The following is a 57,671-nucleotide window of genomic DNA, read 5'->3' on the forward strand; positions in this document are numbered from 1 at the left end:
GACTGACCATTGGCCAAATGATTAAATGCGGGATCAGTGGCATCAACAATTAACGTATGCCCATCAGTATCTAAGGTGATGCCTGCGGGGATTTTCCCTGCCTGAGGTTGACCATCGATGGCATATTCAAGGTGGCTGATGGTTAAAGCGTCGCCCTCTTTATCTGTGGCGCCTACTAGCAGATTGAGGGTGTGATGATTATCGGCCCCCTCACTGACACTGTCGGTTAAAGGTGTCACATCAGGGTTGTCGTTAACCGCAGCTAAGTTGGTGGTTGCACCTGTATGTGTAATACCACCGTGGGCATCCTTAACGTCATAGCTAAAGTGTACATCGCCGTTATAGTCTTTTTCTGGGGTAAAGGTAAACGTGCCATCGGCATTGTTTAGAATGGATCCATGGTCAGCATGCAGGTTTTCAATGGTTAGTTTACCGGCGTCATTGGCATCCACATCGACGGTATTCGCTAACAGTTGCGCGGTGGTTAAGGTTTGGCGTGTATCTTCACTGCCATTTGCAAGCACCACTTCAGATGAACAGTAAGGTCTGTCGTTACTGCCGTGAATGGTGATGACAATATCGTGTGTTGTACCATCTTTTGAATGGACTGTAATCGTATCGGTTAAGCTTTGCCCTTCACCAAGTTGGTCAATTGCAGTGCCACGCGTTGTGGGTCTAGCACCTATACCTGATAGATGCCCGGCATCGGCGTGATAATGCCATGTACCGTCATTTTGTAGAATCAGATCTCCATAGGTACCGTGGTAGTCGTAACCATTGCTACCTTGCTTTTCAAAAATAGACTCACCCGTATCAGGGTCTGTAATGGTTAGCTTGCCATCCGCATAGAGTGTTGTATTGCCAAGTGTGGCGATGCCAGGTTGGGCATAGTCGGGAGACATGTTAACGCCAGCAGTATTTTCAGATATAGAGGCAGTATCAACGCCGCCAATAATAGCCGCATTATTTGTCCCATTGACGGTAATAGTAACTTGATGTGGCGTGCCATCGGCAGAATGAACGGTGATGATGTCAGTGGTTTTTGAACCTTGCTCTAACGCTTGCACGGTTGGGTTTGTATTGTCTAAATCATAGGTCCAATCACCGTTATCTTTAAGATGTAGGGTACCTAATTGACCTGCGATATCGGTATTTGAGAAGTGCGCTTCGCCTGTATCGGTATCAGTAATAGTCAGAGTCCCAGACGTTTGTAATTGCGACTCTTCCGTTACCGCACCAGAGTTAGTGCCTGCAATCACAGCTTTGTCATTAGTCCCATTTACAGTAACAGTGATTTGATGTGGCGTGCCATCGGCGGAGTGAACGGTGATAGTGTCCGTCGCCGATTTACCTTGGGCTAACGCTTGCACGGTTGGATTGTTATTATCTAAATCATAGGTCCAATCACCGTTATCTTTAAGATGTAGGGTGCCTAATTGACCAACAATATCGCTATCAGAGAAGTGGGCTTCACCTGTGTCTGTGTCACTAATAGTTAATGTGCCAAATGTGGTTAATACCGTTTCTTCAGTCACTTGACCCGTATTAGTGCCTGCAATCACCGCACTGTCATTAGTGCCATTGATGGTAATAGTAACTTGATGTGGCGTGCCATCGGCAGAGTGAACGGTGATGCTGTCGGTTGCCGTTTTGCCTTGCGCTAACGCTTGCACGGTCGGATTTTGATTGTCTAAATCGTAGGTCCAATCACCGTTATCTTTAAGATGTAGGGTACCTAATGAACCAACAATGTCTGTATTCGAGAAGTGATCTTCGCCTTTATCGGTATCTGTAATAGTCAGAGTCCCAGACGTTTGTAATTGCGACTCTTCAGTTACCGCACCAGAGTTAGTGCCTGCAATCACCGCAGTGTCGTTAGTGCCATTCACGGTAATAGTAACTTGATGTGGCGTGCCATCGGCAGAGTGAACGGTGATAGTGTCCGTCGCCGTTTTACCTTGCGCTAGTGCTTGAACTGCCGTGTTTTTGTTATCTAAATCGTAGGTCCAATTACCGTTATCTTTAAGATGTAGGGTGCCTAATTGACCTGCGATATCGGTATTCGAGAAGTGATCTTCGCCTTTATCGGTATCTGTAATAGTCAGAGTCCCAGACGTTTTCAGTTGCGACTCTTCAGTTACCGCCCCTGAATTTGTACCTGAAATAACAGCAGTATCATTAGTGCCATTAACGGTAATAGTGACTTGATGTGGTGTGCCATCGGCAGAGTGAACAGTGACGATGTCTGTCGCAGTTGAACCTTGGCCAAGTCTTTGAACTACTGGGTTATTGTTGTCTAAACTGTATGTCCACGCACCGTCTTTGGTGATGCTTAGCGTACCGAAATTGCTAGTTACTTGTGATGCCTGAAAATGATCTTCTCCAAGATCTGAATCTGTTACCGAAAGCTGCCCTTGAACTTGTGTCGTTAAATCTTCAGTTAACGTGCCAGCATCCACACCTGTGATAACGGCGTTGTCGTCGTTCCCGCCGATCGTCATATCGATCGTTTGCGGTGTGCCATCTTTGGTGTGAATTGTGAAACTTTCATGCAGTGAAGTGGCTGCGGTTAAAGCTTGAACATTAGAGAGCGAGTTATCAACTTGATACTGCCAATGTCCATCAGCATCGATAGTTAATGAACCATATTTACCTGAGATAACTTCCGGCGTAACCGAACTTTCATTTTGGTCAGGGTCTATGACATCGATTTTGCCGTTCGCATGTAACAAGCCTTGTGAATCAATATTGTGATCTTCTGTTACCACACCTGTTAAGTCTCCAGAAATATTTGGCGTGTCTTGCTTACCTGTTACCGGTATCTGAACAATGATGCTCGAGCCGTTAGATAGATGTAACGCAAAATGATCAGTACTTGGTTGGTGCTGGTTTAACAGGATGTATTGAGGAGAATTTGGATTCAATACGAATGTGTATTGACCATTTGCATCAACATGAAGCTCTCCGTAGGTACCTTTTATGACTTCTGGCATAAAGGTGACGGGTAAAGCGGGTGTCGTCGGCGCATTTGAATGAGTCGGCTGACCGTTACTTCCTGAGGAGATAGTCGGCATCGATACCGAAGGAATGTAATGGACTTGCGGGTGAGAAAGCGTCGACAAATGATGAGAAGGAACCAAGTTAGAGCTCGAGCCATGGTCGTCGCTGACATCTTTTTCTGTCACGTTATTTACGGGTAGCTGATCTACGGTATCGCCCGAGCTGTCTGCACCCTGGGCAGACGCGTGTTTAGCCAATGATGGCAGTATCATCATGAGTGATTGAAAAAGTGGGATATTAACTTTTAGGTGTGAATGCAGTCTGAGCTTCTTTTTTTGTGTTGGTTTCTTTTGTTCTAGCTCGTTACTTTTCTTATTTTTGATTTCTGTATTTTTCTTGTTTGCTTCGACGTTTTTTTTGTTAGCCATTTTTCTCATCCGTGAATCGTGGTTGCACTATTTTAAGTAAAATACACAGATAGAGGTTTCGCTAGCTAATTGGATAATTTTTAAAGAAAAAACTGCAAAGTCGAAGAATTATCTCATTTTGATGAAAGAGAGGATGAATACTTTTTCAACGGTCAGGTAAATATCGGCACAATGGCATTGACCTTACCCTAAGGGGAACGTTTATAGTTGCGTTGTAAATTCAAAGGTAAACTATGACAAACACATTCCGAAAAACTTGGATTATTGTTTTCAGCATCATTGCGATGTTGATGTCTAGCTATGCCTCAAGCTCCTCAGCCTTGATGACTGAAGTAATGATGATGGAAATGGGGTCGAGCAAGTCGGCTTGTTACCACAGCGATACTTCGGTTAATGATTCAATGGCAGGGTGTCATGTGATGAGTGAAGAAGTACACGCTGAAGACTCTAACATGAGTGCCCATGCTTTGATGGCTCAATTCGATATGTCTTCAATGAGCGAAGACGGCAGTCCGATGATGGGTAACCATTGTTCGAGTGCCGATTGCTGTGCCTCAATATGTTCTGCAAGTCCCTATCCAATTCAGGCTGTTCAAGCCGTTGATCAACTTTCCTTTTCATTAGCTCGTTTTCAATCGGTCACGATTGGCCAGAAAGTCGCACGCGCTCAATCTTTGCTACGCCCACCTTCCGCATAAATCTATATCTAAAAATACAGCTCTATCAGTTAGATAAACCTGATAAGCCATTCTTTTTTATGCGCTAATTAGCGCTAGATATGGACATTCATTGTGAATATGAAACCAACAACCTCTGTGTTTGTCATGAACACGAGCTTAGTGGTTGCTGCTGTTTTGCCTATGGCCTTGTTTTCAAGTGCTACGCTCGCGGCTACCACGGCGTCAGCTTCAAATGCTCAACACATTTCAGCACATGACCAAGCAAGCTCGACGCAGCAACTCAATACACTGATTGAGATTGCTTTAAGCGAAGATGGAAATCGCAAACAGTACTTTGCTCAGTCTCAAGCGATGCGAGAAACGGGCATTGCCAGCTCGACCTTAATGGACCCGAAATTGAAAGTTGGATTTGGCGGTTTGCCTGTCGATAGCTTTCAATTCGACGAAGACCCGATGACCAATATATCGGTAGGGTTGATGCAGCAGTTTGAGCGTGGCGATACGCTTAACCTCCAACAGAAAAAGGCAGGCCAACAGGCAGATGCTTTAGCTTTGCAGGTGCAAGCAAGAGAATTGACGGTTGCGAATAGCATGACGCAGCTTTGGCTTGAGTTAGGTTATCAGCAAAAGGCTGAGTCGGTGATTCGTCAAAATCGTCGTTTGTTGGTTGAGCTTGAAAACTATGTACAAACCAATTACTCGATTGGTAAAAGTGAAGCGCAAGATCTGCTTAATGCTCAGCTTCAAGTGAGCAAGCTTGATGATAAACTTCAGGCAAACCAGCAAGTTCAGCGCCGCTTAATCTCTCAGCTTTCTGAATGGTTGGGTTCTGATTGGCTAGGCTCTCAGGTTCTTGATTCTCAGGGCACACTGAATGCAACTAACCAAATCGATTGGTCATGGTTAGAAAGCAAATTAGCGACCAATATCGATTCAACCAAGCACTACCAGCTACTGACTGACCATCCTTTGGTTAAGATCTCCGATGTCAGTATTTCCTCTAATCAAACTCAGGTTGAGTTAGCAGAGCAAGCTTATACCCCGCAGTTTGGGGTAGAAGTGATGTATGCACACCGTCAAGCCAATAACATGGCGGGTGAACCAGCTTCTGATCTGGTGAGTGCTTATCTGACAGTCGACATCCCGCTGTTTGCGGGGAATCGACAAGATAAAAACTTATCGGCTGCTCAGTATCAAGTTGGTGCGGCCAAATCTCAAAAAGACACCTTACTTTCCCAAATGAACGCGCAAGTGAATGCATTGCTGGTGGACAGATCAAATCTGATCCAGCGATTAGATCGCTATCAAACGTCCTTGCTTCCTCAAACCGCAGCGCGAATCAGCGCGGTTGAGAGGGGCTATCAAAACAATACCGCTCAGTTTAATGATGTCATTTTAGCAACGACCGATGAGCTAGCGCTTAAGTTAGAGCAACAACGTTTGATCACCGATCTCAATATCGTTAACAGCAAACTGGCGGCGTTAGTCAGTGGCTTTGAATACCAAGTAAACCAACCACAACTCAACTCAAGCGCAACTAAACACACAGCCAATCAATAAGGGGATAGACAATGAATACAGTAAAAGTAGCGACTATCGCTTTATTGGTCGGTGGAGCATTGGGTTTTAGTGTGAATCACTTTGTCGTTGGGTCAGCACATAACATGTCAGCAATGGCAACGAGTATAGACGCCGAAGTAAGTAAACAAACCAAGGATGAACCTCTGTATTGGGTGGCTCCGATGGACCCAAATTATCAGCGAGACAAGCCGGGTCAGTCACCTATGGGGATGGATTTAATCCCTGTTTACGCGGATGACTCAAGTGGTGCTAAAGATGAGCCCGGTACCGTGTTCATTGATTCGTCGGTAGAAAATAATCTGGGTGTCAAAACAGCGAAAGTTAAGTTCGAAGCGCTGTCTCCTCGGATTGAAACCGTGGGTTATGTGGCGTTCGATGAAAGTACATTGTGGCAAACCAACGTGCGTGTTTCTGGTTGGGTTGAGAAGCTCTACATCAACGCAGTGGGTGAGAAGGTAAACAAAGGTGATGTGCTTTTCACACTCTATTCTCCAGAGCTTGTTAAAGCACAAGAAGAGTTGATCAGTGCTTATAAAACGGGTCGTAAAGGTTTGATCAAGGGCTCGACTGAACGCTTAATTACCTTGGGTGTTGATAAGACTCAAATCCGCGCTATTACGCGCAAAGGCAAAGCCTCACAAACCATTGAAGTCAAAGCGCCAGCCGATGGTGTCATCGCAAGTTTGAATATCCGAGAAGGTGGTTACCTTTCACCTGCACAAGCGGTGATCAGTGCTGGCCCATTAGGCGAAGTATGGGTTGATGCTGAGGTGTTTGAGCGTCAAGCGCACTGGATCTCGTCAGGCAGCAATGCGGTGATGACGCTAGATGCCATTCCCGGCAAAGAGTGGTTGGGTAATGTCGATTACGTGTACCCAATCCTTGACCCAAAAACTCGAACCTTGCGCGTTCGTTTGAAGTTCTCCAATCCAAATGGCGAGCTTAAGCCAAATATGTTTGCCAATATTGCGCTGAAACCCATCAGTGATGAAGCCGTTCTTACTATCCCAAGATCTTCGGTGATTCACTCCGGTGGTATGACTCGAGTGGTGATGTCAAAAGGTTCTGGCAAGTATCGCTCTGCTCGTATTGAGGTTGGTCGTGAAGCTGGCGAAAAAATAGAGGTGCTTCAAGGGCTAGAGCAAGGCGAAAACATTGTCACTTCTGCGCACTTCATGTTGGATTCTGAATCGAGCCAATCTGCTGATCTGTCACGCATCAATGGTGTTGAGGAACAAGCTGAAACCGTATGGGCAAACGGTGAAATTTCCGATGTTATGCAAGGCAGTCGCATGGTGACGATTAACCATCAGCCTGTTCCTGAATGGGATTGGCCGGGCATGGTGATGAATTTCACCTTTGCGGAAGGCTTAGACATGAGTGACGTGCAACGTGGTGAGGCGATTGATTTTGAGATGAGAAAGACAGAGTCAGGGCAGTACGAGGTTGTGGATTACAAGGTCAACAAACACAAGATCGCTGGCGAAGTTTGGGTAACAGGCGACATCACTATGTTGATGGCAGATTTTGGCATGATCACCGTAAAACATCAGCCAGTCCCTGAGTGGAATTGGAAAGCGGGTGAAATGAATTTCCAAGCCAGTGATGACCTTGATTTATCTGAGTTTACCGAAGGTCAAACCATTCGGTTTCTAGTGGCGAAGCAAGGTTCTGATTATGTGCTCAAATCTCTCGAACCGACGAATAGCACGGGTGAGGGCGAACTATGATCAATGCAATCATTCGCTGGTCTATTAGCAACCGCTTCTTAGTGCTGGTTGCTACTGCAGCCATCGTATTTGGCGGCTTATACAGCGTTAAAAATACACCAGTCGATGCCATTCCTGATTTGTCAGATGTTCAGGTGATCATCAAAACCAGTTATCCGGGACAAGCGCCGCAAGTGGTCGAGGATCAGGTGACTTATCCATTAACCACCGCCATGTTAGCTGTACCGGGTGCTGAAACGGTTCGTGGTTACTCGTTCTTTGGTGATTCCTATGTCTATATCATCTTCAATGACGATACTGATATGTACTGGGCACGTTCACGAGTGTTGGAGTACTTAAGCCAAGTTGCACCTAACTTACCTTCGAGTGCTAAGCCAACACTAGGGCCAGATGCAACCGGTGTGGGCTGGGTTTACAGCTACGTGTTGCAAGATAAAACCGGTCAGCACGACTTAGCGGAACTTCGTAGTTTGCAAGATTGGTTCTTGAAGTATGAGTTGCAAACCGTAGAAGGCGTGTCTGAAGTGGCGACCGTTGGTGGCATGGTGAAGCAGTACCAAGTACAGATTGATCCTGCCAAGTTACGTGCTTACGACCTAACGCTTCAGCAAGTCAACAAGGCAATCCAAGATGGTAATCAAGAAACAGGAGCGTCTGTTGTTGAGATTGCGGAAGCCGAACATATGGTTCGTACCACCGGTTACCTGACAAGCATCGAAGACATTCAATCTCTGCCGCTAAAAGTGACCGACAAAGGTACTCCGTTGCTATTAGGTGACATTGCTGACATCAACCTTGGCCCGCAAATGCGTCGTGGTATCTCGGAACTCAACGGTGAGGGCGAGGCGGTTGGCGGCGTTATCGTGATGCGCTTTGGTGAAAATGCCAGTGAAGTGATCGACTCGGTTAAATCCAAACTCGCTGAACTGCAAGCTGGCTTGCCTGATGGTGTTGAGATTGTCGCGACTTATGACCGTTCGACTTTGATTGATTCAGCCGTTGAAAACCTTTGGAAGAAGCTGGCTGAAGAGTTCATCGTGGTCGCCGTGGTGTGTGCGCTGTTCTTGTTCCATATCCGCTCGTCGTTGGTTATCGCACTAAGTCTGCCTGTTGGTATCTTAGGTGCATTCATTGTGATGCATTGGCAGGGTATTAACGCCAATATCATGTCTCTTGGCGGGATCGCGATTGCGATTGGCGCCATGGTGGATGGTGCCATCGTGATGATCGAGAACGTTCATAAACACATTGAACGGACTCCGCTCACTGACAAAAACCGTTGGCAGGTGATTGGTAAGGCAGCAGAAGAAGTTGGCGCACCGCTGTTCTTCTCTCTGATTATCATTACCTTGAGTTTTGTGCCTGTGTTCGCGCTAGAAGGGCAAGAGGGCAAGATGTTCTCGCCACTTGCATTTACCAAGACGTATGCAATGGCCGCTGCAGCCGGTTTGGCTATCACGCTTGTTCCTGTGCTAATGGGTTACTTCATTCGCGGCAACGTGTTACCTGAACACAAAAACCCAGTAAACCGAAGCCTAGTGGCGATGTATAAACCGCTTCTGAACCTCAGCCTCAAGTATCCCAAGGTGATGATTGTTATCGCACTTGGCTTAATGGCGTCTGCTTATTACCCAACCAGTAAGCTTGGTAGTGAGTTCATTCCTCCTTTGGATGAAGGGGATTTGATGTACATGCCAACCACGTATCCGGGCATCTCAATTGGTAAAGCGCGTGAGTTGTTGCAACAAACCAACAAACTCATCAAAACCATTCCAGAAGTCGAAACCACGTGGGGCAAAATTGGTCGAGCAGAGACAGCAACCGATCCTGCGCCACTGACTATGATTGAAACGGTTATTCAGCTTAAACCGCGAGATCAGTGGCGTGACGGTGTCACTACGGAGTCTCTGCGTAAAGAGTTTGATGATCTGATTCAATTCCCCGGTTTGACCAATGCGTGGGTCATGCCAATCAAAACGCGTATCGACATGTTGGCGACCGGTATCAAAACGCCAATTGGTATCAAAATCGCAGGCCCAGATCTGAGCGTGATTGAGGATATTGGCTCTCAACTTGAACCCATCCTCAACAGCGTCAGTGGTACGGCTTCTGTCTACGCTGAGCGTGTTGCGGGTGGTCGTTATGTGACGATAGACATCAAACGCCGTTCTGCTGCGCGATATGGCTTGAGCATTAAAGAAGTGCAACAGGTTATTTCGACTGCGGTTGGTGGCATGAACGTGGGCGAAACCGTTGAGGGACTAGAGCGTTATCCAATCAATGTTCGTTATCCACAAAGCTATCGTGATTCTGTCGTTAAGTTGCAGAACCTGCCGTTAGTGACACCAAATGGAGCGCGAATTGCTTTGTCTGATGTTGCAGATATTCGCTATGAAGATGGACCACCAATGATTAAGACGGAGAACGCGCGTCCTAATGGTTGGGTGTTCGTTGACATCGAAGGTCGCGACCTTGGTTCTTATGTGGCAGAGGCGCAAAAAATCGTTACAGATCAAATCGTCTTACCTGCGGGTTATTCATTGGCGTGGTCTGGTCAATACGAATACATGGAGCGTGCGAAGGAGCGTTTGAGTGTCGTTGTGCCAATCACAATCGCCATCATCATGTTGTTGCTCTACCTCAGCTTCCGCCGTGTCGGTGAGGTGATGATGATCATGCTGACATTGCCACTCGCAATGGTTGGTGGCCTATGGCTGATGCATGTCCTCAATTACAACTTCTCCATTGCGGTGGGTGTGGGCTTTATCGCCCTTGCCGGGGTTGCTGTTGAGATAGGTGTGATCATGTTGGTCTACCTAAACCAAGCATGGTACTACAAAAAATTGGATGCGGAGCAGAACCAGCAAGCACTTCAGAGTGAAGACTTAACGGATGCGATTCGTGAGGGCGCAGGACTGCGTGTTCGTCCTGTGATGATGACGGTACTTACCGTGATCATTGGCCTCATTCCAATTATGTATGGTGAGGGAACGGGCTCTGAAGTGATGCAGCGAATTGCCGCGCCGATGATAGGCGGAATGGCGTCGGCACTGTTGCTAACCCTACTGGTTTTGCCTGCAATCTTTAAGCTCTGGAAACAGCGAGAGATTACTCAGAGCCAAAACGAGACAAGTAAATAACGCACTGACTATAAAGCCCTTACTTGCGAGACCGGAGTAGGTAAGGGCGCACCACATGAATATGTGAAACTAACATAAAACAGAATTAATCTAAGGAACGACCATGAAAAAGACACTAATTGCTATCGCTCTAACACTGACCACTGCAACGGCTTTTGCTGAAATGGATCACTCAATGATGAAAAATGGAGAGATGGATCATTCAAAAATGGATCACAGCATGATGAAGGATGGAAAGATGGACCATTCGATGATGAATATGGAAGGCATGTCTGAAGTGGGTATGCCTGCGACAGGCGCAAAGCCGGATAAAGTGGTTCATGTTCTGCTAAGTGACGATATGAAAATCACATTTAAGAACAAGGTTGATATTGAGCCGAACGACGTGGTGCAGTTCGTTGTGATGAACACAGGCAAGATTGATCACGAATTCTCGATTGGTTCTGCTTCAGAGCAATTAGAGCACCGTGAAATGATGAAAAACACGGGTAATCACGCCCATGACTCGGGTAGCACAGTTACAGTTAAGCCGGGTAAAGCGAAGCAATTGCTGTGGCATTTCCATGGTGATAATAACGTAGAGTTAGCGTGCAATATCCCTGGTCACGCTGAAGCGGGTATGGTGAAGTCGTTAACGCTTTAGACGTTAATCAATAGCGCTTTGTTGAATTAGAAATTCAATGAGGGCTAGAAAATTAAAGATAAGTCTTAACTTATACCTAAAGCGCTTTGCTGTGAGGGATTCGCTGAGGCTTATCTTTATTTATAGTCACTGTAGCAAGATAGAAGTTTCAAGCAGATGGTGTGCTTCGCCGCTCAGATGCGGTAGCTCTGCCATGATCTTTTTAAACTTGTCATCGATTGACTCTGCTTCATTCAGCGATCGAAAAGCCAGTACAGCCTGTTCAGGCTCGCTGTTCACATAACCTTTCAATGTATCTAGCTGAATTTTATTGGCATTTTCAACTTTTGCTAGCGCGACATTAATTGCTTCGATGCTAATTGTTAACTCATTGCTTTTAAACATTTTTTATTATTTATGGGTTGTTGCTAATGCGCGCACATTAACACAATGATTTTTGCAGATATTGACCAAGATTATTAAATTGGAACAATTTTGAAAATCATTAAAAGCTGAACTGCAATGTGTGATTTGGATAGGTGTCAGAAATACGAAGCGAATTAAGGAGTTAATAGCTTTGGTTGGTCACTTAGCGTTGATTCGTCAATCTAAGCTTAAATAAAATAAGTTTAGTCAGTATAGATTTAATGATTATGGACTTAGCAAACGGCGAAAATTTTTGAATAGGGTGTCGCTGGAAGAAAGTGCGTAATGAAGCTTAAGGAGAAGTTGGAGCGTGCAGCGGGAATCGAACCCGCATCATCAGCTTGGAAGGCTGAGGTAATAGCCATTATACGATGCACGCACACTGTCTTATGAGTCAGACTGAGGCGTTAAGAGACTTGGAGCGTGCAGCGGGAATCGAACCCGCATCATCAGCTTGGAAGGCTGAGGTAATAGCCATTATACGATGCACGCACATCGCCTTAACGAGTTTGATAATGCCACATCTAACTGAAAACGAAACCTTTTTCTTTCATTTTTATTCTAAGTGCTCGCATAACCACCACTCCGCTAGTTTTTCCATCATGTTCGGCGCTTTCAGAGTGAATAAAACGTGACTAAAATCTCGTTAAAAGGAGGGCGAGAAATATTAGTAGATGTCATGCTGCTTTTTGCGATAAATCCGAGTCAATTTATAAACACGCTTTGGTGGTGCTTAGTTGTCATAAATCTCATGAAAATTAAGGAATTTGGAGTGTTAACATAAACTGATTTTTATTTGTGTTTTGGCGTCCACTAATAACAATCTGAATGCATAAATTTAACTTATCAGCCTGTCAAAACATTCAGTAAACTAATCCCAAATGAGTAGAGTTATAGGCACTTATAAGCCTTTGCAGAAAAAAGTAACGAGTTCAGTTGATAATTCACGCAAAAGTCTCGTCATTCCGTCTATCGTTTGGTACATTTGCCGCACATTTTGTCTCCCCTAAAATTCCCATGCCTTCTCAGTTCCGAATTAACAAAATTGTTGAAATTGGTGACACTCTTCACCGCAGTGGCTGTGCTCCTTACAAGCTAGAGAAATACACTCAATTCTATGCAAAAAAGCATGGTGTGGATGTGATGATCCAAGCAACGCCAACTGCGATTAACTATCAATTTCCAGACGATAACAACGCCGTTATTCTTAAGCGTCTAAAGCCTGCGTCAATTAACCTGAGTTTGTTGGCCAATACGATCATTCGTATTAACCAGCCAAGCAGTGAGCCTGTACCAGAACCTGTCGGTTACTCAAAATTTGTGACTGCACTTGCCAATATGGGTATTCCGCCTGCTTATTTGATGCTGGTGGGCAGTACGTTGGAAGCGGTGGGCTTTTCTGCGTTATTGGGTTTGATGGTTTGGGTATGTCAGCAAGTTCTTCATTCACGTCGTGCTATTGCGGTTGAGTTCATCTCGGCACTGTTAACGGGTATCTTTGTAGCGTTTTTGGCGAGTACAGGGTTGCCGATTCCGGTGTGGGCGTTGTGTATCGCCTCGATTGTCCTGTTTGTCCCCGGGTTATCCATAGCCAACGCATTAGAATGTTTGGCGTTTAATGACTTGGTTTCTGGTACCAGCTTGCTAGGGCAGAGCGCCTTAACCCTGATTAAGCTGTTTGTCGGGATTATCATGGGGCTCAACATCGGTGAAGCGATATGGGGACAAGCGGTCTCCATCGACTATACCAACGCGGTACCGATGTGGATGCACATATCTGGCTTGGTGCTGATCTCTGTGTCTATCGGTGTGATGTTCAATGCACGTCCTAAGGACATCTTACTTGGCTTGCCAGTTGCGGTTCTTGGTATGTGGGGCCCATTCTATCTAGGTTTTGATAGTGGTTGGGTTGTAGGTACTTGGGTTACGACGGTTCTTATTACTTTGTACGGAACTTGGATTGCTAAAAAGATGGAGCTCACGGGCTCTATTTATATCGTGCAAGGGATCATCATCTTGGTTCCGGGTAGCCGAGTATTAGTGAGTGCTAGCCAGTCGGTGTTTGAACAATCGATTTTGCCTATCCCGAGTATCGGTTTGTCGGCGTTATTCATGTTCTCTGCAATCGTGGCAGGGCAAATCACCGCTTACTCGATTTACTCACCAAAAGTCGAACGTTAAACCTTTCCGCTTCTCAAGTTTTTAAACAAACACAGCTTAGCGGCTGTGTTTGTTCGTTTTAGGAATGGCTCTTTTTTTAAAGACAATTAGTTCTCCGTAAAACTTGTTAGATTTATGCTCGCTAAGCCTGACAAGAGTCATTAAAATGGAACAAATTCTATTTAAATGAAGTATTAACGTATGTCTCTACCTCCTTGTCCGCAATGCCAATCTGAATATGTCTATCAAGACCAAAACAACCTAATCTGCCCTGAGTGTGCCTATGAATGGAATCCGGAAGAAGAACGTTTAGAAAGAGAAGCTGCGCGTGTTAAGGACGTGAATGGCGTTGTATTGGAAAGTGGCGATAAAGTTACCTTCATTAAAGATCTAAAAATTAAAGGCAGTTCTAGCGTATTGAAAATTGGTACTAAAGCTGTGATTCGACGCATCAATGAAGGTAAAGATCACCAGCTAGATTGCAAGCTGGATGGAGGCGGTGAAATGCTGGTTACGGCGAAGTACGTTAAGAAGCAGTAACCATTGTTTCAAATAATTGTCGTAAATCTTCAATAAGTTTAAGTCGCTTCTCGACATACTTATTCGCATATTAAAACGCAATAATTTTAGAGAATTAAGATGATTAGAGAGTACAACCCAGCTGATATTGAGGTCGTTTTAGATATTTGGTTAACCGCCTCGATCAAGGCGCATGACTTTGTGGCTCCTGAGTTCTGGGAGTCTCAAGTAGGTAATATGCGCGACATATACATTCCTGCATCAATAACTTACGTGTATCAAGTAGACGGTGAGGTTTGTGGCTTTTATTCGCTTTATGAAGGTATCTTAGCGGCGATATTTGTGAGCCCACAGCATCAAGGCTGTGGTGTTGGTAAGCAACTTATCCAACACGCGAAGCTTGAATGCCCGAATCTGTCTTTGAATGTGTATAAAGAGAACCAAGCGACCATTGAGTTCTACTTGTCTCAAGGTTTCTCTATTGTGAGCGAACAAACTGATGAGCACACAGGACATCAAGAATACACCATGCACTTATCTTAAGCTTGATAACTAAACCCGGTAGAAAAGTAACAGGAATCAACATCATATGGACATGGTTAAAGCTGCTCTTTCGCATTCAACAAGAGCTGCTCAGTCATCAGATTATGAATTTCTGTTTGAGCTCAAGAAAGCCGCTGAGTTTGAACCGATCAAAGCCGTATTTGGCTGGGATGAGCAAATTCAACGAGATATACACGCCGAAGAGTGTGCAGAAGAACGACCTGAAATCATTGAATATCAAGGCAAGGCGATTGGCAGTGTGTTGTTGCAAGACAAAGGCGAACACTTCTATTTTTGCCGATTCTTCTTACTGCCTGATTATCATGGAAAGGGCATTGGTAGCCAAGTACTGAAAGATTGCTTAACTAAGGCTGACAGCCTCAATAAACCCGTCGAACTTTGTTACCTAAAAGGTAATCGAGTTGGGGAGTTGTACTTGAGGTTTGGCTTTGAAATCACCTCTCAGAACGAGCAGTTTGTCTATATGTGGCGTAAATAGACACTCATTCAAAATGATCACACCGTGTCGGTAACTTGATAGGCACCTGACACTTATCTAACGTAAAACCTTGTAAAGCTCCCTATGCTTGATGACTAAGCGATTACACTTAGAAAAGATCGAGCGTAAGGGAGTGTGCAATGAATTATTACCCGACTTCAAAAATCGTGGGTGAACAAAGGTTTGGCTTTGGGCCAAAACTAGGTCAAACAACCTATTATTCTCCTGTAGAACAGTTGGATAAAAAGCCATTCGTTCACCAAGCTATACAAGACTTACCGAGTACTGAATCTACTCTGATTAAAGTAGGAGAGAATCGTGTACAACGAATGAAGGCCAAGGGTGACGAACAACAGATGCAAGCCACGAAGAAAGAAGCGCAGTCTTTTCTTCGAACGCAGTATCGACAACAAGCTCAAGCTCGCCACCTACAAAGTGTTGAAACTCCTTATGGTTTTCAAGAGCGCATCATTCAGTTTTGGAGCAATCACTTCGCCATCTCGGTCGATAATCGAAAACTGATGCCCTTGGCCGCCAGCATTGAAAACGATGTGGTTCGCCAGCATTGGAATGGTAACTTTGGCGAGATGCTGATGGCTTCTTCTAAACATCCTGCGATGCTTCTGTATCTCGACAATCAACTCTCGATTGGTCCCAATTCAAAAGTCGGAAAGCGCCGTAATAAGGGGCTCAATGAGAACCTCGCTCGTGAGATCTTAGAACTCCACACTCTTGGCGTTGACGGTTCTTACACTCAGCAAGACGTCATTGCCTTAGCAAAAGCGATTTCAGGCTGGGGCATTAAATTCAAATCTCCTGATGCTGGGTTTCGATTTGCTAATAACCTGCATGAGCCAGGAAGTATCACACTGCTTGGAAAGGCTTATTCTCAATCCGGCGTCTCGCAAGGAGAGTCGTGTTTAAAAACCTTAGCGACCCACAAAGACACTGCTGCGTACTTGGTTGGTAAGCTGTGCCAGCATTTCATTGGCGACATACCTAAAGAACTCTCAGAGCAAATGGTTGCTGAATATCTGAGAGGCGAGGGGAATTTACTGCCTGTTTATCGCTTGTTATTGAACAGTACTGAGGCGAGTAAACCTAACCCTAATCGTTTTAGACCGCCGAAGGAGTGGCTGTTTGCCGTTCTTCGTAGTGCCGATATTTCTTTAAACGAGAAACAGGCATTCAATGCACTCAACAATTTAGGGCAGCCTCCTTTTAAACCGGGTTCACCTGCAGGCTGGTCGGATCAAGACAGAGACTACAATAGCCCTTCGGCGTTGACTCAACGTATGCAAGTTGCGAATAGGCTTGCGTCTGCTGCAATAAAATCGGCTAAAGCGTCAGGAGTTAAGCCGAAAGCGGTAGTGGATAAAGTGATCGCGGGTTTATATGGCGATGCTATTGATGAACACACCCAAATTGTATTGAACAAAGCCGACAGCGCTGCAATGCAACTTTCCCTGTTGTGGCTAAGTCCGCAGTTTCAATATCGTTAGGAGTGGGTATGAAAAAGTCAGATTGTTCTCAGAATAAAGCGCCACATAGTATTAACCGCCGCCAGTTCATGGGTATTGCGGCGGCTGTTGGCGTCAGTGCGATGCTGCCATTTCCAAGCTTTGCCAAAACAGGTTCAGACAATATCTTCATTTGGGTATCACTGCGTGGCGCGATGGATGGTTTAAATGTTGTAGTGCCGCATGCCGATCCGGATTACTCTAATTTGAGACCCAACATCGGATTAAAACCTGAACAGCTAGTGAAGTTGGATGATTTCTTTGGACTTCATCCATCCCTAAAGCAGTGCCATCAATGGTATGAAAGTAACGAACTCAGCTTTGTGCACGCTTGTTCAACCGCTTATCGCGAGCGCTCACATTTTGATGGACAGAAGATATTAGAGAACGGCACTTCCGACCCGTTTAACACCGTAGGGTGGATTAACCGTTTACTCACGTTGAGCTCAGAAAAATACGACGGAATAGCGATTGATTCGGGCTTACCACTCATCATGCAGGGCGAATCGACCGTGGCAAGTTGGTACCCAAACCGCTTAAAAACACGCGATAAACAAACGGAATTGCTGGAAGAGTTGTTTCAAAGTGACCAAATGCTGTCTTCAAACTTTGAAAGCGTCATTAAGATAGATCAACTGGTAGGCGACCAAGGTGTTGGCAAACAGTTTAAATCATTGATGGGTAAAACAGGCGACATATTATCGGCTGATAACGGACCAAACATCGCAGCGTTAGAACTCGGCGGATGGGACACTCACGCCAATCAAGGCAACGTAAATGGACGGTTGAGTAATCAACTTAAAACTTTGGATGTTGGGTTAGCGGCTCTCAAGGCTTCACTAGGTGATCGTTGGCAGAAGACAGTGATCATCGCGGCCAGTGAATTTGGTCGAACAGCAAAAGAAAACGGCACTAAAGGCACCGACCACGGCACTGGCAACGTCATGTTTGTTGCGGGTGGTGCGCTGCCATCGTTGAAAGGAGCGGGTGGTAAGGTTATTACCAATTGGCCGGGCTTGAGCCAAAGCCAGCTATATGAAGGCCGAGACCTTAGTCCAACGACTGATATGCGTTCGGTTATCAAGGGTGTGCTCAACCGACATTTATCGATAGAAGTGAAACAACTTAACGCTATCTTCCCTGATAGTGCCGATATTAGACCGATGAATCTTGTTTAGAGTTTTACCAAGACCCAGTTAGATGCGATTCAGTCGTTTGAATCGCTCTCTATTTGTGACTCGCTTGTTTACGATTTAATCGCCAAGAGTGCTCCGAACGTCACTAAGCCAAATCCACATGCTTGATTAAGCCTTTTCTTTGCTCTCAATAGATGCTTTTGCAATGTATTCGAAGTAAACAGCATAGCGACAACGCCAAACCATAAACCGTGAAGAACGATCATGTAAAGCCCATAGCCGAGCGCGACATGCTGGTTTTCTGCATCAGGTGAGATGACTTGGCTGAAGATGCTCAAAAAGAACAACATGGTTTTTGGGTTGAGCACGTTACATAAGAAGCCTTGGGCTAAATAGCGCCAAACACTGGTGCTTTGCTTTGCATCTTCCATCGGTGCAAGCTTGTTGTCCGCACTCAAGATACCTTTTAGCCCTAGATAAATAAGGTAGGTTGCACCTGCGTATCTAATCATGTCAAACAGCTGCTCATTCTGTGAGATTAAGTAACTGATCCCAAGCATTGAATAACTGATGTGAGCACAAATCGCTAAACTCACACCGATTGCAGTCCAAATCCCTGCTTGTCTTCCTTGGTTGACACTGTTTTTCAAAACTAAAACGAAATCAGCGCCTGGGCTGATAACAATCAATAGTCCCAATACTGCTAGGATTAACCACTCCATAATGACTCCAACTCTTTATATTTGATGAGCCAGCATTGTATGGTTTTTTATTGCTGCCTATAATCGAAATGAATTCCACCTATCTGTGAGGAAAAATCACACATGAGACATTTGAAAGCATTTCATATTTTCCACGTAGCAGCGCATTCGAGTAGTTACAGTGAAGCGGCGGATAAACTCAATATCACACATGGCGCGGTGAGTAAGCAGATCAAGGTATTGGAAAATCACTTATCCCAAGTTTTGTTCTACAAACAGGGCAGGAATGTGTGTCTCACCAAAGAAGGGGAATTACTCAAAGGTTACACAGAGCAAGCGTTCCAAGCCTTGGAGACTGGAGTCCATAAGCTTAATCAGCTGAATCATCAAGCGTTGGAAGTTTCATGCGAACCCACATTGACCATGCGTTGGTTAATGCCTCGACTCGGTGATTTCTATAACGAATCCGGAATTGATGTTCGATTGTCGACTGCTGGTGGGCCTGTGAACTTGAATGCGACAGGGCTCGATATGGCGATTCGCCGAGATGACTTTAAATTAACCGAGCGTTACGAACAGATACCGCTAGTTGAAGAGTGGGTAGGCCCTGTGTGTTCCCCGGGTTATTGGCAGCAGGTAAAAGATAACTTAGATGATGTGAAATTACTGCACAGCAGTACACGGCCAGATGCTTGGAGTCATTGGGGTGCTATCACTATAGATAAAGTTAATGGTGGAGAGTGGTCAAAAGCTCGAGCGAACCAAACATTTGCACACTTCTACTTTTGCTTTCAGGCGGCTGTCGATGGGTTAGGCATAGCGCTTGGGTCTTATCCACTTGTCGCCGACGATCTTGAAAGAGGTAACTTGATCGCGCCGTTTGGCTTCGTACCTTCTGGTCACCAGTACATATTGCTCACGCAAGATAGCAACCATGAAGAGCCAGAAAGCCCGTTTGTTGTTTGGCTGAGGAATGAGTTATCGCAGTGTGTTCCAACTTTATAGGAACGACATCCGACCTAGAAGTGTGCTTGTCTTATGTCAGGCTCTAGTTCGTTGTTGTGGAAATCACTCAATAGGCAAAGACAGCACGCCACCATTGAGTTCGACTTGTTTTAGCCATTCGGTTGGAATTTCGCCATCTCCTTCGTAGAAACACGCCGCTAATACCGCGCCAATTACAATCGCACGACCGCAGCTGTCACCACCACATAAGATGTTGTCGCGAATGCCTTGTTGATAACTCTGAGCACCTGCAATAATGCGAATCAGCAAGGGGAACGCGGCACTCAGTTCACAATGCAATCCAAACTTCTTCGCGGCATCTGTAATCGAAAGCTCAGGATCAGCCAGTGCTTCGTCGATTTGATCGTGTATGAACTTGCTACAAGTTTGTCGCACCATTTCTACCGATTGCAGTGGAGAGTTGCCTTGAATTGCCGCTTGAACCAATAAGGTGATGGCTTGTGCCCATTCCACGGCTTTGTCGTTGTTGTTGGTCACTCGTACCGCACTCTCTACCATTGCCGGTAAGGTGTGAGAGGTGTAAGTACACGCCACTAAAGGAATTAGCTTTGAAACAGCAGGTAGCTGGGTGTCATCAGCGCCACAGGCTGTGATTGGAGCTTCTGTTAGCTCTAGTTTATGTATGTTCAGCAAGCTCATACGAGTCGCTTTATCAATGTAACCTTGCCAACTGCCACCAAAATCAAACCAGAAACGGAAGTGCTTAATGTAACTCGCTTCATCGTACTGTTGGTTGTCGACTAAACTATCGACCATCGCCAATAACTGAGCACCGTATTGTGATTGGTCGCCAGCGGTTTTACCTTGGTGGGCGAAGTAGCCTTTGTCTTGATAATCGAACTGGTTTGGTGAGCGAAATTCTGGTTCAAAACCCGCCACGTGCAAGATCCTCTCTTGGTCATACAACCAATGCAGCCCCATGGAAGCGGCGTCTCCAACCAATGCGCCAACAACGGCGTAAAAAGCTCTTTCTTTATGATTGTCCATGCTGAGTGAAGTCCTTGAGAAGATCCAATGGAATTTGATACTTCAAGTATAGTGACTAAATGATGGGTTTGCTGTGTTTCAGTAGAGAGTTTTCAAGCAATTAATCCTGATTGGTCAATGAGTTAAACCAATCAGGGTAAGTGGATGAATATTATGACTTAGGTGGCTATGTTGACATCTAACAGACGCTTGAATACACGTCTAAATAAACAATGACACTAGCGGTTAAGGTAAACACTCGAGCGTTGTTCAATGACTTTGAAAATACGTGAAAGGGTGAAACATAACGCGAAGTAAACCGCACCAACAATCAGCCAGATCTCGAAGATCAAACCGGAAGAGTTCGCCATTTCAGTGCCAACAAATGTCATCTCTTGAATCGAAATCAGGGATACAATCGAGGTATCTTTTACTAGAGAAATTGCCTGACCTGCTAAAGGCGGTGTGATGGCCGTTAATACTTGCGGGCCAACCACAAATCGATACTTAGACAACGCCGATAAGCCGAGTGAATCGGCCGCTTCCCATTGCCCTTTAGGAATACTTTCTAAGCCAGCTCGAATCACTTCTGCGATGTAAGCCGAAGAGAGCAAACCAATACAGATAACACCAGACGCCAAGTTTTCCCAAAGGTTAGCAGGACCAAACAGAAAGGCTTGAACAGCGTTAATCTCGCCGTTGTGTTCACGTAAAATGCTTTCTAAACCAAGCAATGGGATCAGCTGGTTAGAAACAAAGAAGTAAAAGATAAAGACAAACACCAGTGGTGGAATATTTCGAACCAGTTGGATAAAAATCAGTGCTGGTGTTTTGAAGAAAGCGATCTTTGAGTGTCTTGCTACACCTAACAATGTGCCAAAAGAGAGTGCTAACACCATACTCCATAAACTTAAGCGCAGCGTTGCGACCAAGCCTTGGAAAAAATAGGGAATACTGCCTTGAGAAGGCGGGATAAAAATCAGGGTAAACGCATCTTCCCAGCGCCACTGGTAATTAATACCAACAGCAGAACGATAATAAAGCCAGCCTGCAAACACACAAATAACAGCGAGTAACACGCCATCCAAAAAGTTAAGGCGTTGATACCAAGGCTTCATATGAACGTTGGGCTTAGGTGTTGTTAATGCGCTAGTACTACTCACGTCATTCCTGTTTAAACGATAATAATTGATGTGTTGTGAGAGGTGGCTATGAGGTCATAGCTATCTCGTTGTTTTTAACAAGGCAGCGCAAACAATGCACTGCCTCGATTCACTAGCAAAAGTTCTGATTACTGACCTTGAGCAATCTGGTCTTGCCAATCTAGAGTAGAGAACCAGTACTCGTAACGCTCTTTCAACCAACCGTCTTCAGTACGTGCTTTGATCCACTCGTTGAAGAATTCTGTCTTGTCAGTTTCACCTAGGCGAACTGCAAATGCTTCATTACCTTTTGATAGGCGTTCTTCGAATGGAATAAATAGCGTGTCTGCGTTTTTAATCGCTTCGTGTTCTGGTTTCGGGCTAGACGCGATAACCGCGTGTGCGTTGCCGTTTAATACTTCTTGGAATGCTTGAGCATCGTCATCGAACTGTAGAACTTTCGCTTTAGGGAAGGTTTCACGAGCTACTTGCACTGTGAATGCACCACGACGCGCTGCAATTTTTACACGGCGAGAATCAAAATCAGAGATTTGTGTAAAACCTTCTGCTAGCTCTTTATTCGCTGCCAGTTGAACGCCAGAGTGCGAGTAAGGTTCAGTGAACAATACGCTTTTAGCGCGAGCTTCAGTGATAGACATACCGCCAATGATTACATCAAACTTGTTCGAAAGTAGAGAAGGAATAATGCCATCCCATGCCGTCGGTACGAATTCAACTTTCCAGCCAGAATCTTCAGCAAGACGTTTTGCTACATCGATTTCAAAGCCAACAAGATCGCCTTGTTTGTTACGCATCGCCCAAGGAACAAACGTCGACATACCAACGCGTAGAGAGCCACGTTCGTTGATTTTGTCTAGGTTAGGCGTTTCAGAAGCAAGAGCAGGCAAACTGACGGCAAGCGCAAGTAGGGCTGTAATTGCGGTTTTAAATAGCTTCATGCTGATAAATCCTTATTGTGTTCGCCAGTTAGCTCCGAGCTTATGCTCAAGCCAAGCAGCAACGGCAGAAAGTGAAAGTGTAAGAGCAAGATAGATGATCGCCACAGAGAACCAAATCTCGAATGGCATCGCGGTTTCAGAAACAATGTTTCTGGCTTCAGTCGTCAGGTCAAAAATAGCCATGACACTCACAATTGAAGAGTTTTTAATAAGAGAGATCACTTCATTGGTCAAAGGTGGCAAGGTGCTTTGCACCACCTGAGGAAGAATCACATCCCAGTAAGTATAGGTCTTTGATAAGCCCAAGGATTGAGCTGCTTCAAATTGTCCTCTCGCAATACCATTTAAACCAGCACGAAATATCTCGGCGGTGTAAGCGCCTTGGAAAAGTGCCAAGGCTAAAACGGCAGTACTAAAGCGATCGAGCCCTAATACGGGGCCAAATACAAAATAGAGCAAATAAATTTGTACTAATAACGGCGTGTTACGAATCAACTCAACATAGCTGGTGGCTAAGGTGCGTCCAACCACCGAATTGGAGTTTCGCAATAGGGCTGTGGTTAAGCCAATCACCAGCGTTGCAACCAAAGAAATCAAAGAGATATTGATGGTAACTAGTAGCCCTTCAACTAATTCTGCAGGCCACCATTCACCATCTTCATAGAAAGCAATATAGTCCGGCACACGCTCCCATTGCCAGCTGTATCCCATGGTTTGTGCGCCAGAATCGAGAATCCAGACAACAGCGGCCACTAGTACAACAATTTGTATTAGAGCGGAAAGGGCTGGTTTAATAATTCGAATCAACATCAATAAGTCAGGATCTGATTTAGGAACGCTTGAGTACGTTCATGTTGAGGGTTTTCAAAGAGCGCTTGTGGGGTATTCGATTCCACAATTTGTCCTTCATCCATGAAGATAACGCGGTCGGCCACTTGTTTTGCAAAGCCCATTTCGTGGGTGACACACACCATGGTGATGCCTTCGCTCGCCAGTTCAACCATCACATCGAGTACTTCGTTGATCATCTCCGGATCAAGCGCTGAAGTGGGTTCATCGAACAAGAGTAATTCCGGCTTCATACACAGAGAACGGGCGATAGCCACACGTTGTTGCTGGCCGCCAGAAAGTTGCACTGGGTATTTGTTGGCTTGTTCTGCAATGTGCACACGCTCGAGATAGTGCATTGCTATCTTTTCGGCTTCTTGTTTGCTTTTTTTAAGCGTACGAATTGGAGAAAGAGTAAGGTTCTCAAGCACGGTAAGATGGGGGAATAAATGAAAGTGCTGAAACACCATTCCGACTTGGCCCGGTGTGTTGAACTTATTCGGGAGCACTTGTTCTAGCACGGAAAGTTCGCCACTTTCGAAAGGTTCTAGCTGATTGATGCAACGGATCAAGGTTGATTTACCCGAACCAGACGGCCCGCAAATCACCACTATCTCTCCTTGTTCAATATTTAAATCGATACCCTTTAGGGCATGAAAATCACCATACCACTTGTTAAGTGACTTAAACTTAACCATTTCCTTGAGATTGTTCAAATCGTTGTTCATACCTAGTAAAGAGACAGGTTTACCTTAACAATATAGAAATATGATTGCACATAAAATTAGGGACTTATGAGAATTTAATAGCATCTTGTAGGGCAAATTAAAAAGCAGCGCTCAAAATGAACGCTGCTTCTGTTGTACGAAAGAAAAAAGTAATGGGTTCAGTCAGATGTGAAAATTCATCGTTGTATGACCACTATCTTTACTTTCTCTCTATTTTCCCGATTCTTAGTGAATCGCAGACTCTAGAATCTCACGTGTTTTCTCTGGCGTGATTGCTTGATTCTCACCAAGTTGTAGGTAGCCGTGTGATTCAAGTTGAGCGACAACATTGTCAATCGCCGTTGCTTTGTTTGTTTCGTAGCCGTCAAACATGGTTGCTACGTCTAGGCTGTGGTAGAACGCTTCGATTGCAGCGATTGTGCGTTCTGCTAAATCAGCACCCGCTTCTAGGCCAAATACGTTACGACCCATTTGCTCTAGCTTGCCACGTTTTGCTTCGATTTGGTTACGAAGTAGTGAAGGTTGAACAATCGCAAGCGAACGTGCGTGGTCTACGTGCCATAGTGCTGTGAATTCGTGGCCAATCATGTGAGTTGCCCAATCTTGAGGAACACCCGTACCAATTAGGCCGTTAAGCGCTTGGTTTGCTGTCCACATTAGGTTTGCACGCCATGCGTCGTTGTCACGCTCGTCGTATTGCTTACCCAGTACAAGTAGGTTCTTAAGCAGTGTTTCCGCGTAACCGTCTTGAACCATCGCGTCTGTTGGCATCGTGATGTATTGCTCACACACGTGTACCCACGCATCAACTAAACCGTTGATCAATTGGCGCTCAGGTAGAGACTTCATTACATCTGGGTCCATTACTGCAAACTTAGGCTGCACCGCAGGGTTCATGAATGCCAGTTTTTCTTGAGTTGCTTTACGCGTGATTACCGCACCCATGTTAGATTCAGAACCTGTCGCAGGAAGTGTCAGTACCGCACCGATTGGCGTCGCTTCAGTTACTTGGTGTTTGCCCGTTAGGATGTCCCAACCGTCGCCGTCATATTTAGCCGCTGCAGCAACGTACTTAGAGCCGTCGATTACTGAACCACCGCCAACAGCGATAATGAATTCTACGTTTTCTTCTTTAACAAGAGCGACTGCTTTGTCTAGCGTCTCTTTGGTAGGGTTTGCTTCAACGCCAGAGAACTCGATCCAAGAGTGATCTTTCAAAGATTCTACAACTTGGTCGTAAACACCGTTGCTCTTGATTGAACCGCCACCATAGATGACCAGTACTTTCTTCGAAGTATCAACCGCTTGGCTGATAGCGTTGATTTGGCCTTGGCCGAAATGGATAACAGTAGGGTTAACGTAAGTAAATTGCATCAGAGATTCCTTGTGTAAAGCGAAATTTGTTATTTTGGTTTATTGCTCAATTTCTATATTTGCATATTAGTACAGTAATCTAGGTCAATGAAGAGCTGTTCCTCCAAATAAATTGCCTATTTCTACAAACTTGATATTCTTCCTCTGCTTTAGCTTACTTACTCTTAGCACTTGGAATGGAAAGTCGCCACTTATGAAAACACTCGCTCAGTTGTTACAGTCATATGTAGAACACAAAGGTTGGGATGATCTCGAAGGGATCAGAGAAACTGAAATTAGCGGCGTGTGGTTGTATAGAAGCAGTGGCGGGAATCAGCGTCAGCCATTTACTTACCAGTCTGGCATTATCATGCTCGGACAGGGTAAAAAGAACATCTACATTGGCGAAAGGCCAGTGACTTACGCTGCAGGTGATTATCTTGTGGTGGGTGTGCCAATGCCGTTAGAGTGCGAAGCCTTGCCTGTTAATGGTGAACCATTGCTTGGCTTGTCGATTAGCATTGATTCTCAACGCTTGCATAGCTTAGTCAAAAAGCTCGAAGATCAAGGCTTCTTAGAGAGCTACTGCAACAAGCACAAACAGAACTCGAGTGGCTTAGAATCGACGCCAATGGAAGAGCAAATGCTAGAGAGCTTTACCCGATTGGTGAAAACGCTGCATTGCGACATTGAGGCCAACATATTGGGCGATGCCATGGTAACGGAGATTGTCTACCGCGCATTAACCGGTTCAGAAGGGCGTGTGCTGTTTGATTTAGCTCATCATGATGGCCATTACGCACGTGTTGCCAAAGCGCTGTCTAAAGTGCATGAAGAGTACGACCAAACCATCACCGTTCAATCGCTTGCTGACGAAGCCAACATGAGCGTGTCTGCCTTCCACAATGCATTCCGTAATGTCACCTTTGAATCACCTCTTCAATACTTGAAAAAGGTTAGACTCAACAAAGCGAAAGAGCTGATTCAACTAGAAGGCCTTCGTATTAGTGATGCTGCACGTCGAGTCGGTTACTCCAGCCCATCTCAATTTAGCCGCGAATTTAAGCGCCACTTCAATACTACTCCAAGAGCGGTTTAGTTCTTCTTTCAACGAAACTATGTGTTGAGAGCTATAATGCCAAAAGCTATGGTGACGATTGCTCATATTTGTTGAATTATATGAGTAAATGTATCTAATCATAGGCATTGTTAGATTGTAGGTATTTGATTCTCGAATATATTATTAACGTACTTATATAAAATAAGCTCTCGAAAATAATTAATTAAATAGCCTAAGAGTTTATGCACAGGTATAGGGGAGAAACTCACTAACTTAGCTATTAACGAAGTTTTAGTGTGAACAACCTATCAAATATTATCTAAAATTCTGGAATTACTCACCGTACTATCAGAGAGAGTATTCAGGATTATTGAATAGACTTAAAATTGAAGATAATTTAGCAGTTGATAAAGCCTAGTACGACGGATAATTAGTCGTTTGATGACTAATTATTCTGTAACTTGCTGATTTATAGTCAACTGAGAGTCTGATGGATATCACGTTTACCCTAAAATAATTCACTTAACATGGCGCTACTTTAATCATTCTTCCAAATACGATTGTTAAATATAAATACGTATACCTATTTTATTTAAAGGATAATACCGATGAGTAGCGATATCATTAAAATTTCAAGAAACACTGAAAACGCACCAATTAATTCTGTATCTACACAAACGGTCGCTTTTTCTCATTATAATAACTTTTCTGCTCAACTTCCGATTGACCCTAAAACGGGTGAAATAGTCATCGGTGATATTAAAGATCAAGCAGCACAATGTTTGAATAATATTAAAGCGATTGTTGAAAGCATCGACCATGTTATGGATGATGTCGTGAAGATTAATGTTTTCGTTAAGAATATTTCTGATATCGATGCTATTGATGAAGTTTACAAAAACTTCTTCCACAACAGCCTTCCAACACGCACTGTCGTGGGTGTCACTGCACTGCCAAGCAGCGATGCGCTGGTTCAAATGGATGCTCTCATTTCTAACGGTGAAGGCACTAAACCACAAGCACCTTGCGCACTAGTTAAGGTATCAAGGAATACGGATAATGCGCCTCAAAGTGCTGTGTCCACGCAGACTGCGGCTTTTTCTCACTACAACAATCTTTCAGCTCAGTTACCGATAGATGTAACCACAGGTGAGTTGGTTGATGGTGGTATCGAAGCGCAAACGGCCCAATGTCTATCAAACATTAAAGCTATTTTAGAAAGCATCGGACATGTCATGAATGATGTGGTTAAAACGACTATCTACGTAAAAAATATCGCAGATGCGGAAGTGGTAAATGAAATATGTGCTAAATTCTTCCCAAGCTACGTTCCTGCTCGTACCGTTGTTAACGCAGCTGAATTACCAATGGGCGCTTTAATTCAAATTGATACATCCGTTTCACATGGTGACGGTACACCGCCGCAATTACCAGAAGACACTCGCTTACTGGTTATTGAAACCAATAATACTGTTGCAGCACCATTCATGCCTTATTCGCATACTGTTGCTTTCTCTCACTACAATCATATTTCAGGACAATTGCCTTTAGACCCGAAAACAAATGAAATTGTTGCTGGTGGTGTAAAAGAGCAAGCGGAACAATGTTTAAAAAATATTAAGGCGATAATTGAAAGTGTTGACCATAGCATGGACGATACGGTGAAAATTAATATTCAACTTAAGGATATTTCAGATATTGATGCGGTAAACGAAATCTACACCGCATTCTTTAACACTGATTTACCGGCAAGAACGGTGGTTGGGGTTTCAGAGATCCCTATGAATGCTCTAATTCAAATTGATGCCGTCGTTTCTAACTGCGAAGGTACGCCACCACAAGACGTGGTTGCTTAAATTAATTGCACCCTTCTCGATAATAGCGATCAGATCCCAGCTTTAGCTCTTAAACATTGAGTCGAAACATAAGCCGGCGGTCTGATCTGCTAACTCGCCACAGATACTGCCAATCCCAAGCCTCGCTACACAACTTATTCGAAGCAATATAACCAAGCTTCGACCCGACATATGGTGATTATTAAGTCGAAGTGTTTTAATATGAAAAACAGACGCTTAACGAAAGAAAACCAGTTTATGCAATTTCGAATTATTTTACTGCTGTGCCTATCCCTTATGGGTTGTTCGTCTAATCAAAAGCTAATGCCTGATCCGACAACTATCACGCTTTTTTATGGTGATACATCCATCTCTGCAGGTGTTTTAGAGGATAAAACATTTAATTCGGTGCTAGCCAATAGAAAAGAGAGTGTTACTTTCTCGGGCTCAATATCAAAGCAAAACTCAGGCTACTTTGTCGATATGTTAGTGATTCGAGAAATGAAAGAGCCACGTTCAACACGACAGCTGAACGCCTCGCTTGTTATGAAGCCGGGAGAGTTAGTGGATGTTGGCGGTGTGAATAACGATGTGTTCAGAGTAGTCCTCGAGTAACAAAACTAAAGTGTTCAATTAATCTGAATTTTTGCTTTACCTCAACCTAACTTCAAGTCTTAAGCTTCTCTTACTGATTAAGAAGGAGCTTATTATGCAAAATAACTACGTAAAAGAACTCGCCGTTAAAACTTACCAAGAAGAGCTTGAGAAAGAGTACATTAAATCTCGGGCTCGGCCATTTCATGCCCCAAGTTCTATCGGTGGGGTGCTGTTGTCAGTTGTGCTGGTAGGACTGTTTTAATTTATGCAGAATTTCTGATCCATTGCCAACTCTCAACATATCTATTTGCTGCACTTTAATGGCTACGGCACAATCTCTTAGGTTGAATTGTGACGCTAATGTCGAGAGGAAGTGAAGTATGGCAAGTCCAAGAGTATTAAAGTCACAGATTACTGATATTACCTGTGGCGAGAATGTCACTATCATCGAGCCAAGTAACGTTTATGGCTGTGAGCTTAAAGATGATGTGTTCGTTGGCCCCTTTGTTGAGATTCAAAAGAACACCGTGATAGGTGCGAGAAGCAAGATTCAATCTCACACCTTTATCTGTGAGTATGTGACCATTGGAAGTGACTGCTTTGTTGGTCACGGAGTCATGTTTGCCAACGACTTATTCAAAGAGGGCAAGCCAGATCCTAATCCTGAAAGTTGGGGGCGTACCTTGATAGCTGACAACGTCACGATCGGTTCTAACGCTACGGTTCTGTCTGTCAGCATTTGCGAAGGTGCAGTAATCGGCGCGGGCAGTGTGGTAACGAAAGACATCACCGAAAAAGGTATCTACGCAGGTAACCCAGCCAAGAAATTGAGAGGTTTACCGTAACCGTATTAATAAGCCGTGGTTCATGAATCATAAGGTGCGGCTTTTTAGGGAAACATTAGAGTATTTGTCATGGATGTATTTTTACACTTACTTCAACCGAATGACGCGAGTGCGCTTTTGGATTTTGAGGTCGAAAATCGAGAGTGGTTTGAGCAATTTATTCCAGTTAGGGGTGATAGCTTCTATTCAAATGCAGGTGTGACCGAGCAAATCACCAGCTTTCTAACTGAATACGAGAATGGTGAGATGATTCCTATGTTGATCAAAGATGCCAATGGCACTGTCTGTGGAAGAATCAACATCCGCGATATCGACCAGATCGCCCATAGTGGAGAGCTAGGGTATCGAGTAGGTCGTTCCTTTGCTTCAAAAGGCATTGCGTCTAACGCAGCGCAGTAAAGCAGTTTCTACTCTATTTGGAGGAACAGACCAACCTTAAATATGTTGATGCCTATGCGTTAGTGGGCAATATCGGTTCCAACAAAATCTTATCCAATACCGGTTTTGAATTGGTCGAGTATGTTGAGAGCTACGCGGTGTTTAAAGGAGAACATCAAGATGCTCATTATTATCGTAAGGTTTTAGCTGACTAGGTGACTATCAGTGCCTTATACATTAGAAGCTGGCAGCGTCCTTCTAGCCAGCTTCGAGCCTTTATTTTCAAGGTTTAAGGTTACTTCTAGGGTCATGGCCACTTCTAGTTATACAGTTACTTCTGAGGTTTATTGCGTTCGATTACGCTAATTGCGATTGCCAAAAACAGGATGTCTTTCACTAGGAAGAAGTTAGTGACTAAGATGCCATCCGATACTTTCCAAGCGTTTGGCGTTGTAATCAGGAAGCTGAGTGTCACAACAAAGATAGCCGCTGCAGCAATGCCTGAGTAGAAGGCAACTGTCGGTTTCTTAAATCCAACGATCAGTCCAATCGCGACAATGATCTCCGCGCCACCCACCATGTTAGACACAGCTTGGACTGAGAACAGATTGTAAAGCCAGTTCATTGCAGGATGGTTTGCGATTAAAGGCTCGATAAGCATTGCTTCGGTTGGCGTAAACTTGTAAATACCAATCCAAGCTAACACCAACGCTACGCCAATCACGCCTAGGTTATATCCCACATTACTCTGTTTTAAATCATAGGTTTGAACATGCATAAAAGTACTCAATTTAATAAACTCCCTGAATATGACCGCAATAGCTCAGATTAAATTTCGCATTGAGAATAATAATTAATATATTTATCTAAAAACTTAATAGGTAGCGACTTATTGTCTCGATAGGAACTCAAAGGCTAGTGATGTTGAGAACCAAAGCAATGGGTAGGCGATAGTGCTGTTCAAAAGGTAACGCGAGCTTTCTAATTTTTGTTTTCAATATTCATGATTTGGATTAGATTACGCTGATGTTCACCCTAATTATAAGAAGAGTATAACCAGTGAAAATTCATAGAATTAACCCGACCAAACGTTGGTCTGATGTAACTGTTTTTAACGGTATTGCAAGCTTTGTGGAAGTGGCAGAGACGGATACAACAGCAGGAATTAAGAGTCAGGTTCAGCAAATCTTCGAACAAGCCGAAGAAATGATGAGTTTGGTAGACAGCGACAAATCTCGCGTATTGTCAGTGACTATTTATCTCACGGATTTCGCTAACTTTGATGCACTCAATGAAGTTTGGGAAGCGTGGTTCCCTGAAGGCTGCGCGCCAAGCCGTGCATGCGTGAAAGCAGAACTTGCTAATCCTGAGCTACTGGTTGAGATGTCGTTTATGGTTGCTGCGGGTGAAAAGTTTCAATAAGCCGAACTATCGATTGAAATAAGCTTCGTAGCTAGAAGTAACGAACAGATAAAACAAAGCCACTCAGGTGAATCACTTGAGTGGCTTTTTAGTGTTCTACGCTACCCGAAACTAAATCGGGTCAGGTATTAAGCGATACCTTGATCTCTTGCCATCTGCTTCGCGATCTTCGGCGCGTGCCATAGACACGGGAGCAAGATAAACGATACCGGAACCGCTGTGATTACAATGAACGACTGTAGAGCGGAGATGCCGCCTGAACCCATTGAGATAAGTGCGATCGCTACCGCACCCATGATGATACCCCAGAAAGTACGTACCGCTGCGTTTGGCTCTGTCGTACCCGTCATTACCACACTGATGGTGTAAGTCATTGAGTCACCTGTTGTCACGATGAACGTGGTCGTCAGGATCAGGAACAGAATTGCAATCAGAGTTGGGAACGGCAGTTGCGCGGTAATTGCTAGAAGAACCGCCGGAAGGTTGAAGCCTTCGAACGCACTAGAAATCACACCTGGGTTCTCTAATTCAAACGCTAGACCACTACCACCAACGATGCTGAACCAGAAACACGTTACAAGCGGTGCAACGATGCTAATAGAAACGATCATTTGGCGAATAGTACGGCCACGTGAGATACGAGCAATGAAGATCGCCATCATTGGGCCATAACCTAAGAACCAACCCCAGAAGAACACAGTCCAGCCACCTAGCCATGCTGTATCTTGGCGGTATAGCGCCATTGGGATGAAGTTATCAACCATTTCGCCCATACCTTGCAGGTAGCCATCAACGATGAAGCTCGTTGGGCCAACAAGAAGGATGTAGCCGATTAGACACACAGACAAGATGATGTTGTAACGGCTTACCAGTTGGATACCTTTGTTCACGCCGCTCAAAGCAGAAAGCGTGTACATTGCGATAGCAAAGATAATAACAACACTTTGAGTTGCAAAGCTGTCTGAAATGCCAAACAGTTCGCTAAGTGCGTAGCTGATTTGTAGGCCAAGGAAGCCGATAGGGCCGATAGTACCTGCGGCTACAGCCACGATGCTGCATGCGTCGACAACGTTACCAACCCAACTGTTAATCGCTTTGTCGCCAAGTACTGGGTAAAGCAGAGTGCGAGGCTTAAGAGGAAGGCCTTTGTCGTAATGCAAGTGCATTAACACGATGGAAGACAAACCACCTAAGATTGCCCATGCAAGGAAACCCCAGTGCATGAAAGATTGTGATAGAGCATTGAACGCCATCGCTTGAGGATCTGCGTTGCCATACAGTGGCGGAGCTGAAACAAAGTGAGCGATAGGCTCTGCGGCTGCCCAGAACACCCCACCGCCGGCTAGCAGCGTACATAGGACGATAGACATCCATTTAAAGGTGGTCATTTCAGGTAGGGCAAGCGTTCCTAAGCGAACGTGGCCAGTGCGACCTAGTGCAAGCACTAAACCGATAATGAAGTTGAGAAGTAGTAGGACTTGCCAGAAAGCACCGAACCATTTAGTTGAATAACTAAAGCCGATGTTTACAAGTTCGGACAACACGGAGGTGTTGGTGAAGGCTAGGATGACAAAGAGGGTTAAAAAACTGCCACTAAGCCAAAAGACTGGGTTTCCGAGTTCCAGCTTTTCACCCAAAGATTGAGCTTTATTGAAATCGATAGAAGTAGATTCTGCGTTGATGTTTTCGTTGGCGACTTGCGTCAAGTTGGACATTATTTCTTCGCTATATTTGGCTCTTTCAAGCCTATGTATTTCTCCCACACTTGCATTGGAAATGTGAGGTTCGTCAAAAAAATCCGCGATACTACCACAATTGTTAAGGAAAAGTGGGCAAATTTAGAAAAGAAATCAGTTCTACGGCGAAATCAATCCCTTTTGGTTAGTTTTAAAACGAAATTTCAGAACGAACAAATAAAGCAGATATGAATAGAGTTTTGTAATTAAGGATACGAATTAGGCGATATTTTTTAGCGTACCGAAATAAATTTAATATTAGTTGTTCGTGCAAAATAAGTGTCGACTCATTGCATGCTATAAACAAATTAATGCGAGTCATTTTATAAATATCGAATATTTTAGGTGTTAAATTGGCACTGTTACCTACAGTTGTTTTGCGAAGAGATTTAAGTGATGAGAAATATGACACTTAAATTAAGCATCTTGAAACAATAACTTAAGGGACAGCTAACATGCACCTAAACCAAGGAAGAGTGGCCAAGAAGGTTTTTACACTCAGTACTCTCACCGCGTCATGCTTAATGGCGTTCAACAGCTACGCGGCTGTGGATTGTTCAACGTTAGAAGCGTGGGATTCCGCCACGGTGTACACCGGTGGTGATCAGGTTTCACATGACGGCAGCGCGTACTCAGCGAATTACTGGAATCAAAATAACAACCCGAGCCAATTTGAGGGTGACTATGCACAATGGAAAAAGATTGATGTGTGTAGTGGTGGCGGAGGTGGCGGTACGCCAAATGAAGTACCAACGGCTTCATTAACGGCACCCTCTGCTTCTGACGTGATTACTGAAGGCGATAATGTTGTATTGAGTGCAACAGCACTAGATTCTGATGGCAGTGTGGCTTCGGTTGAGTTCTTTGTTGATGGCGCATCTGTTGCGGTAGTCACAGCGGCACATTTCGAAGCGACTTGGGCTGCAACGTCGGGTAATCATCAGGTTTCTGTTGTTGCAACGGATAATGAAGGCGCAGCAAGTGTTGCAAGTGCGGTTTCTGTTTCTGTTGATTCAGCACAACCAGGGAATGAAGCACCGACAGTTTCAGTTGCACTTTCAGTGACATCTGTTGATGTTGGTGGTGTAGTCACACTGACAGCAACGGCAGCAGATAGCGATGGCACGGTTGATAAGGTTGATTTCTACGTAGCGGGTGCTCTTGTGGGCACTGCTGCAACGAGCCCTTACACGTTAGATTACACAACAACTCAAGCGGGTTCTTTAGCAGTTTACGCGAAAGCAACAGACGACCAAGGTGCGACTGCAGATTCTGCGTTGGCATCTTTGACCGTGAACGGCGCTCCAACAGTGAGCACATGTCGCCCTGATGGCTTATATCAAACTCAAGGTGTCGATGTTCCTTACTGTACAATTTACGATGATGAAGGCCGTGAGAAAATGGGTGCAGACCATCCCCGTCGTGTCATTGGTTACTTCACAAGTTGGCGTGCAGGGGATGACCCACAAGCTGCTTACCTAGTAAATGATATTCCTTGGGAACAACTCACACACATTAACTACGCTTTCGTGAGCATCGGTTCAGATGGCAAAGTAAACGTCGGTGATGTAAACGATCCAAATAACGCAGCGGTTGGTAAAGAGTGGCCGGGTGTGGAAGTTGATCCGGCATTAGGCTTCAAAGGTCACTTCGGTGCATTAGCGACAGCGAAGAAAAAACACGGCGTGAAAACGTTAATCTCAATCGGTGGTTGGGCTGAAACAGGTGGTCACTTCGCGACTGATGGCAGCCGCGTGGCTGATGGTGGTTTCTACACCATGACGACCAATGCTGATGGTTCTATCAACCATCAAGGTATCGAAACATTCGCGACTTCAGCGGTCGAAATGCTGCGTAAGTACCAGTTCGATGGTCTAGATATCGATTACGAATACCCAACCTCAATGGCGGGTGCCGGTAATCCATACGACAAAGACTTCATGGAACCACGTCGTCAATACCTGTGGGCTTCGTACCAAGTGTTGATGAAAGTGCTACGTGAGAAGCTCGATGCAGCGTCTGCGCAAGATGGCAATCACTACATGTTAACGATCGCAGCGCCTTCTTCTGGTTACCTATTACGCGGTATGGAAACATTCGATGTAACCAAGTACCTCGATTACGTAAACATCATGTCTTACGACCTTCACGGTGCGTGGAACGATCACGTAGGTCATAACGCAGCCTTGTTTGATACGGGTAAAGATTCAGAGCTAGCGCAGTGGAACGTATACGACACGGCGGCTTACGGTGGTATTGGTTATCTGAACACGGATTGGGCTTACCATTACTTCCGTGGTTCTATGCCAGCAGGCCGTATTAACATCGGTGTGCCTTACTACACTCGTGGTTGGCAAGGCGTAACGGGTGGTGAGAATGGTCTTTGGGGCCGAGCAGCACTGCCAAACCAATCTGAATGTTCAGCGGGTACGGGTGAAGGCGAGAAAAACAACTGTGGCCATGGCGCTATTGGTATCGACAACATGTGGCACGATACCGATCCAAAAGGTAACGAAATGGGCGCGGGTTCTAACCCTATGTGGCACGCGAAGAACCTAGAGAAGGGTATTTGGGGCTCTTACGCTGAAGCTTACAAGCTTGATCCTGTGAATGATCCTTCAGATGTTCTAACGGGCACTTACACGAGAAACTACGACAGTGTGGCGGTTGCCCCTTGGTTGTGGAACGCAGAGAAGGGCGTATTCCTTTCAACAGAAGATAAACAGTCTATCGACGTGAAAGCGGACTACGTTATCGACAAAGAGATCGGCGGCATTATGTTCTGGGAACTAGCAGGGGATTATAACTGTTATGTTCTCGATGCGAATGGCAACCGAACGTCTATCGATACGACCGAACAAGCGTGTAACAGCGGTAACGGTGAGTTCCACATGGGTAACACCATGACGAAAGCTATCTACGATAAGTTTAAGTCTGCAACACCATATGGAAACAAAGTAGCGACGGGTGCTATTCCAACAGAAGCGCTAGATATCGCGGTATCGGTTGGTGGCTTCAAAGTCGGTGACCAAAACTACCCAATCAACCCTAAGATCACGTTCACGAACAACACAGGGCAAGCTCTTCCGGGTGGAACTGAGTTCCAATTCGATATCCCAGTATCTGCACCTGATAACGCGAAAGATCAATCGGGTGGTGGTTTGACCGTGATTGCTTCAGGTCATACTCGCGCGGATAACATCGGTGGACTAGATGGAACCATGCACCGAGTGGCGTTTACGTTGCCGACATGGGAAGAGCTTCCTGCTGGCGGTGTGTATGAGTTAGACATGGTGTATTACTTGCCAATTTCTGGCCCTGCTAACTACGCGGTGAATGTCGGTGGCGTTGATTACGCGTTTAGCTTCGAGCAGCCAGATCTACCATTAGGTGATATCAGTTCAGGTGGCGGTAACCCTGGCGATGGTGGCACCAATCCAGGTACATGTGATACGGCAGGTTTAGCGGTTTACCCAGACTTACCTCAGAAAGATTGGGCAGGTAATCCAAGCCATGCAAACACAGGTGACCAAGTGGTTCACAACGGCAGTATTTACCAAGCAAACTGGTGGACAAGTTCTGAACCGGGCAGTGATGGTAGCTGGACTCAGGTTTGTTCTTAATCTAACGCTAGATTATGTATTCATAGATAACGAATGAGAATGATTTTAAGTTTATTTATCAATACCTTAGTTTGATTTAAATACATGACTGAAGCGTAAAATTAAAACGCCGAACTGAATCCAGTTCGGCGTTTTTGCTATAAGTCACAGATTGCGTATAGAAACCTCTCAGAATATCGACACTCGTTCAGTAAAAAAGATAAGTATGATATAAAACAGTCTGCCTATAACAAAAAATAGCGTTACCTAAAATTAGAAAGCTATGGGGTAATCTTGAAAGTCAGACGTAAATACATTCTTAGTTTCTCAATTGTGCTGGCCGTAGTTTCTCTGATCCTCTCTGCTGTTCAATTCAACCGGACGAAAGAATCATTATTAGATTCCAACCAATTCTTCTTTCGTACTATTGTGAACGCGAGTTACGACATCGTAGACACCACAGTCAACGAAGCGATCAAAACCTATCTAAAAGGTGTGACTGATACCGTCGCCTCTCACGCACTGCGTGTCTCTCCAGAACAAGAAGTTGAAGAAGTCATTCGAATTGCCAACGAATTGGTGATTGGAGAGTCTGGTTATATCTACCTGATGTCACCACAAGGTATTCATCTATATCACCCGTTTTTACAAGGGAAAAATCGCGCGCATTTAACCCATATTCAACAACAACTGAGCTTACAGTCTGGAATGACCCAATACTCGCACGCCAATCCACATGAAGTTGGCAAGCGTGCGAAGGTCGCATATTCAGTGAGGCTACCGAGTGGCAATACATTGGTGGCGACCACCTATAAAGATGAACTGATGTACCTGGTTGATCTCGAAGCACTTAAAGACAAATTGAGAAAGTACTCGTATGGCGATAGTGGCTATGTATATATCGTTGATTTACAAGGCACGTTAGTCCTTCAACCTAACTTTGAACACGAGCACTTAAAAACCTTGATTGATGACTCTTCAGAGTTGCTTATCGATAAAGTCGTCGATGAACCTGAAGGTCACTTTAGATACTCTATCTCTACGGCAGATGGCACGACGAGTAAAAACATCTTCTACAAGTTTTATCCGTATCTTAATTGGGTTATTTCTGCTGGTGTCTTAGAACAAGAGCTCAACAAGAACCACAGCTTATTGTTGGCAAGTTTGATGACGTTGGTTGTTAGTCTACTGAGTATCATTGTTGTTCTGGTGCTTTACCTGCGGCATCGTCATCTCAAAATATTGGATGTTGCGAGCCTCGATTACCTCACAGGCCTTCCTAGCCGACGGAGTTTTATCGAGCAGCTAAAACTGAAAATTACTCAAAGGTCGCCTTATCCGCTAACAAATGTCGGTGTCATTTTGCTGGATATTGACCATTTCAAGCGGGTGAACGATCAATATGGTCATGCTCAAGGCGATAGGGTTATCTGTGAGGTCGCAAAATCACTGAAGAGATTTGTTAACCGTCGTCGTTTGATTGCACGCTATGGCGGTGAAGAGTTTATTTTGGTGACGTTTGATTGTGATGAACATGAGTTATTCGAATTATCAGAGGCGTTACGGTTATGTGTTGAGCAACTTCAAGGCTTAGTGTCGCCAGTAACAATCAGCGCTGGTTGTTGCCATGCTCAAGCGCTGACTGACATTGAAACCGCTATCGATAAAGCCGACAAAGCGCTTTATCAAGCAAAAGAGAGTGGACGTAACAACACTCAAGCGTATCGAGAGAACGAATATCACGTTGCTTACATGTGATCGGTTGAAAGCCTCATTGAATTGAAAAGTTTTGTTCACACAAATCGAGCTCTTGAGAACGACAAACACAAAAAAGCCCAAATAGATCGCTCTATTTGGGCTTTTTCAGAATTATTTGAAAGGCTAATCGTTAATTTAAGCTTTCGCTGCTTTCATCGCTTCCGTTTTTTTTTCCTTTTGCATTTTTGCAAGGAAGTAGATGTTTACACAAGCGATAAAGCCGTTGGTGGCTGCAACTGGCCATGCGTCAATCATGATGCCGTATGCTGTGAAGAGTGCACAGCCAATAAAGTTAAGGACACGCAGACGAACGATATCTTTCATTGTTAATGAAATTGCGACCATAATAGACGCAGCGTAACCTAAAATTTCAACCATATTGAATTCCATTGTTTGACCCTCTTAAATTTGCCGATACTTTGTCGGTACCAATTCTTCTCTTCATGAGATGATTGAGGAAGCTCCGTGCCTCGAATGGTCTGGTTTTGTTTAACGGGGAGAACTATACCAACTCTGTTTTTGTGATTAAACCCCCAAAACAGACAGAGGTGAAGGTTAGCGATTACGCAAACGTTTAATGACCTTTCTATTAACATAATTACTATTTATGTTGGAGGTTGAATTGATAGTTATTCTGATATGGGTAAGGAAGCCTCGAATGATAAAACGATCCATTTGTGCAACAAAAAGCATAAAAAAAGCAGCACTATTGGCTTTGATGGCTATTGGGCTGACCGCATGCTCTACGCAAGAAATACCACCCACACACAATTATGGTGTGGTCACTAGCGGTGACTTTGGTTTCATGAAACACGGCGTGATGACGTACTCCTGGCACCCTGAGTCAGAAAAGGTTTACCTTTCTCAAAAATACGACGAAACCGTGGTAACCGATTTAGTGCGTGATTCGATTCAAGAACAGCTCTCAAGTAAAGGTTATCAGTTAAAGCAGGATGGTGTCGGTGATGTTGTTGTAGGCTTTGGATTAGCGGAAGAATCGGAACTGAACGATGAGTCTATCTTCGATGCGATTAAGCTATCTACTGGTGTGCCATTTTACGATGGTGAAGGTAAAGTCGCGGAGAAAGGGTCGTTGTACATTGCGTTTTTCGTACCTAACTCAGAGGTCGTACAATGGCAAGCATTAGCACAGTCTGGCATCCAACCTGATTTAGAGCCAAGCGAGAGCAAACAGCGTATTACTGGCTTTGTTGAAATGTTATTTAGACGCATGCCTGAGCGATAGCATTAGGCGTTGAATGCATTCGTGGAGTAAATATTAGTTGTGGAAAATATGGTCAGATCGCAGATTATACTTTTTTATTTGTAACGAATGGTACAAATACGTAAAGCAACGTAAAGTTCGCGCTTCTTTTGCTAGCATTTGTCTATACTGCTCAAAACGTTAACTTAGGTTTGATTCAATGAAACTGTTTTCCAAATACTCTCTCCCTCTATTAAGTATATTCATTGTAAGTAACGCCGCGATGGTAAGTAATGCAGCTATCGCAGCACCTTCTATAGTACCAAGCCCACCTAGCCTAGGCGCAAAAGGGTATGTGTTAATTGATTTTAATTCTGGTGATGTGCTGGTAGAAAAAAACGCACATACGAAGTTAAACCCAGCAAGCTTGACCAAACTGATGACCAGTTATGTGGCAGGTCAAGAGATGAAGCGAGGCAACATCTCTGCTGATGATCAGGTACGAATCAGCGAAAATGCGTGGGCGAAGAACTTCCCAGACTCTTCAAAAATGTTCATCGAAGTAAATACCGATGTAGCAATGATGGATCTTTACCGTGGGTTGATTATTCAATCAGGTAACGATGCAAGTGTTGCGATAGCAGAACACGTTGCGGGCTCGCAAGATGCATTCGTCGACCTGATGAACTCTTGGGCGACCTCTCTGAAGCTAGAAAACACCCATTTTGCCAATGCACATGGTTTAGACGCTGACGATCTCTATTCGACTCCTTATGATATCGCGCTACTCGGTCGTGCCATTATTCGTGATTTACCGGATGTGTATGGCTTATACAGCGAACGCTCTTTCAGTTACAACGGTATCACTCAACACAACCGTAATGGCTTGTTGCGTGATAGAAGCTTAACCGTTGATGGCATGAAAACGGGCTACACCTCTGGTGCTGGCTACAGTTTGGCGAGTTCAGCGACACAAGGCGAGATGAGACTTATCGCGGTTGTGATGGGCGCATCAAGCGTTAAGAGCCGTGAGTCAGACAGCAAACAGCTGTTGAGCTATGGTTTCCGTTTCTTCGATACACTAAACCCGCACAAAGGCGGCGATCAAGTGGCTGAAGAGAAGGTATGGTTTGGTGAGCAAGACACATTGAAACTAGGTGTGGCAGAAGACACGTTCATTACGCTGCCTAAGTCGGACAGTAAAAAGCTGACTGCATCTATCGAGCTTAACTCTGAACTGAAAGCGCCGATTGCAGAAGGTCAAACTCTAGGTGTGGTTCATTACACTGTTGATGGTGAAGATGTTCAAACTCAGCCTTTGATCGCGCTTGAAGCGGTTGAGCAGGGCGGTTTGTTCAAACGTTTAATGGACTACGTTAAGCTGTTCTTCGCGAGCCTGTTCTAAGTAGAGCCTGTGGCGATAAGCCGCGCTGAAAAGTCGAAATATTATGGGTGCTGTGAGTGAATCACAGCGCCCTTTGTTATTTCTACATCAATGAAAACCCCGCGCCGCACTATCTTTATTAGCCGTAGCGGGCGGTTTCGATTACTATACGCAAAATTTAGCAGTGTAGTCACTTATGACGATAGAGATAAAGAACGTAACCGAACCCGAAGTAACCTGTGCCAATTGTCAGGCATGCTGTTGTCGCTTAGAGGTTATGATCATCACAGATACGGGCGTACCTGAAGAGCACATCGCTTACGATGAATGGGGCGGTGAAACCATGAAGCGCTTAGATGACGGCTGGTGTTCTGCGGTAGATAGAGAAACACTGATGTGTACTATCTACGAAAACCGACCATGGATCTGTCGTGAGTTCGAAATGGGCTCTTATGAATGCGTTGATCAGCGCAAGGATGTAATGGGCTAGGCGTCTACAGTATTGAAGTCAGTAACAAAAGTACGCTACTGAGCTGTGATAAGCACATTAAAAAATTAAACTTCAGGGTTCTATATCTTAAGCAGATGTAGAACCCTGATGCGTTTTATGAGACCAAATGTTGAGTGAGATAAGAGTCTTAGCAAGATAAGAATAGTTTAGAACTCAGAAGGCACTTCAAACTCCATCGATTCACCGGTTGTCGGGTGAATCAACTTTAGGTAGCCAGCGTGCAGGTGTAAGCGCTCGCCTTTGTATCCGTATAAGTCGTCACCACGAATAGGTACACCAAGCCCTAATGGAGAAGCACAGTGCACTCGCAGCTGGTGGGTTCGCCCTGTTTTAGGGTACAGGTGAACCTTGGTTTTGCCATTATTAGTGCTCACCGCCTGCCAGTGGGTTTCTGCATTTCGGCCGTGTTGGTGGCAAACTAGTTGTCTTGGTCTGTCTGTGATGTCGCCGCGCAAAGGAAGGCTGATATCGCCAGATTCGCCCGTTATCTCACCATCTAACAAAGCGGTGTAGCGCTTCTCTACAGTTCTATCAATAAACTGCTTCTGAATGTGCTTGTTTGACTCTGCCGTGAGCGCCAAGATCAACAAACCTGACGTCGACATATCCAATCTATGGATAATCAAAGGACCAGTCGCATCTGGGTAACGCGCTTTTATGCGAGTATAAACAGAATCTTCAATGAACTTACCGGGAACCGACAAGAACTCTTCAGGCTTATTGACGACCACGATCTCGTCGTCGTCGTAAACAATATCAAAAGACTTGCCTACAGCAGGGTTCACGACAAGTGGGTTATCTTCTAGTTCAATACCACTCAGCTGGTGGTCGAGGATCTCAAAGCTTTTACTCTGACAAACAGGGTAGAGGTTTGCGTGTTGTCGAATGATGTCTGTAGGCGGTAATCCCCACCAAAATTCAGACAAAGCTAACGGCTTGAACCCGTGTTCAAAGGCGAAGTTAAGCAGCTTAGGTAGGCAGCAGTCACCAGAGCCTTCAAGTGCGTCTTTGCCATCGAGCAACTCGAGTAAACTCTTAGATTGCTTGGCTTGATCGATAAAGCGATAGTGAGAGAGACGTTGAGTTTCCAACTGCTGTGAAACTGCTTGGTGATCTTGCTTACGGTATTTCAGTTCGCTTTCAATCAAATCAACGTGTGATTGGCGCTCTGCGATCTTCTGTTTCCACTCAATACGAAGTGCTTTTAGGTCACGTTTCTCTTGGCTACTTTGATTACCCAGTTGTTTGAGCAAATTCGTCGCCGACTCTAGATTCCCTAATGCTTTTTCTTGGTTTGCTTGCTCTCTGAGTTCGCTACGTTGGGCTTTATTCGCGGCCATAGCTAACTGAAAGGCTTCGATAGCTTGTGCTGATTCGATTTTTAACCGTTCAAGCTCGGCCAATAATGCGTCTAGGTTGTGCGACTGTTGTAGCTTTTCAATGTCGCCCGCCAGTTGCAATTGGTGAGCAAGGTTCGCACTGATTTGAGAGTGAAACTGTTTTGAATCGAAGGCTGGTGGAACAAAGTGAATGTTGTTTAACTGAGAGACCAAAGCCGGATCTAACTGTAAGCCTGAAAACGCAGAAAGGTAGCCTAACTCTTGGGTGGTTGGATTCTGAACAAGAAGCACAGCGTAGAGATTACCTTGCGAGTTTTCATTCACACCACTGTCGATAAGTGATTGCTGAAGCTGCAGCATAGCTAATTCACACACAGGGTGCGGCGTATAGTAATACGGGAACGTAAAGCGATTCGGTAGCGCTAAATCGACATTCGTGTTTGCTAGGTGCAGAGGTGTGTATTGAGCGAGGTTTGCTGGCATTAAGATCAAACTCTATGGCTGTTCAGTTAGAGTTCGGTATTGTTGTCGAAATGAAGACAAATGAGAAGCCAAAGCAGAAGATAAATCGGCTTTGGCTTCATTTAGTTTCTTGTGTTTACCCTAGCAAGCACGAGTTTGAGTGAAACTCGATCAGTTCGAGTGTTCTAGCTCTACTTGCTCAGCCTTTTGGTAAGCAGGGTGGCTTGTTAAAAGTTCACCGTATTTAGCAATGTTTGGGTAGAGCGCAGTTGCGCCAAAGTTCCCAACGATTTCTACGATGAACGACATCATAAAGTCTGCACCTGTTAGTGTGTCTGCAACCAAGTAGGTTTTACCTTCAAGCGCATTATTCACGTAAGTTAAGATCTTTTGGTTTTCATCGTCTGCATAACCGCCTAGGAAGTTAGTTTCACAGCCGTCCTTCATTACAAAGATCTTAAGCAGCATTGGCAAAATACCTGAACTCTCAGCGAAGTGAAGCCATTGCGAATACTCAACGTAGTCTGCGGTGCCGCGTGTAGGTGCGAACTTACCCTGACCGTATTTGTCGATTAGGTATTCCGTGATAGCACCAGATTCAGTGATCACGACGCCATCGTCTTCAATGACAGGAGATTTACCCAATGGGTGAATGGATTTGAGTTCTGGTGGTGCAAGAAAAGTGACACTGTCTCGTTGGTAGGGTTTGATTTGGTAATCTACCCCAAGCTCTTCCAATAGCCAGATGATGCGCTTTGAGCGCGATTTATTTAGGTGATGCAAAGTAATCATGATTCTACCTAGTTAACGGGTTCAGTTTATTGAATTTATTTAGCTTCGTTCGTTTTGATAACAAGCTTACCGAAGTTCTGACCTTCCAAAAGGCCCATGAATGCTTGTGGCGCATTCTCTAGACCTTCAACCAGGTGCTCACGATAGTGCATCTTGCCTTGAGATAGCCATTCTGTCATTTGAACAGCAAACTCGTTGTAACGGTGCGCGTAGTCATCAAAGATGATGAAACCTTGCATCTTAATTCTTTTAACAAGCAGCATACCCATCAGGCTAGACATACGATCTGGGCCTTCAGGAAGTGATGTTGCATTGTATTGAGAAATAAGACCACACACAGGAATACGAGCACCTGTATTAAGTAAAGGCATTACTGCATCGAATACCTTGCCACCAACGTTTTCAAAGTAAACGTCAATGCCGTTGTCACACGCTTTAGCCAGTTGCTCTGCGAAGTCGTCAGCTTTGTGGTCGATACATTCATCAAAGCCAAGTACCTCTTTCGCGTACTGGCACTTCTCTTGACCGCCTGCAACGCCGATAACACGACAGCCTTTTAGTTTGCCGATTTGTCCAACGGTTGCGCCTACAGCACCTGTTGCTGCTGCAACGACTAGCGTGTCGCCTTCTTTAGGTTGGCCGATATCAAGCAAGCCCATGTACGCGGTAAAACCAGGCATACCCATGATGCCAAGCGCGTAAGAAGGGTGCGTTGGTTCTTTGCCGAGTTTGATTAGGCCTTCACCGTTAGACACACCAAGATCTTGCCAACCTGTGTAAGCCAGTACCCATTCGCCAACTTCGTAATCAGCGTGGTTTGATTCTTCAATCTGACATACGGTTGCGCCAACCATTACTTCATCAATCGCAACGGGATCTGCGTAGGATTTAGCATCGCTCATACGACCACGCATGTATGGGTCTAGAGAAAGGTAAACTGAGCGAAGTAACATCTCGCCGTCTTTGATACTTGGCGCGGTTACTGTATCTAAACGGAAGTTGTCTTGAGTTGGTGCGCCAACTGGGCGAGAAGCCAATACGATGCGGCGATTGTCTTGTTGAGTCATTGGATATCCTTAATCTATGTTTTATATATTTAGAATTAGACCAGTCGTCTAGTCTTGTTGTCTAAAAATCCCGCCGTCATCAAGTTGATAAGAGGGCGGGTGATTTCTTTTAAGTCAAAACCTATAAAGCGCGCTGCGCGTTATTAGCTTTCACCTTTTAAAATTCGTTCGGTAAGGCTCAAAGCCGACTGTAAGCTATGTGAACTTTGGCTCAGCTTGCTCAATAAGCTCGCGCCTAACCACATTGAGTATAGGTTCTGAGCTGCTTCTTGGCTCTCTTCAACCTTTATGGAGCCATCTTCAATACCGCCGACAATGCACTGTTCGATGGTATTCGTCACTTTTTCTGCACCCTTTAATAGCGCTTGGCGCATAGGATCAGAAAGATCAGAAACTTCCGCGCTGAGTTTAACGACCAAGCATTTATGAGCATTGCAGGTGCCGTTTTCAATCTGTGACCATCGAGTGAAATAACTGACAATTCTCTGGTAATGGTTGCCTTCACCATGAACCAAAATAGTTTCAACTCTGCTGATGTAGGTCTCAAAATAGTGCTGGATCAGAGCCTCGCCAAATTGCTCTTTCGATTTAAAGTAGTGGTAAAACGACCCTTTCGGCACGTCCGCTTCTTTAAGCAATTGCGATAAGCCAACGCCGTTAAAGCCGTTGTTCACTATTAATTGGTAGCCAACATCTAAAACATGCAGGCGTGTGTCATTCGTTTTTTCGTTCATGGGCGGTACTATAAGTTAAATTAGACCAGTCGTCTAGTGGTCGGTTTTCGAGGGTATATTTGGTCGTTGTTACAGTAGCTAAATAGCTAAATAGCTCAATATCTAAAGAGGCTTCAAATGTTCAGATATAAAAAAGCCCCGACATAGCGCGTATGTTGGGGCTTAAATCAGTAACTTCGATTATTTGATAGAGATGAGTTCTACATCAAAAATCAGAGTCGATGATGGTGGGATAGGGCCTGAACCGCCTTTACCGTAAGCTAGAGTGCTTGGAATAAATAGACGAACTTTTTGGCCTTCAACCATGTAAGTCAAACCTTCTTGCCAGCCTTTAATTACTTGCTTAAGAGCAAATGAGATTGGCTCGCCGCGCTCAACAGAGCTGTCGAAAACAGTGCCGTCGATTAGCGTACCGTGGTAGTGAACCGTTACTTTGCTGTTCTTAGTTGGGTGCTCTGTGCCTGTACCTTCTTCAAGAACAAGGTATTGAAGACCGCTTTCAGTCGTAATCACGCCTTCTTTAGTGCCGTTTTCAATTAGAAATTGTTGGCCTTGTTCGAAGTTTTCTCCGCCAGACTTATGATTCGTCCAAGTACGGTAAATCATGAAACCCGCCAAAAGAAAGACAATGACCGGGATGACAAATTTAGACATAGTAAAACCTATTTATATTGAGTGCTGAATTTCGTAGTTAATACAAAATGTGTTAATCAGTTGACTAAAGCCGTGATTATGGTTGAGTCAAAAGGTAGTTGATCGTTTTTGCAATGCCAGCAACGTCTTGGTGACCTGCTGTTAGTACTTGGTATTTACCGTTGATGATAAAGGTTGGTACTGAGTTGATCTGACCTTTTACTGAGATCTCTTCTGCTTGCTTAACGTAGTCGAAAAGAGCGACTTGCTGTTCTTTATTCAGCTGGTATGGGCTAACCAAACCACGAGAAGTAAACGCTGTCTCTAGTGCTTGTTGACGCTGCTCAGGTGTTGCATCTGCACCCATTTGAACGGCACCAAATAGGTCGTCCATGAATGCGTGGTCAGGCGTCGCATCAAGCTGCATCACTGCTGTGTAGTAGATCATTGCGCTGATTTGAGCGCTTTCGTTGAACGTCACGTGCATCTTGCCAATAGTTTGGTCTGTTAGAGATTCAATCTCTGGAATGGCACTTTCCATTTGACGGCAGTGACCACAGTTAAGAGAGAAGATTTCAGTGATCGGAGACAAGTTAAATTCTGTTAGAGCAGTAGGAAGCGCTTCGTATTGAACGCCTTTTTGTGGCTCGTCTGTTTCACTACAACCCGCGATAATGAGTACGGCAGCGAGTGCTGTGATGAATTTAGTAAATGGTTTAAACATAATGTTTGCTCTAGCGTTGAGAAGTCGTGAGATTCTAACTATTTAGTACGAATTGGAAAACAATTATAAGGTAAATAAATGCAAACAGTTCGAACTAGCGGCTGAAGACAAGCTAGTAGACGGTTAACTGTGATCAACAGCACTTTTTTGGGTTCTGCTTTCTTTTCGTCTAAAGTTTTTCCCTCGGTGCCGATATAGACATTAGTGAATGGTTTATCTGCATGAGTGGTTGGTGAAGTAATGAGATATTTAGCGATAATGTTAAGCATAGCTTTGGCTGGGTGTGAAGCCACGTCACCAACTGACTTACTTGGCGGTGACATGCTAGAGACTGCACCACAAACCGATTACGACTTGATGCATCCTGAATGGGGTGTGGTTCAAACGACTCATGTAGCAAGCAATCGTGGGTACTCTATCCAGAGTAGCACTCATCAACACAGAACCATCACGACCAACTACGGACGTGGCGTTTCGACTAACGACCCACTGGAAGTCTTTTTAAGACAAAACCGCATCGATTTTGAAGTGTTGCCGGGTAACCATGTGATGGTAAAGCTTGAGCAGCACGTGAACTTTAAAACAGGTTCAGCATTCCCCGAGCCAGCTTATAATCAATGGTTAGATACGCTAGGCAGCTACCTTGCTCAACGCCAAGATATTGATGTGGTGATTGAAGGGCACACCGATAATACGGGCACAGATCGAATCAATGATCCGCTTTCAGAGCAGCGAGCAAAAGAAGTGAAGGCTCGATTAGAGAGTAACTATGTGTCGAGTCGCTCCATTTATACTCGTGGATTTGGCGAATACGTACCAGCTTGCACCAACGCTTCTGCGCAAGGCAAGGCGTGTAACCGCCGTGTGGAATTGATGCTGATTGTAGCGAAGTAGTGGTTTGAACTTTCGCTCCCAATTTGAAGCGATTAACGCCAAATAACAGACATAAAAAATCCCTCACATTAGAGGGATTTTTTGTATCTAGATTTTGTCGCTTTATTGCTTATGCAAACTGCTTTTCTAAGTAAGTTACGATATCTGAAGATTCGTACATCCACTCAGTTTTGCCGTCTTTTTCGATACGTAGACAAGGCACTTTCACACGACCGCCGCCAGCTTCAAGCTCAGCACGGTGTTGTTCGTTGTTTTTTGCATCACGAAGTTCAAATTGAACCGACTGACGTTTCATCGCGCGGCGCACTTTCACACAAAATGGGCACGCTTCGAATTGGTATAACGTGTGCGTTTTTGCTTGCTCATTCACTTTGCTTTGTTCTTCTTGAGAACGCTTCACACCACGTGGGCTGAAAACAAAATTCAATAACAAGATGACACGACCTAAGAACCAACGGATAAACTTCATAACTCTCTCTACATATTTAAAATTAGCGTTACAATTTGCAGCATTATATACACAAGTTTTGTCAGATGCTCGCAACAAACCGCTAATATCTATTTTGTCCGTTCGATCGTATGAGACTTAGCCACATTTAGCCCTAAACGCTTAGACAGTCGAGTCAGATTTGCTCGGTCTGTTTTCAGAACTCGCCCTGCTTGTGCCCAGTTAAAGTTGGCATCTTCCAACACCTCAGTAATGATACTGCGTTGAAAATCGTCCGTTGCACCACGTAGCCCTGCAGAAAGGTCGATCGTTGGTGTCGATAATGGTGTGTTTTTCACCTGAGTCGTCGCAATTGGCTGATCTTGGTCTAGAGGACCACAATCTTCCTTGGTGATTGTCACCAGGTTTTTATTGGTGCTGCGCGCTAACGCTTTCAATGCGGAACGACTGATCACATGCTCAAGTTCACGCACGTTACCCGGCCAACCATAACGGTTTAGGAAAGAAAGAACGTCGGAGCGGAACTTAACTTGGTTGATACCAAGCTTACGACGCGCTTGTTCTAAGAAGAAACCCGCTAATAGGCTGATGTCGTCACCACGATCTTTCAGTGCAGGCACCGCGATAGGGTACACACTCAATCGGTGGTACAAATCGGCTCTGAATCGACCGTCTTCAACTTCTTGTTTTAGATCTCGGTTTGTCGCTGCCAATACTCGCACATCAATGGTTTGAATGTTGTCTTGGCCAACCGGTTGGATTTCGTTGTTTTGCAGCGCACGTAGGAGCTTACTTTGAGCGGCCAAAGGCAATTCACCAATCTCATCAAGGAACAGTGTGCCACCATCGGCTAAAGCAAATTTACCTAAGCGGTTTTTGTCTGCGCCAGTGAACGCGCCACGAACGTGACCAAACAGTTCACTCTCTACTAAGTTTTCAGAAATTGCAGCACAGTTTACGTAGACGAGTGGGTTACGTTTACGTTGAGATTGGTGGTGCAGGGTGCGAGCCACAAGCTCTTTACCAACCCCGGTGTCACCATGAATCAAGATATTAAACTCAGATGGAGCTACAACAGCGATGTCGTTCTTAAGCGCGACCATGGTGTCACTGTTACCAATCAACTCACCGCCGTCACGTTCCCACGCTTCTACGTTCAATTCTTCGAGTAATTGCTTTGACTGTTTTGCTTGATGCTCAAGTTGCGAGAAGGTCAGTGCCATCTGCATGGTTGAGGCTGCAATAGCCGCCAGCACTTCAAGGTTACGCGCCGGAATATTCGCGAAGACATCAGGTTTCAAGCTATCTAGAGTCAGAATGCCCAATAACTTGTCGCCAAATAGCAAAGGCAAGCCCATACAAGCATGCATTGGTAAATCGCCATCATGGTCAATAAGCAAACCATCGAAAGGATCGGGTAGGGAGCTGTCAGCATCGAAACGAACAGGAGAGCGAGACGCGCAGATCTCTTCAAATCGTGGGTGTTCTGAAATGATAAAGCGACGACCGAATGTATCTCGGCTGAGCCCTTGCATTGCGATAGGTACTAGCGTGTCGCCTTGAAGGCTTAAAAGCGCGACACAATCACACGTTATGGTTTTGCGAATGGCATCGATCAGGCGATTGAAACGATCTTGATCGTTGACACCACTTGCGAGGCCAATGGTCATTTCCATGAGGGTAGATGCGGAGATATCTTGCATAAAAAACTCTAACTGTGTGTGTTTATCTACATAATAGAGTCTTATTGACTTAAAAAAAAGGTCTTTTTGACATTTTTATAAGATGAGTTTTGAGAAGAAAACCAGTAATGACGGGGATTGATAAAGTTGGCACTGATTGTGCAGAAGATACAGAGAAGCCCAAATATAGCGCTGATTAAACAGACTATTCTTGATCTCAATCAATCAGGTTGCATTAATCAGGTTTCGCGATTTTTTGAAATGAAAACGAGTCAAAATAACTCAGTTTCTAAAAATAACTAAGGTTTCAGAAAATCGATAAGTCATTCTTAATTTTTAGTAGTCAAAATGACATATAGGTCATAAGGCTCAGTGTTCGGAGTAAATTCATGCTTAACAATGCACATATCGAAATCATCAAATCTACTATTCCTCTACTTGAGAGCGCAGGCCCAGCTTTAACTCAGCATTTTTATCAACGTATGTTCACGCATAACCCTGAGTTGAAAGATATCTTCAATATGACTCACCAAAGAACAGGTCGCCAAGGCGTAGCACTGTTTGAAGCTATCGCGGCATATGCAAAGAACATTGAAAATCTAGCAGCGTTAACAACTGCCGTTGAACGTATTGCTCAGAAACACACAAGCTTTAACATTCAACCAGAGCACTACCAAATTGTTGGTTTGCACCTGATTGAGACATTACGTGAACTAGCTGCTGACGCCTTTACTCCAGAAGTGGAAGAAGCATGGACAGCCGCTTACCTATTCTTGGCGCAAGTATTCATCGATCGTGAAGCTGAACTTTACCTACAGCGTAAGCAAGCTGTTGGTGGTTGGGAAGCAGCGCGTGCGTTTGTGATTGCAGACAAAATCGAAGAGTCAGCGCTAGTAACAAGCTTTATCCTTCAGCCAAAAGACGGCGGTGAAGTTCTGGATTACACACCAGGTCAATACATCGGTATCGAAGTGAAACCAGAAGGCTCTCAATACAGCGAGATTCGTCAATACTCACTGTCTGATAAGCCAAACGGCAAGCAATACCGTATTTCTGTTAAACGTGAAGGACAAGGCCAAGAGACACAAGGCGTTGTATCTAACCACCTACACGATACGGTTGCTGTTGGTGATGAGGTTAGCCTATACGCACCAGCGGGTGACTTCATGTATCAAGAGCGCAGCAAGCCAGTAACACTTATCTCTGCAGGTGTTGGTGTAACGCCAATGCAGTCTATGCTTGAGTTCCTAAACACGGAAGATAAAAACGAGCCAGTACTTTACCTTCACGCTTGTGAGAACGTAGGCCAACACTCTTTCACGACTCGTGTTAAAGATATTGTTGCCGACAAAGGTTGGAAAGCGAAAACGTGGTACATGAACAAAGATGAATCTGCATGTGAAAACACGCATCAAGGTCAAATGGATCTAGCGTCTATCTCTGATACTAAAGGCTTTGAAGAGAGCGATTTCTACATCTGTGGTCCTGTTGGTTTCATGAAGAACATCGTAGAGCAGCTAGATGCAATGAAAGTTGACCGTTCACGCGTTCACTACGAAGTATTCGGCCCTCACGCTAACTTCTAATAGGTCTCGGCATTTCTAGTAACACTCGCCTGAACTATTAATACCTTGCCTATTCAAAGGCCTCACAGTGTGAGGCCTTTTTGGGTTTGGTTGGTTTTGTCTGACATCATCGACTACTGCAGAACACGATGGTTCAGCTAAGATCTTTTCGCTTCTATCTAAGAACGTTTCATCTTCTTGGACATGTAGTCGGAATCGAAAAACTCAGGCCAGTACATTTTTACGTAACCACCGGCAACCCAAATCACTAGAATGGTGGCGATGGTTAGCTCAAAGAAACCAAACTTGTGTAGCCAATACCATTGTGGGTATTCCGCGCCGAAAAATGTAGTTAGACGATGCATGGCAATAGCGCTGATCACAGATGGGAAGGTGACGGCAGCAATCGAAGGTTGGAACTTCAAACGCATTAGGCGGATGTAACACAAGTAAATCAACAAAGTCATGGTGATGGCAATGCCCGCCAATGCACCTGTTAGAATCGGGTCTGGGTTGTCGAAGTTAACCAAGTAAGCGGCTAAAGACAAGTTAACCGGAGCTGCCATGATAGCGAGTGTTGGTCTTGCTCGGCGAGGAAGATTGCCTTCGAACACCAAGCGGTACAACACCACTGGCAACATAAGGAAATAGATACCAATACAAGTGACCGCAAGTGTTTCTGAAAATACTGTGTGCCCGAACTGTGTGCCAGCTAAGGAGCTGCTGATCAAACCGACCGGATACAGAAACCAACTCGGTACAATGTTCGACATTTTGAAGTTGATGATCTGAAAACTGAAGAACAACACCATCATGGTAAAGTGAAGCAATAGCGCGCAGAACCAAACTGGGTAGGCGATAGCTGGCGATATCTCGGCTAAATAGTCGCACAGAATCAGTAAAGCCATGCTCATTGGTGCCATCAAGCTTCCGCTTAACGGGTGGCGAATATCATTAAGGAAGGTATTAAAGCTCGTTAAATAGCGCAGTAAAACAGGCAGCAATAATAGCGCGCCGAATGCAGCGAGGTAGGGACGAATTATCTCACCAATGCCAGGGATATATAACGCCCAAGCTTGTCCTAACCCAATAACGCCAAGTGCTAAAGACGCCTGAGATGGCGGCACATTTTTTACTTGGGTTAATCTTCTCCAGTTCAACGACTTACTCCGACTTAGTTAATTAAAGACTTTTAGATTATTTGCTTTAGTTAGAGTGTCTAGGTCTTTCATCAATAGATTTTGAGGGCACTCAACTAATTTTGAGTGGATGATACCAAGTTTAACGTTTGCTTTTTTGATTTTGATACGGAATCGGGAGATTAAGCACGTTGAATGTGTGCTTTTTTTTCATGAGTCATTTGTAATTAACGTACTTCCTCTTGCTGAGGGAGATCTTGTTGTCTTAGTTTTTCGTTTTTCAGCGTACGGTTAAGCAGTTGACTGTAAATTGGCTGCCCACCTAACATTTGAGCAATGATTACCGCACCTAAGCAGGTAATGATCAACGGTAGGATCAGGTAGTAGTTATTGGTCATTTCAATAACCAACAGAATACCAGTGATAGGTGCTCGCACGGTGGCGGCAAATAATGCTCCCATGCCAGCAATGGCAAACATACCCGGTTCAATATTCAGTTCAGGAAAGAATGCCGCTGCGATAAGCCCGAACGCATAACCAAAGAGTGTTCCTAGCGCAAGCATTGGTGCAAAGATACCACCCGGTGCACCAGAGCCGAAACAAAGTAGCGTGGTGAGCACGCGCCCTAAGAAGATTAACAGCAGCACGTTTGCGCTGTAGTTGCCATTCGTGATGTTCGGGATGATACCAATACCACCACCAGTTAATTCAGGTATATAGAGCAGCAACAAGCCAAAGCAACCACCAAGTAGGGTACCTGTCATCAAGTAGCGTTTACGGTCATTCTTGTGGATCGCCACAAACAGGTCTTGGGAAAGCGTAATCAGCTTATTGAAAATTACACCAAACAGACCGAATAACACTCCTAACAATAAGAATAACCAAAGTGCGTCGAGTTCAGGCGGCTGGTACTGAGGCATTGTGATAACGGCAGATTGGCCATTGATAGAACGAAATACAATGTTGGCTGAAACTGCTGAGATGATGACGGCTTTGATTGATATGAGTGAGTAGCGAAACTGTGGTCTCATCTCCTCAACCACAAACATGATTCCTGCCAGTGGTGCGTTAAATGCGGCGGCTAAGCCACCAGCGGCACCTGAAGCCAACAGTGAGTGGCGAGTGTCATCGTCTTTGACTCGAAAGATATCAGTGACCATACGACCGATACTGCCGCCCATTTGAACGGTTGGCCCTTCACGGCCTAAAACCATACCAGAGCCTAATGCGCCCATACCGCCAAAGAATTTTACTGGCAATACTCTCCACCATCGAACAGGGCGCATACCGTCCATCGCACCTTCAATTTCGGGGATGCCTGAGCCTGCAGCCTCTGGAGCAAAGCGGTGAACGAGGAAGTAACCAATAAAGGCAAATGCAGCACTAATAAGGAAAGCGGCCAACCAAAGGGGTAAATAGCTACCGATTTCATCTTTCAGCCAATCGGTACGAGTTTCTGTGATGAAATGAACCGCGACTTCGAAATAGGTACCCACTACGCCAGCAAGTACACCTACAATACAAGAAAGAAAGAGAACGGAAGCGGGTGTCTTATCTCTTGAGAGAAATTGATTAATAGCATCCCTTGGCATTTTGGCTAATAAGGATTGCTTAATTTTCTCTCTTCTGGTCATAGAAATAAGTTTCCTGAATGAGTTAAGGCGGGGTTGCATTAAATTATACGCTTCCTCTGCATATCCTATAGCAACAAAGATGAAAAGTTGAATTTCATTTATGGAATGTGCGTGTTACATAAATGGAATCTATGGTCAATAGTGGAATCACCGTCACAGTTTTGATCGATTCTCTGGCGGCGGCTTGAATATCCCCAAAAATGAACCATAGTTAAATCGTAAAGCAACATAACGAACCGCAAGGAGAAGTGAGGTTTTACACACAATTTGGATGGATTCAGAAACAAAGTTTTAGTTCCTCGTTAAATGTTCAGGTCGATATTTAAGGCTTCCTGATTCGCGAACTCACGATTGAGTAACGAGGGTGAGGCGTACTGAGTAAGTACGCCTTTAGTTCGTCTGGAGCATCCCATTTCCACATTCTGCCTCTACTGTTTATCTCTTCTGATTATTTTCGCGCCAACCTCTATTAACGAATCTCAGTGTAAACAATCGATTGGGGTCAACTTTTTGGTGATTGAGTATATACTCCCTTAAAAAGGAGAACTGATATGACTAAAAAAGTTCCTACGAACATCATTACGGGTTTCTTGGGTGTTGGTAAAACGACAGCCATCTTGAACCTGCTAAAAAATAAACCTGAGAATGAAAACTGGGCTGTTCTGGTTAATGAGTTCGGGGAAATCGGTATTGACGGTGCATTAATGACAGATCAAGGCGCTTTGATTAAAGAAGTGCCGGGTGGATGCATGTGCTGTACTGCGGGCGTGCCTATGTCAGTGGGTATTAATGCCTTACTTCGCCAAAAGCCAGACCGTTTATTGATTGAGCCGACAGGGCTTGGTCACCCTAAACAGGTTATAGCGACACTGACTTCCGATCAGTACACACCATATGTCGATTTAAAAGCGACGCTTGGTTTGGTTGACCCACGAAATCTGTCTAATGAAAAGTACACCTCGAATCAGAATTTTAATGATCAACTAAATAGTGCAGATGTGATTCTTGGTACTAAGGTTGACCTTGTTCATTCTGAAGACATCGATGTGTTCAATGATTGGGTGACGGATCAAACGCCAGCAAAAGTCTTCCATAAGCTAATTCACGATGGTGAAGTGCCATTGGAAGTGTTGGACATTGAAAGAGTATACGGTGGTGCTTCCTCTCATATTGAAGCGCATCATCACGATCATGCTGAACAAGAGCCTCAATTCCAACTTCCGCCTGGTGAAGCTTTCATCCGTAAAGAGAATAAAGGACAGGGCTATTTCAGTTGTGGTTGGTTGTTTGGCGCAGAGCATAAGTTCGACTTCGATGCGCTATTCTCTATGTTGTCGGATCTAACGGCCGAGCGTGTAAAAGCCGTCGTGAACACCGACCAAGGTTGCTACGCATTCAATGTGGCGAATCAAGTCGTGTCTGTGAACGAAATTACACTGGATGGCTTTGAATCTCGATTGGAAGTGATCGACTCGCAGCTCATGCCATGGGGCGATCTAGAGCAGATTCTACTCAAGCTGTGTGGCATCAAATAGCCCAGTTTTTGCTGTTTGAACCAAGGATCTTGGTGTTTACTTCGTTGAAGGCGGGATAAACACCAGATTAAATGAGAAAGTTTGCGTTATATCACGATAAATGTGAGATAAATCACTCTAATTACTTTATAGTGCTCGGCTGAAATAAGAATGTAGGCTGTCTGCTTAAGGAACCCGTAACAATGTCATTTTCCTCTCAAGGTTTTGCTCCTGAATTAGTCAAAGCGTTGACTGAGTGTGGTTATGAAAAACTCACTCCAATTCAACAAAAAGCGATTCCAATGGCTCGTAAAGGCCATGATATTTTTGCTACTGCTCAAACCGGCACGGGTAAAACAGCGGCATTTTCATTGCCTGTTATTCAACACCTTTTGAACAGCGGTAAAAAAGCGTCTAGAGGAACGGCTCGCGGCCTTATTCTTGCTCCAACTCGTGAGCTTGCTGCGCAGATCGCTCAAAACATTAAAGACTACGTTAAATACACGGATCTAAGCGTTTCTGCGGTTTACGGTGGTAACAAGATGTCTTCACAAGTTCGTCAACTAGAACTGGGTGTGGATATTTTGGTTGCAACCCCTGGCCGTTTAGAAGAGCACTTAGAAGCGGGTAACGTGTCTATTGCTAACCTAGAATTCCTAGTATTTGATGAAGCTGACCGTATCCTTGATATGGGCTTTATCAATGCCGTTCGTAAGATCATGTTGGATGTAGAAACATCACCGCAAATCATGATGTTCTCTGCAACGACTTCTACTCAGTTAAACCAACTGTCTGTTGATATTCTGCGTAAACCAAAACGTATTAGTGTTGAGCGCGAAAACTCAACGGCTGCTACTGTCGGCCACGTGGTTTACCCAGTGGATCAAGAACGTAAAACTGAACTGCTTTCTGAGCTTATTGGCCGTAAAAACTGGCGCCAAGTGCTTGTGTTCGTGAACTATAAAGAAACAGCGAATGATGTAGTTAAAGAGCTTAAGCTTGACGGTATTAAAGCGGTACTTTG

Annotated in this window: 49 protein-coding genes, 2 tRNA genes and 1 pseudogene (1 of these 52 running past the window's edge); 28 read left to right on the forward strand and 24 right to left on the reverse strand. The window is 44.6% G+C overall.

The features are described from left to right. Positions 1-3,428, reverse strand: a 3,428-nt coding sequence (locus AB4351_RS06530; RefSeq protein ID WP_372125395.1) for a VCBS domain-containing protein, incomplete at its 3' end; no start/stop codon positions are given. Positions 3,429-3,661: 233 nt separating this feature from the next. Here AB4351_RS06530 and AB4351_RS06535 point away from each other — a divergent pair. From AB4351_RS06535 to AB4351_RS06555, 5 genes are all read left to right on the forward strand, one after another. After that, a complete protein-coding gene (locus tag AB4351_RS06535) occupies positions 3,662-4,126 on the forward strand; it encodes a hypothetical protein (protein WP_372125398.1) in 465 nt (154 codons plus the stop codon). Positions 4,127-4,225: 99 nt separating this feature from the next. Beyond that, a complete protein-coding gene (locus AB4351_RS06540) occupies positions 4,226-5,668 on the forward strand; it encodes a TolC family protein (protein WP_372125448.1) in 1,443 nt (480 codons plus the stop codon). Positions 5,669-5,679: 11 nt separating this feature from the next. Further along, positions 5,680-7,419: an efflux RND transporter periplasmic adaptor subunit gene (locus AB4351_RS06545; protein WP_372125400.1), complete on the forward strand. Its 1,740-nt coding sequence runs from the start codon at positions 5,680-5,682 to the stop codon at positions 7,417-7,419. Beyond that, positions 7,416-10,559, forward strand: coding sequence for an efflux RND transporter permease subunit (locus AB4351_RS06550; protein WP_372125402.1), 3,144 nt, complete (start codon positions 7,416-7,418; stop codon positions 10,557-10,559). The genes AB4351_RS06545 and AB4351_RS06550 overlap by 4 nt, the downstream gene beginning before the upstream one ends. A 103-nt stretch (positions 10,560-10,662) precedes the next feature. Then, positions 10,663-11,202: a cupredoxin family protein gene (locus AB4351_RS06555; RefSeq protein ID WP_229648411.1), complete on the forward strand. Its 540-nt coding sequence runs from the start codon at positions 10,663-10,665 to the stop codon at positions 11,200-11,202. A 126-nt stretch (positions 11,203-11,328) separates the two neighbouring features. Here AB4351_RS06555 and AB4351_RS06560 read toward each other — a convergent pair whose 3' ends face one another. From AB4351_RS06560 to AB4351_RS06570, 3 genes are all read right to left on the reverse strand, one after another. Further along, entirely contained in the window at positions 11,329-11,586 is a 258-nt protein-coding gene (locus AB4351_RS06560) for a hypothetical protein (RefSeq protein ID WP_065583933.1), read from the reverse strand. A gap of 325 nt (positions 11,587-11,911) precedes the next feature. Next, positions 11,912-11,986: transfer RNA gene (locus AB4351_RS06565), tRNA-Gly, on the reverse strand. Between the two features lie 38 nt (positions 11,987-12,024). Then, a tRNA-Gly gene (locus AB4351_RS06570) sits at positions 12,025-12,099 on the reverse strand. Between the two features lie 525 nt (positions 12,100-12,624). On the opposite strand from AB4351_RS06570, the gene AB4351_RS06575 reads away from it, so the two are divergent. The 6 genes from AB4351_RS06575 (at position 12,625) to AB4351_RS06600 (ending at position 18,026) form a co-directional block, all read left to right on the forward strand. Then, positions 12,625-13,788 (forward strand): threonine/serine exporter family protein, encoded by a 1,164-nt coding sequence (locus AB4351_RS06575; protein WP_004731486.1) that lies wholly within the window; start codon positions 12,625-12,627, stop codon positions 13,786-13,788. 180 nt (positions 13,789-13,968) lie between these two features. Then, positions 13,969-14,307 carry a zinc ribbon domain-containing protein YjdM gene (locus AB4351_RS06580; protein ID WP_017088858.1) on the forward strand — a complete coding sequence of 113 codons (339 nt, stop codon included), beginning with the start codon at positions 13,969-13,971 and terminating at the stop codon, positions 14,305-14,307. A 99-nt stretch (positions 14,308-14,406) separates the two neighbouring features. Then, positions 14,407-14,829 (forward strand): N-acetyltransferase, encoded by a 423-nt coding sequence (locus AB4351_RS06585; RefSeq protein ID WP_017067098.1) that lies wholly within the window; start codon positions 14,407-14,409, stop codon positions 14,827-14,829. Positions 14,830-14,875: 46 nt separating this feature from the next. Then, entirely contained in the window at positions 14,876-15,328 is a 453-nt protein-coding gene (locus tag AB4351_RS06590; protein WP_372125405.1) for a GNAT family N-acetyltransferase, read from the forward strand. Positions 15,329-15,468: 140 nt separating this feature from the next. Continuing rightward, positions 15,469-16,830 carry a DUF1800 family protein gene (locus tag AB4351_RS06595; protein ID WP_372125407.1) on the forward strand — a complete coding sequence of 454 codons (1,362 nt, stop codon included), beginning with the start codon at positions 15,469-15,471 and terminating at the stop codon, positions 16,828-16,830. A gap of 8 nt (positions 16,831-16,838) precedes the next feature. Beyond that, positions 16,839-18,026 (forward strand): DUF1501 domain-containing protein, encoded by a 1,188-nt coding sequence (locus tag AB4351_RS06600; RefSeq protein ID WP_372125410.1) that lies wholly within the window; start codon positions 16,839-16,841, stop codon positions 18,024-18,026. A 68-nt stretch (positions 18,027-18,094) separates the two neighbouring features. Here the strand turns inward: AB4351_RS06600 and AB4351_RS06605 are convergent, their stop codons facing one another. Then, on the reverse strand, positions 18,095-18,706 hold the full coding sequence (locus tag AB4351_RS06605; RefSeq protein WP_102428566.1) for a LysE family translocator: 612 nt from the start codon (positions 18,704-18,706) through the stop codon (positions 18,095-18,097). A 102-nt stretch (positions 18,707-18,808) separates the two neighbouring features. Here AB4351_RS06605 and AB4351_RS06610 point away from each other — a divergent pair, with 102 nt between their 5' ends. Further along, the gene (locus tag AB4351_RS06610; protein ID WP_372125412.1) at positions 18,809-19,690 is read left to right on the forward strand and encodes a LysR family transcriptional regulator; all 882 of its coding nucleotides are present in this window, start codon (positions 18,809-18,811) and stop codon (positions 19,688-19,690) included. 63 nt (positions 19,691-19,753) lie between these two features. On the opposite strand, the gene AB4351_RS06615 is transcribed toward AB4351_RS06610, so the two are convergent. The 6 genes from AB4351_RS06615 to AB4351_RS06640 all read right to left on the reverse strand — a co-directional run bounded on the left by AB4351_RS06615 (position 19,754) and on the right by AB4351_RS06640 (position 25,708). Further along, positions 19,754-20,698: an ADP-ribosylglycohydrolase family protein gene (locus tag AB4351_RS06615; RefSeq protein WP_372125413.1), complete on the reverse strand. Its 945-nt coding sequence runs from the start codon at positions 20,696-20,698 to the stop codon at positions 19,754-19,756. A 218-nt stretch (positions 20,699-20,916) separates the two neighbouring features. Further along, positions 20,917-21,840: an amino acid ABC transporter permease gene (locus AB4351_RS06620; RefSeq protein ID WP_372125415.1), complete on the reverse strand. Its 924-nt coding sequence runs from the start codon at positions 21,838-21,840 to the stop codon at positions 20,917-20,919. A gap of 128 nt (positions 21,841-21,968) precedes the next feature. Further along, a complete protein-coding gene (locus tag AB4351_RS06625; protein ID WP_017067595.1) occupies positions 21,969-22,778 on the reverse strand; it encodes a transporter substrate-binding domain-containing protein in 810 nt (269 codons plus the stop codon). Positions 22,779-22,790: 12 nt separating this feature from the next. Then, positions 22,791-23,588, reverse strand: a complete 798-nt coding sequence (locus AB4351_RS06630; protein WP_372125417.1) for an amino acid ABC transporter permease — start codon at positions 23,586-23,588, stop codon at positions 22,791-22,793. Beyond that, a complete protein-coding gene (locus tag AB4351_RS06635) occupies positions 23,588-24,334 on the reverse strand; it encodes an amino acid ABC transporter ATP-binding protein (protein ID WP_102398000.1) in 747 nt (248 codons plus the stop codon). Before AB4351_RS06635 ends, AB4351_RS06630 begins: the two co-directional genes overlap by 1 nt. Before the next feature lie 225 nt (positions 24,335-24,559). Further along, complete coding sequence (locus tag AB4351_RS06640; RefSeq protein ID WP_017062662.1) at positions 24,560-25,708, reverse strand: iron-containing alcohol dehydrogenase; 1,149 nt, start codon at positions 25,706-25,708, stop codon at positions 24,560-24,562. Positions 25,709-25,901: 193 nt separating this feature from the next. On the opposite strand from AB4351_RS06640, the gene AB4351_RS06645 reads away from it, so the two are divergent. From AB4351_RS06645 to AB4351_RS06670, 6 genes and pseudogenes are all read left to right on the forward strand, one after another. Beyond that, positions 25,902-26,786 (forward strand): AraC family transcriptional regulator, encoded by an 885-nt coding sequence (locus AB4351_RS06645; protein WP_017067592.1) that lies wholly within the window; start codon positions 25,902-25,904, stop codon positions 26,784-26,786. A gap of 569 nt (positions 26,787-27,355) precedes the next feature. Continuing rightward, complete coding sequence (locus AB4351_RS06650; RefSeq protein WP_136981896.1) at positions 27,356-28,603, forward strand: RidA family protein; 1,248 nt, start codon at positions 27,356-27,358, stop codon at positions 28,601-28,603. 237 nt (positions 28,604-28,840) lie between these two features. Further along, a complete protein-coding gene (locus AB4351_RS06655; RefSeq protein WP_102534947.1) occupies positions 28,841-29,197 on the forward strand; it encodes a hypothetical protein in 357 nt (118 codons plus the stop codon). A 94-nt stretch (positions 29,198-29,291) separates the two neighbouring features. Further along, positions 29,292-29,441, forward strand: a complete 150-nt coding sequence (locus AB4351_RS06660; RefSeq protein WP_372082878.1) for a hypothetical protein — start codon at positions 29,292-29,294, stop codon at positions 29,439-29,441. A gap of 118 nt (positions 29,442-29,559) precedes the next feature. Then, a complete protein-coding gene (locus tag AB4351_RS06665; RefSeq protein ID WP_017062657.1) occupies positions 29,560-30,024 on the forward strand; it encodes an acyltransferase in 465 nt (154 codons plus the stop codon). A gap of 69 nt (positions 30,025-30,093) precedes the next feature. Next, positions 30,094-30,617 (forward strand): annotated as a pseudogene (locus AB4351_RS06670) (GNAT family N-acetyltransferase). A 116-nt stretch (positions 30,618-30,733) separates the two neighbouring features. Here AB4351_RS06670 and AB4351_RS06675 read toward each other — a convergent pair. Further along, a complete protein-coding gene (locus AB4351_RS06675; RefSeq protein WP_017108085.1) occupies positions 30,734-31,180 on the reverse strand; it encodes a DUF417 family protein in 447 nt (148 codons plus the stop codon). Between the two features lie 281 nt (positions 31,181-31,461). Here AB4351_RS06675 and AB4351_RS06680 point away from each other — a divergent pair, with 281 nt between their 5' ends. After that, positions 31,462-31,824, forward strand: coding sequence for a RidA family protein (locus AB4351_RS06680; RefSeq protein WP_017062654.1), 363 nt, complete (start codon positions 31,462-31,464; stop codon positions 31,822-31,824). Positions 31,825-31,952: 128 nt separating this feature from the next. Here the strand turns inward: AB4351_RS06680 and AB4351_RS06685 are convergent, their stop codons facing one another. Further along, positions 31,953-33,539, reverse strand: coding sequence for a BCCT family transporter (locus AB4351_RS06685; RefSeq protein WP_017072212.1), 1,587 nt, complete (start codon positions 33,537-33,539; stop codon positions 31,953-31,955). 476 nt (positions 33,540-34,015) lie between these two features. Here AB4351_RS06685 and AB4351_RS06690 point away from each other — a divergent pair, with 476 nt between their 5' ends. Both AB4351_RS06690 and AB4351_RS06695 read left to right on the forward strand, forming a co-directional pair. Further along, entirely contained in the window at positions 34,016-37,183 is a 3,168-nt protein-coding gene (locus tag AB4351_RS06690) for a chitinase C-terminal domain-containing protein (protein ID WP_372125419.1), read from the forward strand. Between the two features lie 273 nt (positions 37,184-37,456). Next, entirely contained in the window at positions 37,457-38,920 is a 1,464-nt protein-coding gene (locus AB4351_RS06695) for a diguanylate cyclase domain-containing protein (RefSeq protein WP_372125421.1), read from the forward strand. Between the two features lie 135 nt (positions 38,921-39,055). Here AB4351_RS06695 and AB4351_RS06700 read toward each other — a convergent pair whose 3' ends face one another. Then, positions 39,056-39,310: a YgjV family protein gene (locus AB4351_RS06700; protein WP_017068159.1), complete on the reverse strand. Its 255-nt coding sequence runs from the start codon at positions 39,308-39,310 to the stop codon at positions 39,056-39,058. A gap of 268 nt (positions 39,311-39,578) precedes the next feature. On the opposite strand from AB4351_RS06700, the gene AB4351_RS06705 reads away from it, so the two are divergent. From AB4351_RS06705 to AB4351_RS06715, 3 genes are all read left to right on the forward strand, one after another. Further along, positions 39,579-40,166, forward strand: a complete 588-nt coding sequence (locus tag AB4351_RS06705; protein ID WP_017064475.1) for a DUF4136 domain-containing protein — start codon at positions 39,579-39,581, stop codon at positions 40,164-40,166. 178 nt (positions 40,167-40,344) lie between these two features. Beyond that, positions 40,345-41,529, forward strand: coding sequence for a D-alanyl-D-alanine carboxypeptidase family protein (locus AB4351_RS06710; protein ID WP_048606313.1), 1,185 nt, complete (start codon positions 40,345-40,347; stop codon positions 41,527-41,529). Positions 41,530-41,704: 175 nt separating this feature from the next. After that, positions 41,705-41,998: a YkgJ family cysteine cluster protein gene (locus AB4351_RS06715; protein ID WP_081090056.1), complete on the forward strand. Its 294-nt coding sequence runs from the start codon at positions 41,705-41,707 to the stop codon at positions 41,996-41,998. 167 nt (positions 41,999-42,165) lie between these two features. Here AB4351_RS06715 and AB4351_RS06720 read toward each other — a convergent pair whose 3' ends face one another. From AB4351_RS06720 to AB4351_RS06745, 6 genes are all read right to left on the reverse strand, one after another. Beyond that, positions 42,166-43,842 (reverse strand): pseudouridine synthase, encoded by a 1,677-nt coding sequence (locus tag AB4351_RS06720; RefSeq protein WP_372125423.1) that lies wholly within the window; start codon positions 43,840-43,842, stop codon positions 42,166-42,168. 150 nt (positions 43,843-43,992) lie between these two features. Beyond that, positions 43,993-44,613, reverse strand: coding sequence for a glutathione S-transferase family protein (locus tag AB4351_RS06725; protein ID WP_372082874.1), 621 nt, complete (start codon positions 44,611-44,613; stop codon positions 43,993-43,995). Positions 44,614-44,648: 35 nt separating this feature from the next. Next, positions 44,649-45,680, reverse strand: coding sequence for an NADP-dependent oxidoreductase (locus AB4351_RS06730; protein WP_372125425.1), 1,032 nt, complete (start codon positions 45,678-45,680; stop codon positions 44,649-44,651). Between the two features lie 143 nt (positions 45,681-45,823). Then, positions 45,824-46,414 (reverse strand): TetR/AcrR family transcriptional regulator, encoded by a 591-nt coding sequence (locus tag AB4351_RS06735; protein ID WP_017062643.1) that lies wholly within the window; start codon positions 46,412-46,414, stop codon positions 45,824-45,826. Positions 46,415-46,594: 180 nt separating this feature from the next. Next, positions 46,595-47,068, reverse strand: a complete 474-nt coding sequence (locus AB4351_RS06740) for an FKBP-type peptidyl-prolyl cis-trans isomerase (protein WP_017062642.1) — start codon at positions 47,066-47,068, stop codon at positions 46,595-46,597. Between the two features lie 76 nt (positions 47,069-47,144). After that, positions 47,145-47,771, reverse strand: a complete 627-nt coding sequence (locus AB4351_RS06745) for a thioredoxin domain-containing protein (protein ID WP_017062641.1) — start codon at positions 47,769-47,771, stop codon at positions 47,145-47,147. A gap of 258 nt (positions 47,772-48,029) precedes the next feature. Between AB4351_RS06745 and AB4351_RS06750 the strand changes: the two genes are divergently transcribed. Beyond that, positions 48,030-48,665 (forward strand): OmpA family protein, encoded by a 636-nt coding sequence (locus tag AB4351_RS06750; protein WP_104216162.1) that lies wholly within the window; start codon positions 48,030-48,032, stop codon positions 48,663-48,665. 109 nt (positions 48,666-48,774) lie between these two features. Here the strand turns inward: AB4351_RS06750 and AB4351_RS06755 are convergent, their stop codons facing one another. Next, the gene (locus AB4351_RS06755; RefSeq protein ID WP_017062638.1) at positions 48,775-49,134 is read right to left on the reverse strand and encodes a glutaredoxin; all 360 of its coding nucleotides are present in this window, start codon (positions 49,132-49,134) and stop codon (positions 48,775-48,777) included. A gap of 89 nt (positions 49,135-49,223) precedes the next feature. After that, the gene (norR, locus tag AB4351_RS06760; protein ID WP_017062637.1) at positions 49,224-50,816 is read right to left on the reverse strand and encodes a nitric oxide reductase transcriptional regulator NorR; all 1,593 of its coding nucleotides are present in this window, start codon (positions 50,814-50,816) and stop codon (positions 49,224-49,226) included. 368 nt (positions 50,817-51,184) lie between these two features. On the opposite strand from norR, the gene hmpA reads away from it, so the two are divergent. After that, on the forward strand, positions 51,185-52,381 hold the full coding sequence (gene hmpA, locus AB4351_RS06765) for an NO-inducible flavohemoprotein (protein WP_372125427.1): 1,197 nt from the start codon (positions 51,185-51,187) through the stop codon (positions 52,379-52,381). Positions 52,382-52,539: 158 nt separating this feature from the next. Here hmpA and AB4351_RS06770 read toward each other — a convergent pair whose 3' ends face one another. Beyond that, complete coding sequence (locus AB4351_RS06770; protein WP_017062635.1) at positions 52,540-53,487, reverse strand: TDT family transporter; 948 nt, start codon at positions 53,485-53,487, stop codon at positions 52,540-52,542. Positions 53,488-53,726: 239 nt separating this feature from the next. Then, positions 53,727-55,133: a H(+)/Cl(-) exchange transporter ClcA gene (gene clcA, locus AB4351_RS06775; protein WP_372125429.1), complete on the reverse strand. Its 1,407-nt coding sequence runs from the start codon at positions 55,131-55,133 to the stop codon at positions 53,727-53,729. Between the two features lie 551 nt (positions 55,134-55,684). Between clcA and AB4351_RS06780 the strand changes: the two genes are divergently transcribed. After that, positions 55,685-56,668, forward strand: coding sequence for a GTP-binding protein (locus AB4351_RS06780; protein ID WP_372125430.1), 984 nt, complete (start codon positions 55,685-55,687; stop codon positions 56,666-56,668). A 182-nt stretch (positions 56,669-56,850) separates the two neighbouring features. Further along, positions 56,851-57,671, forward strand: partial view of a DEAD/DEAH box helicase gene (locus tag AB4351_RS06785; protein ID WP_019821956.1) — the 5' portion only. Its footprint extends 466 nt past the window's final position; only the first 821 of its 1,287 coding nucleotides appear in the window; the start codon lies at positions 56,851-56,853; the stop codon falls past the right edge of the window.

Origin of the sequence: Vibrio sp. 10N.261.51.F11 (assembly GCF_041471665.1) — a bacterium.
GTDB classification, from domain to species: domain Bacteria; phylum Pseudomonadota; class Gammaproteobacteria; order Enterobacterales; family Vibrionaceae; genus Vibrio; species Vibrio crassostreae_C.

Excerpts from the sequence above, each read along its gene's own strand:
- AB4351_RS06535 (WP_372125398.1), top strand. The coding sequence starts at position 3,662 with ATGACAAACACATTCCGAAAAACTTGGATTATTGTTTTCAGCATCATT.
- AB4351_RS06540 (WP_372125448.1), top strand. The coding sequence starts at position 4,226 with ATGAAACCAACAACCTCTGTGTTTGTCATGAACACGAGCTTAGTGGTT.
- AB4351_RS06545 (WP_372125400.1), top strand. The coding sequence starts at position 5,680 with ATGAATACAGTAAAAGTAGCGACTATCGCTTTATTGGTCGGTGGAGCA.
- AB4351_RS06550 (WP_372125402.1), top strand. The coding sequence starts at position 7,416 with ATGATCAATGCAATCATTCGCTGGTCTATTAGCAACCGCTTCTTAGTG.
- AB4351_RS06555 (WP_229648411.1), top strand. The coding sequence starts at position 10,663 with ATGAAAAAGACACTAATTGCTATCGCTCTAACACTGACCACTGCAACG.
- AB4351_RS06560 (WP_065583933.1), bottom strand. The coding sequence starts at position 11,586 with ATGTTTAAAAGCAATGAGTTAACAATTAGCATCGAAGCAATTAATGTC.
- AB4351_RS06575 (WP_004731486.1), top strand. The coding sequence starts at position 12,625 with ATGCCTTCTCAGTTCCGAATTAACAAAATTGTTGAAATTGGTGACACT.
- AB4351_RS06580 (WP_017088858.1), top strand. The coding sequence starts at position 13,969 with ATGTCTCTACCTCCTTGTCCGCAATGCCAATCTGAATATGTCTATCAA.
- AB4351_RS06585 (WP_017067098.1), top strand. The coding sequence starts at position 14,407 with ATGATTAGAGAGTACAACCCAGCTGATATTGAGGTCGTTTTAGATATT.
- AB4351_RS06590 (WP_372125405.1), top strand. The coding sequence starts at position 14,876 with ATGGACATGGTTAAAGCTGCTCTTTCGCATTCAACAAGAGCTGCTCAG.
- AB4351_RS06595 (WP_372125407.1), top strand. The coding sequence starts at position 15,469 with ATGAATTATTACCCGACTTCAAAAATCGTGGGTGAACAAAGGTTTGGC.
- AB4351_RS06600 (WP_372125410.1), top strand. The coding sequence starts at position 16,839 with ATGAAAAAGTCAGATTGTTCTCAGAATAAAGCGCCACATAGTATTAAC.
- AB4351_RS06605 (WP_102428566.1), bottom strand. The coding sequence starts at position 18,706 with ATGGAGTGGTTAATCCTAGCAGTATTGGGACTATTGATTGTTATCAGC.
- AB4351_RS06610 (WP_372125412.1), top strand. The coding sequence starts at position 18,809 with ATGAGACATTTGAAAGCATTTCATATTTTCCACGTAGCAGCGCATTCG.
- AB4351_RS06615 (WP_372125413.1), bottom strand. The coding sequence starts at position 20,698 with ATGGACAATCATAAAGAAAGAGCTTTTTACGCCGTTGTTGGCGCATTG.
- AB4351_RS06625 (WP_017067595.1), bottom strand. The coding sequence starts at position 22,778 with ATGAAGCTATTTAAAACCGCAATTACAGCCCTACTTGCGCTTGCCGTC.
- AB4351_RS06630 (WP_372125417.1), bottom strand. The coding sequence starts at position 23,588 with ATGTTGATTCGAATTATTAAACCAGCCCTTTCCGCTCTAATACAAATT.
- AB4351_RS06635 (WP_102398000.1), bottom strand. The coding sequence starts at position 24,334 with ATGAACAACGATTTGAACAATCTCAAGGAAATGGTTAAGTTTAAGTCA.
- AB4351_RS06640 (WP_017062662.1), bottom strand. The coding sequence starts at position 25,708 with ATGCAATTTACTTACGTTAACCCTACTGTTATCCATTTCGGCCAAGGC.
- AB4351_RS06645 (WP_017067592.1), top strand. The coding sequence starts at position 25,902 with ATGAAAACACTCGCTCAGTTGTTACAGTCATATGTAGAACACAAAGGT.
- AB4351_RS06650 (WP_136981896.1), top strand. The coding sequence starts at position 27,356 with ATGAGTAGCGATATCATTAAAATTTCAAGAAACACTGAAAACGCACCA.
- AB4351_RS06655 (WP_102534947.1), top strand. The coding sequence starts at position 28,841 with ATGCAATTTCGAATTATTTTACTGCTGTGCCTATCCCTTATGGGTTGT.
- AB4351_RS06660 (WP_372082878.1), top strand. The coding sequence starts at position 29,292 with ATGCAAAATAACTACGTAAAAGAACTCGCCGTTAAAACTTACCAAGAA.
- AB4351_RS06665 (WP_017062657.1), top strand. The coding sequence starts at position 29,560 with ATGGCAAGTCCAAGAGTATTAAAGTCACAGATTACTGATATTACCTGT.
- AB4351_RS06675 (WP_017108085.1), bottom strand. The coding sequence starts at position 31,180 with ATGCATGTTCAAACCTATGATTTAAAACAGAGTAATGTGGGATATAAC.
- AB4351_RS06685 (WP_017072212.1), bottom strand. The coding sequence starts at position 33,539 with ATGTCCAACTTGACGCAAGTCGCCAACGAAAACATCAACGCAGAATCT.
- AB4351_RS06690 (WP_372125419.1), top strand. The coding sequence starts at position 34,016 with ATGCACCTAAACCAAGGAAGAGTGGCCAAGAAGGTTTTTACACTCAGT.
- AB4351_RS06700 (WP_017068159.1), bottom strand. The coding sequence starts at position 39,310 with ATGGAATTCAATATGGTTGAAATTTTAGGTTACGCTGCGTCTATTATG.
- AB4351_RS06705 (WP_017064475.1), top strand. The coding sequence starts at position 39,579 with ATGATAAAACGATCCATTTGTGCAACAAAAAGCATAAAAAAAGCAGCA.
- AB4351_RS06710 (WP_048606313.1), top strand. The coding sequence starts at position 40,345 with ATGAAACTGTTTTCCAAATACTCTCTCCCTCTATTAAGTATATTCATT.
- AB4351_RS06715 (WP_081090056.1), top strand. The coding sequence starts at position 41,705 with ATGACGATAGAGATAAAGAACGTAACCGAACCCGAAGTAACCTGTGCC.
- AB4351_RS06720 (WP_372125423.1), bottom strand. The coding sequence starts at position 43,842 with ATGCCAGCAAACCTCGCTCAATACACACCTCTGCACCTAGCAAACACG.
- AB4351_RS06725 (WP_372082874.1), bottom strand. The coding sequence starts at position 44,613 with ATGATTACTTTGCATCACCTAAATAAATCGCGCTCAAAGCGCATCATC.
- AB4351_RS06730 (WP_372125425.1), bottom strand. The coding sequence starts at position 45,680 with ATGACTCAACAAGACAATCGCCGCATCGTATTGGCTTCTCGCCCAGTT.
- AB4351_RS06735 (WP_017062643.1), bottom strand. The coding sequence starts at position 46,414 with ATGAACGAAAAAACGAATGACACACGCCTGCATGTTTTAGATGTTGGC.
- AB4351_RS06740 (WP_017062642.1), bottom strand. The coding sequence starts at position 47,068 with ATGTCTAAATTTGTCATCCCGGTCATTGTCTTTCTTTTGGCGGGTTTC.
- AB4351_RS06745 (WP_017062641.1), bottom strand. The coding sequence starts at position 47,771 with ATGTTTAAACCATTTACTAAATTCATCACAGCACTCGCTGCCGTACTC.
- AB4351_RS06750 (WP_104216162.1), top strand. The coding sequence starts at position 48,030 with ATGTTAAGCATAGCTTTGGCTGGGTGTGAAGCCACGTCACCAACTGAC.
- AB4351_RS06755 (WP_017062638.1), bottom strand. The coding sequence starts at position 49,134 with ATGAAGTTTATCCGTTGGTTCTTAGGTCGTGTCATCTTGTTATTGAAT.
- norR (WP_017062637.1), bottom strand. The coding sequence starts at position 50,816 with ATGCAAGATATCTCCGCATCTACCCTCATGGAAATGACCATTGGCCTC.
- hmpA (WP_372125427.1), top strand. The coding sequence starts at position 51,185 with ATGCTTAACAATGCACATATCGAAATCATCAAATCTACTATTCCTCTA.
- clcA (WP_372125429.1), bottom strand. The coding sequence starts at position 55,133 with ATGACCAGAAGAGAGAAAATTAAGCAATCCTTATTAGCCAAAATGCCA.
- AB4351_RS06780 (WP_372125430.1), top strand. The coding sequence starts at position 55,685 with ATGACTAAAAAAGTTCCTACGAACATCATTACGGGTTTCTTGGGTGTT.